Origin of the sequence: Nguyenibacter vanlangensis (assembly GCF_038719015.1) — a bacterium.
GTDB classification, from domain to species: Bacteria; Pseudomonadota; Alphaproteobacteria; order Acetobacterales; family Acetobacteraceae; genus Gluconacetobacter; species Gluconacetobacter vanlangensis.
In genome coordinates, this window is sequence record NZ_CP152276.1 from 1,975,951 (window position 1) to 2,022,500 (window position 46,550).

The 46,550-nt window shown below is 62.5% G+C and carries 43 protein-coding genes, 1 tRNA gene and 2 rRNA genes (2 of these 46 only partly in view); 11 read left to right on the plus strand and 35 right to left on the minus strand.

Annotated elements, in window-relative coordinates:
• The 4 genes in view from AAC691_RS09125 to AAC691_RS09140 are tightly spaced (at most 7 nt apart) and all read left to right on the plus strand, a layout consistent with a single transcriptional unit that may run on beyond the window.
• On the plus strand, positions 1–41 hold the 3' portion of the coding sequence (locus tag AAC691_RS09125) for an XRE family transcriptional regulator (RefSeq protein WP_342629811.1). The gene continues 1,072 nt to the left of window position 1, outside the view; the window shows 41 of its 1,113 coding nt (coding positions 1,073–1,113); its start codon lies off the left edge, out of view; the stop codon is at positions 39–41.
• 7 nt (positions 42–48) lie between these two features.
• On the plus strand, positions 49–564 hold the full coding sequence (locus AAC691_RS09130; RefSeq protein ID WP_342629812.1) for a hypothetical protein: 516 nt from the start codon (positions 49–51) through the stop codon (positions 562–564).
• On the plus strand, positions 561–4,106 hold the full coding sequence (gene drmA / locus AAC691_RS09135; protein ID WP_342629813.1) for a DISARM system helicase DrmA: 3,546 nt from the start codon (positions 561–563) through the stop codon (positions 4,104–4,106). Before AAC691_RS09130 ends, drmA begins: the two co-directional genes overlap by 4 nt.
• Entirely contained in the window at positions 4,103–5,968 is a 1,866-nt protein-coding gene (locus AAC691_RS09140) for a DUF1998 domain-containing protein (protein ID WP_342629814.1), read from the plus strand. The genes drmA and AAC691_RS09140 overlap by 4 nt, the downstream gene beginning before the upstream one ends.
• Before the next feature lie 84 nt (positions 5,969–6,052).
• Here AAC691_RS09140 and AAC691_RS09145 read toward each other — a convergent pair whose 3' ends face one another.
• The 4 genes from AAC691_RS09145 to AAC691_RS09160 all read right to left on the minus strand — a co-directional run bounded on the left by AAC691_RS09145 (position 6,053) and on the right by AAC691_RS09160 (position 9,154).
• Positions 6,053–6,478, minus strand: a complete 426-nt coding sequence (locus tag AAC691_RS09145; protein ID WP_342630172.1) for a CopG family transcriptional regulator — start codon at positions 6,476–6,478, stop codon at positions 6,053–6,055.
• Between the two features lie 5 nt (positions 6,479–6,483).
• Positions 6,484–8,466, minus strand: a complete 1,983-nt coding sequence (locus AAC691_RS09150; RefSeq protein ID WP_342629815.1) for a conjugal transfer protein TraG — start codon at positions 8,464–8,466, stop codon at positions 6,484–6,486.
• Positions 8,467–8,622: 156 nt separating this feature from the next.
• Positions 8,623–8,913: a type II toxin-antitoxin system RelE/ParE family toxin gene (locus AAC691_RS09155; protein ID WP_342629816.1), complete on the minus strand. Its 291-nt coding sequence runs from the start codon at positions 8,911–8,913 to the stop codon at positions 8,623–8,625.
• The gene (locus tag AAC691_RS09160; protein WP_342629817.1) at positions 8,906–9,154 is read right to left on the minus strand and encodes a type II toxin-antitoxin system ParD family antitoxin; all 249 of its coding nucleotides are present in this window, start codon (positions 9,152–9,154) and stop codon (positions 8,906–8,908) included. Before AAC691_RS09160 ends, AAC691_RS09155 begins: the two co-directional genes overlap by 8 nt.
• Before the next feature lie 173 nt (positions 9,155–9,327).
• On the opposite strand from AAC691_RS09160, the gene AAC691_RS22310 reads away from it, so the two are divergent.
• Together AAC691_RS22310 and AAC691_RS09165 are read left to right on the plus strand one after the other, a co-directional pair.
• On the plus strand, positions 9,328–9,831 hold the full coding sequence (locus tag AAC691_RS22310; RefSeq protein WP_408906075.1) for a DUF488 family protein: 504 nt from the start codon (positions 9,328–9,330) through the stop codon (positions 9,829–9,831).
• Positions 9,788–10,591, plus strand: a complete 804-nt coding sequence (locus AAC691_RS09165) for a hypothetical protein (protein ID WP_342629818.1) — start codon at positions 9,788–9,790, stop codon at positions 10,589–10,591. Before AAC691_RS22310 ends, AAC691_RS09165 begins: the two co-directional genes overlap by 44 nt.
• A gap of 23 nt (positions 10,592–10,614) precedes the next feature.
• Here AAC691_RS09165 and AAC691_RS09170 read toward each other — a convergent pair whose 3' ends face one another.
• The 13 genes from AAC691_RS09170 to AAC691_RS09230 all read right to left on the minus strand — a co-directional run bounded on the left by AAC691_RS09170 (position 10,615) and on the right by AAC691_RS09230 (position 23,172).
• Entirely contained in the window at positions 10,615–12,369 is a 1,755-nt protein-coding gene (locus AAC691_RS09170) for a DUF3363 domain-containing protein (RefSeq protein ID WP_342629819.1), read from the minus strand.
• Positions 12,370–12,615: 246 nt separating this feature from the next.
• Positions 12,616–13,317: a lytic transglycosylase domain-containing protein gene (locus AAC691_RS09175; protein ID WP_342629820.1), complete on the minus strand. Its 702-nt coding sequence runs from the start codon at positions 13,315–13,317 to the stop codon at positions 12,616–12,618.
• On the minus strand, positions 13,304–13,642 hold the full coding sequence (locus AAC691_RS09180) for a DUF736 domain-containing protein (RefSeq protein WP_342629821.1): 339 nt from the start codon (positions 13,640–13,642) through the stop codon (positions 13,304–13,306). The genes AAC691_RS09175 and AAC691_RS09180 overlap by 14 nt, the downstream gene beginning before the upstream one ends.
• A 1-nt stretch (position 13,643) precedes the next feature.
• Positions 13,644–14,186, minus strand: a complete 543-nt coding sequence (locus AAC691_RS09185) for a S26 family signal peptidase (protein ID WP_342629822.1) — start codon at positions 14,184–14,186, stop codon at positions 13,644–13,646.
• Complete coding sequence (locus AAC691_RS09190) at positions 14,183–14,647, minus strand: DUF2840 domain-containing protein (protein WP_342629823.1); 465 nt, start codon at positions 14,645–14,647, stop codon at positions 14,183–14,185. The genes AAC691_RS09185 and AAC691_RS09190 overlap by 4 nt, the downstream gene beginning before the upstream one ends.
• Positions 14,644–14,886, minus strand: a complete 243-nt coding sequence (locus AAC691_RS09195; RefSeq protein WP_342629824.1) for a hypothetical protein — start codon at positions 14,884–14,886, stop codon at positions 14,644–14,646. Before AAC691_RS09195 ends, AAC691_RS09190 begins: the two co-directional genes overlap by 4 nt.
• On the minus strand, positions 14,883–15,626 hold the full coding sequence (locus AAC691_RS09200; protein WP_342629825.1) for a site-specific DNA-methyltransferase: 744 nt from the start codon (positions 15,624–15,626) through the stop codon (positions 14,883–14,885). The genes AAC691_RS09195 and AAC691_RS09200 overlap by 4 nt, the downstream gene beginning before the upstream one ends.
• Complete coding sequence (gene parA, locus AAC691_RS09205) at positions 15,623–16,261, minus strand: ParA family partition ATPase (RefSeq protein WP_342630173.1); 639 nt, start codon at positions 16,259–16,261, stop codon at positions 15,623–15,625. The genes AAC691_RS09200 and parA overlap by 4 nt, the downstream gene beginning before the upstream one ends.
• Positions 16,258–17,322, minus strand: a complete 1,065-nt coding sequence (locus tag AAC691_RS09210) for a replication initiator protein A (protein ID WP_342629826.1) — start codon at positions 17,320–17,322, stop codon at positions 16,258–16,260. Before AAC691_RS09210 ends, parA begins: the two co-directional genes overlap by 4 nt.
• The gene (locus AAC691_RS09215) at positions 17,322–17,615 is read right to left on the minus strand and encodes a helix-turn-helix domain-containing protein (RefSeq protein WP_342629827.1); all 294 of its coding nucleotides are present in this window, start codon (positions 17,613–17,615) and stop codon (positions 17,322–17,324) included. The genes AAC691_RS09210 and AAC691_RS09215 overlap by 1 nt, the downstream gene beginning before the upstream one ends.
• Before the next feature lie 169 nt (positions 17,616–17,784).
• Positions 17,785–20,943, minus strand: coding sequence for an error-prone DNA polymerase (locus AAC691_RS09220; protein WP_342629828.1), 3,159 nt, complete (start codon positions 20,941–20,943; stop codon positions 17,785–17,787).
• On the minus strand, positions 20,940–22,478 hold the full coding sequence (locus tag AAC691_RS09225) for a DNA polymerase Y family protein (protein ID WP_342629829.1): 1,539 nt from the start codon (positions 22,476–22,478) through the stop codon (positions 20,940–20,942). The genes AAC691_RS09220 and AAC691_RS09225 overlap by 4 nt, the downstream gene beginning before the upstream one ends.
• Positions 22,378–23,172 carry an ImuA family protein gene (locus AAC691_RS09230; RefSeq protein ID WP_342629830.1) on the minus strand — a complete coding sequence of 265 codons (795 nt, stop codon included), beginning with the start codon at positions 23,170–23,172 and terminating at the stop codon, positions 22,378–22,380. Before AAC691_RS09230 ends, AAC691_RS09225 begins: the two co-directional genes overlap by 101 nt.
• Before the next feature lie 155 nt (positions 23,173–23,327).
• Between AAC691_RS09230 and AAC691_RS09235 the strand changes: the two genes are divergently transcribed.
• Positions 23,328–25,418 (plus strand): ATP-dependent helicase, encoded by a 2,091-nt coding sequence (locus AAC691_RS09235; protein ID WP_342629831.1) that lies wholly within the window; start codon positions 23,328–23,330, stop codon positions 25,416–25,418.
• 11 nt (positions 25,419–25,429) lie between these two features.
• Positions 25,430–26,092 (plus strand): SOS response-associated peptidase, encoded by a 663-nt coding sequence (locus AAC691_RS09240; RefSeq protein WP_342629832.1) that lies wholly within the window; start codon positions 25,430–25,432, stop codon positions 26,090–26,092.
• 9 nt (positions 26,093–26,101) lie between these two features.
• Here the strand turns inward: AAC691_RS09240 and AAC691_RS09245 are convergent, their stop codons facing one another.
• From AAC691_RS09245 to AAC691_RS09275, 7 genes are all read right to left on the minus strand, one after another.
• Entirely contained in the window at positions 26,102–26,518 is a 417-nt protein-coding gene (locus AAC691_RS09245) for a DUF2285 domain-containing protein (protein WP_342629833.1), read from the minus strand.
• A 49-nt stretch (positions 26,519–26,567) separates the two neighbouring features.
• Positions 26,568–26,936, minus strand: a complete 369-nt coding sequence (locus AAC691_RS09250) for a transcriptional regulator domain-containing protein (RefSeq protein ID WP_342630174.1) — start codon at positions 26,934–26,936, stop codon at positions 26,568–26,570.
• A gap of 63 nt (positions 26,937–26,999) precedes the next feature.
• A complete protein-coding gene (locus tag AAC691_RS09255) occupies positions 27,000–27,278 on the minus strand; it encodes a DNA -binding domain-containing protein (protein WP_342629834.1) in 279 nt (92 codons plus the stop codon).
• Positions 27,279–27,289: 11 nt separating this feature from the next.
• The gene (locus tag AAC691_RS09260; RefSeq protein WP_342629835.1) at positions 27,290–27,574 is read right to left on the minus strand and encodes an XRE family transcriptional regulator; all 285 of its coding nucleotides are present in this window, start codon (positions 27,572–27,574) and stop codon (positions 27,290–27,292) included.
• A 157-nt stretch (positions 27,575–27,731) separates the two neighbouring features.
• Positions 27,732–27,884 (minus strand): hypothetical protein, encoded by a 153-nt coding sequence (locus AAC691_RS09265; RefSeq protein WP_342629836.1) that lies wholly within the window; start codon positions 27,882–27,884, stop codon positions 27,732–27,734.
• 345 nt (positions 27,885–28,229) lie between these two features.
• The gene (locus AAC691_RS09270) at positions 28,230–28,556 is read right to left on the minus strand and encodes a DUF736 domain-containing protein (RefSeq protein WP_034931914.1); all 327 of its coding nucleotides are present in this window, start codon (positions 28,554–28,556) and stop codon (positions 28,230–28,232) included.
• Positions 28,557–29,147: 591 nt separating this feature from the next.
• A complete protein-coding gene (locus AAC691_RS09275; protein ID WP_342629837.1) occupies positions 29,148–29,588 on the minus strand; it encodes a hypothetical protein in 441 nt (146 codons plus the stop codon).
• 164 nt (positions 29,589–29,752) lie between these two features.
• On the opposite strand from AAC691_RS09275, the gene AAC691_RS09280 reads away from it, so the two are divergent.
• Positions 29,753–29,962 carry a hypothetical protein gene (locus tag AAC691_RS09280; protein WP_342629838.1) on the plus strand — a complete coding sequence of 70 codons (210 nt, stop codon included), beginning with the start codon at positions 29,753–29,755 and terminating at the stop codon, positions 29,960–29,962.
• A gap of 107 nt (positions 29,963–30,069) precedes the next feature.
• Here AAC691_RS09280 and AAC691_RS09285 read toward each other — a convergent pair whose 3' ends face one another.
• From AAC691_RS09285 to AAC691_RS09320, 8 genes are all read right to left on the minus strand, one after another.
• A complete protein-coding gene (locus tag AAC691_RS09285) occupies positions 30,070–31,461 on the minus strand; it encodes an IS1182 family transposase (protein WP_342629839.1) in 1,392 nt (463 codons plus the stop codon).
• Between the two features lie 109 nt (positions 31,462–31,570).
• Positions 31,571–32,194, minus strand: a complete 624-nt coding sequence (locus AAC691_RS09290) for a plasmid pRiA4b ORF-3 family protein (protein ID WP_342629840.1) — start codon at positions 32,192–32,194, stop codon at positions 31,571–31,573.
• A gap of 100 nt (positions 32,195–32,294) precedes the next feature.
• Positions 32,295–33,221: a DUF2493 domain-containing protein gene (locus AAC691_RS09295; RefSeq protein WP_342629841.1), complete on the minus strand. Its 927-nt coding sequence runs from the start codon at positions 33,219–33,221 to the stop codon at positions 32,295–32,297.
• A gap of 322 nt (positions 33,222–33,543) precedes the next feature.
• A complete protein-coding gene (locus AAC691_RS09300; RefSeq protein WP_342629842.1) occupies positions 33,544–34,590 on the minus strand; it encodes a toprim domain-containing protein in 1,047 nt (348 codons plus the stop codon).
• On the minus strand, positions 34,577–35,017 hold the full coding sequence (locus tag AAC691_RS09305; RefSeq protein ID WP_342629843.1) for a hypothetical protein: 441 nt from the start codon (positions 35,015–35,017) through the stop codon (positions 34,577–34,579). The genes AAC691_RS09300 and AAC691_RS09305 overlap by 14 nt, the downstream gene beginning before the upstream one ends.
• 83 nt (positions 35,018–35,100) lie before the next feature.
• Positions 35,101–36,285 (minus strand): DUF932 domain-containing protein, encoded by a 1,185-nt coding sequence (locus tag AAC691_RS09310; protein ID WP_342629844.1) that lies wholly within the window; start codon positions 36,283–36,285, stop codon positions 35,101–35,103.
• A 333-nt stretch (positions 36,286–36,618) separates the two neighbouring features.
• On the minus strand, positions 36,619–39,174 hold the full coding sequence (locus AAC691_RS09315) for a hypothetical protein (RefSeq protein ID WP_342629845.1): 2,556 nt from the start codon (positions 39,172–39,174) through the stop codon (positions 36,619–36,621).
• A gap of 393 nt (positions 39,175–39,567) precedes the next feature.
• On the minus strand, positions 39,568–41,625 hold the full coding sequence (locus AAC691_RS09320; protein WP_342629846.1) for a ParB/RepB/Spo0J family partition protein: 2,058 nt from the start codon (positions 41,623–41,625) through the stop codon (positions 39,568–39,570).
• 392 nt (positions 41,626–42,017) lie between these two features.
• On the opposite strand from AAC691_RS09320, the gene AAC691_RS09325 reads away from it, so the two are divergent.
• On the plus strand, positions 42,018–42,212 hold the full coding sequence (locus AAC691_RS09325) for a hypothetical protein (protein ID WP_062454484.1): 195 nt from the start codon (positions 42,018–42,020) through the stop codon (positions 42,210–42,212).
• Between the two features lie 12 nt (positions 42,213–42,224).
• Complete coding sequence (locus AAC691_RS09330; protein WP_342630175.1) at positions 42,225–43,958, plus strand: recombinase family protein; 1,734 nt, start codon at positions 42,225–42,227, stop codon at positions 43,956–43,958.
• Here the strand turns inward: AAC691_RS09330 and AAC691_RS09335 are convergent.
• The 3 genes from AAC691_RS09335 to AAC691_RS09345 form a co-directional block, all read right to left on the minus strand.
• Positions 43,915–43,991, minus strand: a tRNA-Met gene (locus AAC691_RS09335). The genes AAC691_RS09330 and AAC691_RS09335 overlap by 44 nt on opposite strands.
• A 21-nt stretch (positions 43,992–44,012) precedes the next feature.
• Positions 44,013–44,128 (minus strand): 5S ribosomal RNA (gene rrf / locus AAC691_RS09340).
• A gap of 119 nt (positions 44,129–44,247) precedes the next feature.
• A 23S ribosomal RNA gene (locus AAC691_RS09345) occupies positions 44,248–46,550 on the minus strand (it continues 438 nt past the right edge of the window).

A 46,550-nucleotide genomic window follows, 5' to 3' on the forward strand; every position in this document is an offset into this window, starting at 1 on the left:
TCTTCGTTGCGCACGGGGTCGAGCCCCCGGCCGAGCTATGAGGCGACCATGGCGCGGCACCGCGGGCCAGTTCTGGTCGACACGAACGTCATTCTCGAATCCCACCGGATCGGCGCATGGGCGGCGCTAGCCGGTGGCTATCCGGTCGAGACGGTCGAGGACTGCGTGACCGAGACCCAGACGGGTTTCCAACGGCGGCGGGCGGAGCAGCAGATTGATGCAGCGGCCCTGCGTGCGTCGCTGGCGGGGGTTCACGCGCCGGGAGATCGCGAGATTGCGGCAGCGGTCGTGAGAGCGCCCGACATTGCGCTGGACATCGGTGAGCGCTCGCTCTGGGCGCACGCGCTGACCCGGACCGATGGCTGGATCCTGTGCGGGCCGGACAAGGCCAGTCTGCGCTTCGGCGTCCGGCTCGGCCATCGTGATCGGCTTGTCGCCTTGGAGCGGCTTCTCGAAGACGCAGGCTATCGGCCGAAGGAACCCCTGAAACTGGCGTACACGAGCAAGTGGCTGGAGAAGACTCTCGGCGAGCTTGTCCTTTCGGAAGGAGTGGGCCGGACATGACAAGCTCAGTCGACATTCGCGCTCATCTCGTCGATCTGTTTCGCCGCGATCTCATCGGCCCCGGCCCGCAGGACGCCGATCTTGCGACCGAGCGGCTGAATGAGAGCCCTTCGCGCTGGTATTTGACCGGCTTCCTCGCGCCGGCTGAAGATCCGCTCGGTCTTGAAGGCGAGGATGACGACGACGATCCATCGGCCCAGGAGGAAATGGAGATCGACGTCGAGGAGTCCGACACCGACGGCGCTGGAGGCGCGGCTGGCGACAATGAGGAGCCGGAGACGCCAAACACCAAGCGTCGATTTCTTCCTTCATCCATCGGATTGACGGTTCTACTCGCGCCGGATGTCACCGAGATCGAAGCGCTTGTCTCTTGGGGCGACTACCGCACTGAGCCACCCCTGCCGGAAAGCGTGCTGTTGCCCGAGCCGCTTCCAGAAGAAGAAGTCGGCGAGGACGGCAAGCCCAAGCGCGGCGCGCGACCGATGGTGGACTGGGTTCGCATACCCAAGGCACAGACGGTGCGCGTTCCGGTCGTGGATGGGCGCGGCGTGCCGGTTGTCGTCCCCGAGAGTGCCGCTGAGCAGCGGCGCGGCGGCGGGCTGGTGTTGGAGACCCACTCTCGGCTGTTCAGCTACCAGACCCCGGAGGGGACGACGGAGACAGTCCGCGCGCTCACGGTCTTTCTCGTGAACCGCCGCCTGACGGTCCATCGGTTTTACTCCGACGTCAGCTTCATATTCCAGGCGCGGCTCGAACTCGTTTGCGAGCGTGGCTTCCGTCCTCGTCGCGACCTCTCCGGCTACAATTCGCAGGACTGGGATTTGCGGGTCGGCGATCTCCACTATCGCGATGTTCTTGAATGGGCAGTGGGTCGCAACATTGCCGCTGATTGGGAGACCAGCGAGGAATGGAATGCGCCAGTTAAGCGCGTCTGGACCAATCCCCTGCCGACTGCCGAGGTGGAGCGGGTCGCGCCCAACGAGGATGCCAGCCTGAAGACCGCCGTCACCTTCGGCATGGAGCCTCTGGCGCAAGTCGCGGACGCCGGAGGCGCGGCTCTGGCGCAGGCGCTCGGCCAGCTCCCAAAGCTCTACGAGCTATGGATCGACGCGGAACGGCTCAAGCTGCCGTCGCTCGCGCCGCGACGCGGCCAGACCGGTGCCCATCTGATTGCCGAGATGGAGGCGGCGAAAGACCGGATCGCCGCCGGTATTCAACTCCTGGCGCAGAACGACAAGGCGCGCTCGGCATTCCGGTTCATGAACCTTGCAGTCGCCATGGCGGCGCGCCGCAGGAATGCTGGCGCTTCGGGGGACCCGCAAGCGATGCCGACGCCAACGTGGCGACCGTTCCAGCTTGCCTTCATCCTGCTCAATCTCTCCGGGCTGGCGGAGCGGACGCATCCGGATCGCGAGATCGCCGATCTCTTGTTCTTCCCAACCGGCGGCGGCAAGACGGAGGCCTATCTCGGTCTCGCTGCCTTTGTCATCGCCCATCGACGCCTCTCGGGGGCGGGCTTGCTTGGGGCAGGTGTGGCCGTGATCATGCGCTACACCCTGCGGTTGCTGACGCTCGATCAGTTGGCCCGTGCCGCCGGCGTAGTTTGCGCGCTCGAATTGATGCGGACCGATCCGGCCAATGCCAGCGAGCAAGGCCGCTGCTTACTCGGTGATTGGCCGATCGAGATCGGCCTGTGGGTCGGTTCGGATGCGTCGCCCAACAGGCTCGGGGGGCGTGGCAAGTCGGACGAAACCACGGCTGTCGGTCGGGTGCGGCGTTTTCGGAACGGTCGAGACAAACGCGCGCCAGCGCCGCTAAAGGCGTGCCCTTGGTGCGGCACGGAATTCACGCCTTCGTCCTTCGCCTGCATGCCTAACGAGCACGCACCGACAAACCTTGAGATACGCTGTGCCAATTCGAATTGCGACTTCAGCCGCAATCGGCCACTGCCTGTCCTCACGGTTGATGAGCCGATCTACCGGCGCTTGCCCGCATTCCTGATCGCGACGGTGGACAAGTTCGCGGCGCTCCCCTGGGTGGGTGAGACCGGCGCCTTCTTCGGTCATGTCGATCGCTTCGCGGCTGGCGCGGGCTTCTACGGTGCGGCCGAGCCAGGCGAAGGGCAGCCTTTAGGCAACGGTTGGTCGCTCGACCCGCCCGACCTCATCATCCAGGACGAGCTGCACCTCATTTCCGGTCCGCTCGGAACGGTCGCGGGCCTCTACGAAGCGGCGATCGACCAGTTGGCGTCCCGTCGATACGGCGAGCGTGTCGTGCGCCCGAAGATCGTCGCTTCGACCGCGACGGTGCGCCGAGCCACGGACCAGATCGCCGCTTTGTTCGATCGCAAGACGACCAGTATCTTCCCGCCCTCCGGGATCGATCGGACTGACAGCTTTTTCGCCCGGACCGTGCCGGCGACCAAAGACCCGGCACGTATGTATATGGGCATCGCCGCCCAGGGCCGGGGGCCGAAGCTGGTGTTCCTACGGTCGCTTACCAGTTTGCTGGCAGCGGCGCAGGCTGAGTTCGATGCCAATACCGTAGCCGGTGGCGGCAGCAATCCGGCCGATCCTTACATGACCGCTGTCTGCTACTTCAACGCGCTGCGCGAGTTGGGCGGAGCGCGGAGGATCGTTGAGGATGAGGTCCGGGATCGCGCGGCGCGCTACGGGGCGCAGCGCCACCGGATCGACCCTCCCGATCGTCCCTTTGCCGATCGACGCATTAAGGAACCGATGGAGCTGACTTCGCGCGTTTCGACGGATGAGGTCGCGAAGGCCAAGCAACGGCTGGAACTGCGCTTTGGGGCGGGGGCCGATCCTGTCGACGTGGCGCTTGCCACGAACATGATCTCGGTCGGTCTCGACATCACCCGCCTCGGTCTCATGCTCGTCCAAGGGCAGCCGAAGACAGCGGCAGAGTATATTCAGGCGACCAGTCGAGTCGGCCGCGATCCCGGACGCCCTGGATTGGTGTTGGCGGTGCTGAATATGCACAAGCCACGCGACCGCATGCACTTTGAGCAATTCGGCCAATTCCACCGGACGTTCTATCGCGCTGTCGAGGCCACCAGCGTAACACCCTGGGCTGCTCGCGCGCTGGATCGCGCGCTTGCGGCTGTCGTCGTCGCAGCGGCACGGCATATCGATTCGACGCTGACGCCCGAGACGGCCGTCGTCGCCTTCAAGAATAACCCGGCAGTACGGACTACTGTCCGCAATGCGATCCTGGCGCGAGCCCCCGCAAGCATGGTCGCGGGCGGCCACGCGACATTGGGTGCCGCGATAGATGCTATCGCCGATGCCTGGATCACAACCGCCGATGATCAATCGGCAGGAGGCAACACATTTGCCTACGCCCAGAAGAAGAGCCCCCACCGCTTGCTGCACATGCCGCTCGATGGGGCGATCCCGAACCTTTCCGATCAACACCGGTTGTTTGTGGCAGGACGATCAATGCGGGACGTGGAGGCCAGCGTCGATTTGAAGGTCCGTGACCCTCGCGGCCAAAAGATAGCCAATGCGGATGACCTCGCATGACCAAGAACGCACAGCGTCTGAGCCAACTGATTTCCACCTTCGGGCCGGGAGCCATGATCGACTTGCCGACAAGGTCGGTTGTGGTCGCCGGGCTCGAATTTTGGGACATGCCGCCCACCTCTTTCGCGACCATCTCGGAGCCGCGGCTGACGGCGAGACTGGAACAGATCCTCAAGGATCAGGGACGTCTAGACCCGAACAGCAGCCTGTCTCTGCGCACCCCGCCGATTGCACCGGACAGCCCGACCGCACTGCCAGCCGGAGTTACCGCGCCGATCTTCCCGACATGGTTCGTCTGTGAGTTGGCCGACGTCTTGACCGTGGGCTCCGGAACGATCCGGCGCCGTCGTCTCGTGCGATGGCAGGACCTGGACACCAGAGGGCGCCGTCGCTTCATTTTTGACGACGGGCGAAAATCGGATGTGACACCAATCCGGTTCGTAGCAGCTTGCGAAAAAGGCCATTTGCAGGACATCGACTGGCGGTGGGTCGTCCATGGGCCGGTCCAGTGCCAGGAGCCGCTTTGGGTCGAGGAAAAAGGGACGAGCGCGGACCCTGCCGACACGAGCATCGTATGCGGCTGCGGTAAGAACCTTTCGCTTCAGGACGCCTTCCAACCTGGGCGTTTGGGGAAATGCCAGGGCGAGCGGCCCTGGTTGCTGGATCGGGATCCTGACGGCTGCGGGGAAAATCTGAAGCTTCTCACCCGGACAGCTACGAACACCTACTTCCCGCAAGTCTACACGGTTATCTCGTTACCGAGCGCGGTGGATGATTTGACCCGATTGGTTGGTGAACTCGCAGGCGAACTGACGAACGTCGCGTCAGCCCAGGACGTCGCTATAGCCAAGAAATTCAACAACAAAGTATCCGCGTCGCTCGGCACTTACAGTGACGATGAGATTTTCGAACGCCTCGAACGCCTTCGTGCGGGAGCACAGGCCGATGCGTCCCGGTCTCCCAAGATGTCCGAGTTCGACGTGTTCGCGAGTGGCCACCAACAAATCGGGCAAAATCACCCGACAGCCAAGCTCTACGCGGAAACTCTTCCGCGGACGGCATGGGTTGACTCAAGTGTCAGTGTTGACACCTCGGCCATAAAGAACCTCGTCGCCGTTCATCGCCTGAGAGAGGTGTCGAGCCTGTACGGCTTCACGCGATTCGAAGCCGCACCCACGAGTTCGGACGGCGACATCGAGGACATCCAACTGGCCGTTCGCGGTGCGCCGATCTCGCGGGGAGCAGACTGGTTGCCTGCCATCGAGCAATTCGGCGAAGGGCTCTTCATCCACATTGACGAGCAGGCGGTGAACCGCTGGCTTCAGACCCCTGACGTCGTCAGCCGCCAGGCAAGTCTGCTTCGCGGTTACGGACATTGGCGTACCAGATTCTCTGGAGGCGCCCCGAACTATCCGGGAACGGCCTATACGCTGCTCCACTCGCTCTCTCATGCCTTGATGGCCGAGATCGCGCTCGACAGCGGATATCCCGCGAGTTCTCTGAAGGAACGCATCTACGCACTCAGTGACGCCGGCAACGGCGGTGTTCCTGTGAGATGCGGAATCTTGATCTACACGGCAACGCCCGGCGCTCAAGGTACATTGGGCGGGCTCGTCGCTGCCGGATCGCGATTCTCCAGCATTCTGCGAAGTGCGCTCGATCGGCTGATGATCTGCTCGAATGACCCGGTTTGTTCGGACCATGAGCCGGATGGCCGCAGCGGGGACAGGGCAACCCACGGTGCTGCCTGTCACGGGTGCCTGCTCATCGCGGAAACGAGTTGCGAGATGCGGAACTTGTTCCTTGACAGAAGTTTACTGATTCAAACAATGGCACATCATCAATCAAATTTTTTCGATTGATGCGACAGTAGAGGTGCAGGGTCCATCCTTCTATGTTGACGCTGGCTTTATAGAAGCATTGCGGGCAGACGATGGACCGCCGATTTAGGAATTTTGCTCTTGGCCGATAGGCTCCAAATCCAGCCTGACCTCGTCATCCAGCGTCATCCCACGTGCGAGCCGTCGCCCGACAGCTTCAACAAAGCCGTCATATCGCTCCCGCCCCTTGCTTTGCGCCGCAGCCAAAGCCGCATCCGGCAGCGGCGGCGTGCTGGTCAGCCAGAACCGCACGAACACGGCGAGCGATTCATTGGCGATGGTGACCCGTTGTTCCATCCGCTCCAGCTGCCGCGTCATCCGGTCCAGCCGCCGGGCCAGTGCGGCTTCAAGTCGCTCCGCCCCGTCCGGCGACAGAAATGACGCCAGCGCCGTTTCCACGATCAGCGCCTGCGGTACCTTCTTGCGGGCCGCGTAATCGGCGAGCCTGACGCTGAGATCGGCGGGTAGCCGGATCGTGTGCTTGATCCGCATGGCAGTCATAGCCCCATCCGGTCGGCAGGATCGAGCGAGACCTGTCGCGCAAGCGCCCGCTCCCCGCGTCTCACGGTCTGTGCCCGTGTGGCGTCATCCTCCAATTCCTCGTCGGGCGGCTCGAACTCATGCACCGGCTTCCTCGGTTTGGGCGCGATTTCCTCCTGTTCCTGCAGTTCCGGCTCACGGCGAATGCCGCCATTGGCGGGGTCGTCGTCTCCGTTACCCGGTGTCGCCGGCTGCACCACGTCGGCCCAATCCCCCGGCGGCTGCGGTCCGATGGGCGGCGTTCCCTCCGGAGACGCCGACGGTTCGAACCGGGGCGGCGGAAGGATACGCGCGGCCAGTTCGGCATCCTCGAAATAGCGTGCCTTGCGCGCCCGGATCGGAGAACAGCCGGAGACCAGCACCAGTTCCTCGTCAGGGGAAAGCTGCATGATCTCGCCGGGTGTCAATAGCGGCCGCGCGGTTTCATGGCGTGTCACCATCAGATGCCCGAGCCACGGCGACAGCCGATGCCCAGCATAGTTCTTCGCGTCACGGATCTCGGTCGCAGTGCCAAGCGCATCGGACACCCGCTTGGCGGTCCGTTCGTCGTTGGTCGCGAAACTGACCCGGACATGACAATTATCGAGGATCGAATTGTTCTGTCCGTAGGCTTTCTCGATCTGGTTCAGGCTCTGGCCAATCAGGAAACTCTTGATGCCGTACCCCGCCATGAAGGCCAGCGCACTCTCGAAGAAATCCAGCCGCCCGAGCGCCGGGAACTCGTCGAGCATCAGCAGCAACCGATGGCGACGCTTTGCCTCCAGTTCCTCGGTCAGTCGGCGGCCGATCTGGTTCAGCACCAGGCGGACCAGTGGCTTGGTGCGGCTGATGTCCGAAGGGGGCACCACCAGATAGAGCGTCGCCGGATGGGTGCCAGCCACGAGGTCGCGGATCCGCCAGTCGCAGCGGCGCGTCACATGGGCCACGACCGGATCGCGATAGAGGCCAAGGAACGACATGGCAGTGGACAGCACGCCCGAGCGTTCATTGTCGCTCTTGTTCAGCAGTTCCCGCGCCGAACTGGCAACCACGGGATGGACGCCCTTTTTGCCAAGATGCGGCGTGGTCATCATGGCACGCAATGTGGTCTCAATCGCCCGTTTGGGGTCGGAGAGGAAATTGGCGACCCCGGCCAGGGTCTTGTCCTCCTCGGCGTAGAGGACATGCAGGATGGTGCCGACCAACAGCGCGTGGCTGGTCTTCTCCCAATGGTTCCGCTTCTCAAGGGCGCCCTCGGGATCGACCAGCACGTCGGCGATGTTCTGCACGTCGCGGACCTCGCGCTCGCCGCGCCGGACTTCCAGCAGCGGGTTGTAGGCGGCGCTGGCGAGATTAGTCGGGTCGAACAGCAGCACCGGCCCGAAGCGGACGCGCCATCCGGCGGTCAAAGTCCAGTTCTCGCCCTTGATGTCATGGACGATGGCGGCACCCGGCCAGGTCAGCAGCGTCGGCACCACCAGCCCGACGCCCTTGCCAGATCGGGTGGGAGCAAAGCACAGCACATGCTCCGGCCCATCATGACGAAGATAGGCATCAGCGGAGCGACCGAGCACCACGCCATCGGGGGCGAGCAGCCCGGCACGGCGGATCTCCCGCGGGTCTGCCCAGTGCGCCGAACCATAGGTGGTGGCGCGTTTCTTTTCGCGGGCACGCCACACCGCCATCGTAATTGCGACGATGACGGCGGCAATGCCGCCCGATGCCGCGATGTAACCGCCGGTGGTGAAGATATCCGGAGCATAGGCGTCATAGGCGAACCACCACCAGAAGAATTCCGGCGGATAATAGACCGACCAGCCGAGCAGCGTGAACCACGAAGCGCCAAGCTGCGGCTGGAAGCCGAGCCGCCACGCAGTCCATTGCGTCGCGGCCCAGGTGAAAGCGAGGATCAGGGTGTTGACGGAAAACACCGATCCCCAGAGGATCTTGGTCTGATTCATGACGATCACCGATCAAGGAGATCGGCGCCGCTGACTTCAATCCCTGAGTTGAGACAATGGGTTTCCCGGATAGTTCCGGATAAAAATCGGATCTACCCCCGGACGCCAGATCACTCGACCGAGGGCCGACCGGCGCAGCGATTCCCACTCCACGCGTCAGAGATAGTGTTTCGGTTCCTGGCGCTGATGCAGGACACGAACAATGAAAATCCCCTCATCCGTCTTCCGATAGAACACGGCGTGACTGTCATGGACGAAGCGGAAATAGCCGGGCCGCAGATCACCGATATCGGCTCCCATGTCGGGATAGGTCGCCAGCGTCTCGAAGGCCGCATGCAGGTCGAGGATATAGCGCTCGGCCCGCGTCCAACCCCAGTTCCGGATCGAAAGCGCGATAATGGCCTGAACGTCGGAATCCGCTTCGCCGGAAAGCGTGTAGCTAGGCATCCGTCGCGTCGTGGACCGTCTTCATCGCCGCGAGGATGTCGGGGATCGTCCGCTTGCTCACACCGCTCCATTCGCCCTGAACCAGAGCCTCGACCAGAGCCTGCCTTTCCTCGGCCTGTGTCTGGTCACGCCGGATCAGGTCGCGCACGTAATCGCTGACGCTGGCATATTGCCCGCTGTCGATACGGCGCTGCACCCAATCACGCATCGGATCCGGCATGGATACATTCATGGAAGCCATCGTCATTCTCCCTTTGGGTCACGATGGCAGATAATGGCACAATTTGCCATCACAATGCCAACCAGCTGCGCTCGTCACTGCTTTCCCAAATGGTCTACCTTCTGACAAACTGGGGAGCATGACCGCAGCCGAAACACCTTGACATCACCGTCAAACCAGATTCCAACCTACTCATGGGCAAAAAAAGCACCACTCTAGCGACGATCGGTTACGAGTCGGCAGACTTGGACGATTTTCTCGCAACGCTGGCGCGCTGCGGAGTAACACGGGTCATCGATATCCGAGAGATAGCGATCTCCCGGCGTCGTGGATTTGCGAAAAGCGCTTTGTCCTCCGCTCTCTTGAATTCTGGTATCGACTATGTCCACCTCCGCGGCTTAGGGGATCCCAAAGAAGGAAGACTCGCGGCGCGTTCCGGCGACTATTTTCGCTTTGAACGAGTTTTTCATCAACATATGAAAACAGACGCAGCACAAAGAGACCTGCGTACTGCAGCCATCCTCGCCGCAGAGGGTGGCGCGTGTCTTCTATGTTTCGAACGGGACTATCGGACATGTCATCGTACGATTGTCGCCCAAGCTCTGTCCAAAATCGTGCCCCTGACAATACGTAACCTGGGTGTGAGTGCTGGCCTTGCAAAACAGTCCCAATCGGAAAGACTACTCGCGTTTGCCTAAAACAGGCCGCGAGGAAGCACTAATACTGGTTAAGGCGCTTCCTCACGTGGGTCAACGACATGGGGAAACAGTCTGTTGTGCAGGCGTGACCAGAAACGGCGAGTGGCGAAGGCAGTATCCCATTCACTTTCGCCGCCTGCGGGACGAAGGCCAATTTAAAAGGTGGCAGTGGATTGAATACGACTGGATCGCCCCCGGAAACGATGATCGGCGACGAGAAAGTCGAAGAGTACAAGAAGACACGATTCAAGTTGGCAAGAGCATATCAAAAACAGAGCGGGCTGCGTTTTTAGCACCTCTTATTACGAGATCAACCGCTGAGGCCATGTCCCAAGGACAAAGTCTTACTCTCGTTCGCCCAATAGAAAGCCGTTTTCACTGGAAGGCGAAAACAGAACGTCAAATTGCAGACGAACGCCAAGCATATGAATCAGCAGCCCGTCAGACATCATTTTTAGATCAGGATTTAGCGGCCCTAGACCCATGTCCTTACGCGTTCCATTTCGATTGGAAGGACGCTAACGGAGCTTCCCATAAATCGACCTGCGATGACTGGGAAACGGCAGCCATGTTTTACCGGCGTGAAAAGGCAGTAGGAGCCAAGGGAGCACTCGCCGAAATGAGCAAGGCCTTCAATGAACAATACCCACAAAATGGAATGGTCTTTGCATTGGGCACCCATTCCCGAAGAGCTGAACAATGGCTGCTTGTTGGTGTCATACGACTAGACGAACAAAAGCAGGCAGGTCTTGCTGTTTGAGTGATGCAGCAAGTGACTTTAGATTAAATCCCGAGCCCGCGCTTCCGCCCAAAATTCCAATCCACCGCCCCGCCCGGCGACATGGCGCCGGAAACCTGTCGCCCGAGCTTCTGCTCCAGCGCCGGGCGCCACGGCACGAGCTGGAAGCCCAGCCCGTCATCGACCATGGCAAACCGACCCGAGGACAGGGCCACCCGCTGGCGATAGACCCCCGAGACGATCTCGCCTTCCTTCGCGGGCCGATGCTCCAGCCCGGTCTGCGCCGCAAGCCGGACCGCCGCCTGATCGAGATCGCGCTGGCGCAGGGTGCCGATCAGGTCGGGCGCAAACACCACGCGCTCGACCTGCCGCCGGGCCAGCCCCATGGAGGCGAGATGGTCGATCCGCTGCGCCATCGCCTCACGGACCTCGGCCCCGAAGCCCGCATTGGCCAGCGCCGGATCCTTCGCGAGCAACTGGCGGTCGAGCCAGGTCGCGCCGGGCGCCGTCACCTGCTCGGCCAGCGTGAAATCCGAGCGCGTCGCCAGTGACAGACGCTGCTTGCCCTTCGTGTCCTCCCAACTCCGGGTCTCAACGATCGCACCGGTCCTGGCATCGCCGGTCAGATCCAGATCGGGGAAGCGGACATGATGCGTCCGCCCGTCGGTGCCGGCGATCACCGCGTAACCCGAGCCCTTCAACTCGTCATCCAACCCGCGCTCCACCAGCCGGCCAATGACGGGATCGGCCAGCCGTTCGCCGTGGATCGCGAAACCCGCAACATCGGGTTCTACCCCGCCACCGGACATGGCGCGGTGCATGGTCTTGATGATGTCGCCCCGGATGGAAAGATCACGCAGCGTGGTTTCCAAGCCCGGCTTGAGGGTCCAGCGTGCCACCCCGACCTGTTCGGCGAGACCAAGCCCTTCCAGCTTGGTCGCCCGGCCGACCAGCAGGCGGCGCAGTTGCGGGTCTTCGGCTCCTGCACCGGGACGGAGATCGACGATGCCGCCCCCTTCATCGCTGATGTCCTGCAACGCGCGATCGAGGCTGGTCCAGCGGTCGGCACCGATCTCCGTCTCCAGGGCGGTGCGGATTTCCTGCTCGCTGCGCGGGCCAAGTTCCAGCGTCACCCGTTCGGCGGCGCGGTCGCGCAGGCCCTGACTGATATAGGCGCGGCTGATGACCAGATCCTTGCCGTCATCAGCGATACCGCGCACCAGGATGTGGACGTGCGGATTGTCGGTATTCCAGTGATCCACCCCGACCCAGTCCAGCTTCGTGCCGAGGTCGCGCTCCATGTCCTGCATCAGTTCCCGCGCGAAGCCCCTCAGATCCTCCATCCGCGCCGCGTCCTCGGGCGAGACGATGAAGCGGAAATGGTGCCGGTCGTCAGCGCAGCGCTCAGCGAAGGCCTTGCTGTCCGCTTCGTCGGACCCGGCATCGAACAGATGGGCCCTGGCACCGTCGCGGGTCACGCCCTCCCGCCTGAGATAGGCAATGTGCCGGGCGAGCGGCGCGGACCGGAACCGCGTGCCCTGCTGACGGACCACCCGCGCCTTGACCACGACGCGACGGGCATTGCTGCGCAGCCGCATGGAAAGTGCTGCTCGTCGCCCGCGCCCGAAGCGGGAGCCGCCACCGCCTCCCCTGCCCTTCGCGCCGAACCGGGTGCCGATATGACCGGCCCTCTTCGCGGCACGCATGACCTCGCCGACGAAGGATTTCGGACGTGCGCCCTGATTGCCATGCTGGATGCGTCCAGGCCGGACAGTCAGGCCGTCATCGCGCGTCGCCATGGTCCGCTCTCCGCTCTGTTTCGCCCCTGACGGCGCTCGGATCGTTGAAAACATTATGAAAAATGCCCGGACAGCCGCAGGCGGTGCGTGGTGAGAAGACAAATTCCCCAATCAAACTAACCACATGCACCCCCGAAGGAGCGGTGCTTTTACCTTGCCGTCCTTCCCTCCGTTGCCTGTCTCCCCCCGGCACCCCATCCCCAAGGCACCCATAGCCCGCCAGCGCCCGATGGACCGGAACGAGGGTCATCGACGTGCTTCCCCATGCCCTGAGGCGATGAACAGCCCGGTCGATTGCGGTGCGAGCGCCGTCCAGTCGGTCAGCCGGGAACCAGATGCATGTGCCGGATCGTGCGCGCTTTCGACGGACCGGGACGCATCGCCCATGCGCAGGAATGAGGCCGGAAAGAGGGAAGAGTCCTGCCATGATGGTGCAGCCAGAGCACCGACCGCGATGTCATCGGCGAGCGGAAGAGCCAGCCGCGCACTGACGGATGCGACGTAGTTCCGCGTCTCGGCAGGCAACGGTCGGCCGGTTGCGAGATGTTCGTCGTAACGTGCGGGACCGGCATTGTAGGCGGCCAGAAACCCGGCCTCGCCGTAGCGGTCCCGCATCCAGCGCAGATAGGTCGCACCCGCCAGAATGTTGTCGTGCGGGTCGAACGGATCGTCGCCGAGACCGAGCGACGTGCGCAGGCTGGCCCATGTGCCGGGCATCACCTGCATGAGCCCCATAGCACCCGCCGATGACACGGCCCGCGCGTCGCCCATGCTCTCCACATGCAGGACGGCAGCAATCCATGAGGCCGGAATCTGCGCGCGCGTGGCCGCCTCCGTGATCATATCGGCGTATGGATCAGCCTGCGCCATGCGAACGGGTGACACGGAAACCAGCACGGCAACCAGCGCGTTCGCGACAAGATCGCGAACCTTCCTACCGCCGGTCATCGCGCTTCACCGGACGGTTCCAGACCAGATGAAAGGCACGCCCCTGACGGTCGGACTGGAACAGATTGGCGCGGATCGGCTGCGCCAGCATGGGGTCATCGAGAACGAGCGAGAGGTAAGTGCCCGCCTTCTCGCCGGTGCGTTTCCAGGCCGCACCGATCTCCGGTCCGGCGTCAGCGTCACCGAGATGGACACGATAATCGGGCGCGTGCTCGGCGTCCGACGATGTTGCCGGCACGATCGTCAGTTCGACGTCGAGGGCGAGCGTGCGCAGGCGACCGGCGAAGCCGTCAGCCGTGCGCGTGAAAGTACCGATCTGGGCCATGTCAGCCTCGTTTCTGCTTGGGATTGGGAGAAATCGGTGACGCCATGAGCCACAGCGGCTGCGCGCGGCCGAGCACCGCAGCGACCGGCAGGATGCCGAAATAGCGGCCGTCGAGACTGGTCGGGACTGCCGGGTTCATGACGAAGATCTGGCCAGGCAGGACGTGCCGGCAGCCTTGCCAGACCGGCAGCGGACGGCCGCGATGGTCGCGGGCGAGTGCCTCACCGAACGCCTTCCCATCGACCGTTACGGCAGCACCAATGCGACAGACCAGTTGCCCCGGCAGTGCCGCGACCGGCTTGAGCAAGGGCACGCCGAGCGGCAGATAGCCACCGCGCTCCAGCGTCGCGGCAATGTCGGCCGGGGGCCTGATCGCGATCAGGTCGCCGACATGCAGGATGCGCGCCGATTGCAGGCGATACAGGCCGACCGGTGTGCTGGCGGTGACGTTCCAGATCAGCCGGGGTGCCGGACGGATCACCACTGACGTGCCAGCACCTAGGATTGCGAAATACGTGGCAAAGAACCAGCCGAAGCGCGTCATGACACCGCCCTCCGACGCAGCCAGGCGTGGTGGCGGTCGCGTGTGTAGGGACGTGACGCCTGCCCCGCGAGCATCCGATTGTGCAGATGCCGCCAATGCTCGGGCGCGACATCGACCGGCTCGATGCCGATGGCTTCGATACGATCGACAGCTTCCAGCACCAGCCGGACCTTCGGCCAGCCGCTCTGGCGCAGCAGACTTTCGCCACCGGGCCGCACGAACGGCACCGTCTGATAGGGCTCGCCGGGAGCGGTGACGCGCACGATGTCGATGCAGGATACCACCGTACCGTAATCGTTCGCTGCCCAGCGCAGGAACGCGAACACGCTGTCCGGCGGAAAGCTCAGTATCCGCCGACGACGATCGAGAATCTGCTCGTGCGTGGCATGACCAAAACGGATCCAGTGCTCGATGCGCTTCTCGATCCAGGTCAGTTCGACATGAGCGAGGATGTCGGTCATGGCACATCTCCAGAAGTATCGGGGAACTCGCGGGCCAGCAGGGCGCGCAGCATGTCGGCGACCGTGATGCCACGCTGGAACGCCGCGACCTTGAGCCGGGCGCGCAGCGCCGGCGTGACGTCGATGGTCAGCCGAGCGGTGAAACTGTTGGGGGCGGCAGGCTTGTCCGGCGCCCTGACCCAGCGTTCCGGGTCGGCGGGGCGGGACGCGAAACCGGGCAGCGTACGACGCTCTGTCATGGCGATATTCCCTCGCCGAGCGGCAGCACGGACGCGATACGGTCGCGCGCCTTCTGCGCCATGACAGGATCGATCTCGCAGCCGACATAACGCCGGCCGGTCAGCCGGCAGGCGACGCCTACGGCACCAGAGCCGGCGAACCAGTCGCCCACCAGACCACCCGGCGGGCAGCTCGTGCGGATCAGGATCTCCAGCAACGCCACCGGCTTCTCGGTCGGGTGGATGGCGCGGCCATGGGTATTGCGGACCGGAATCACGGAGCGCATCAGGCGCGGGCCACCGTCCTCGCTGACGTAATGGCCGGCGTCGATCTGGCCCATGTGGGGCGGCCGGTGTTTCCGTCGTACCGTGCGTGCCCGCGCGTCGGGCGTGGTCGGAACCACGTTGTAGACGGCGCGCCAGGGCGTATCGTCGCGATAGAACTGGACGATCAACTCGTGTACGCGCCGGAACCGATCGGCATGGAAGCTGGAGCCGTTCTGCTTCTCCCACACCAGTTCCTGGGCATATTTCCAGCCCGCATTCCGAAATACCGCGTTGGAGGCAAGGAAACTCCGCAGGGAGCCGAAGACCCAGAGCGAACCGCTGGGTTTCAGGGCAGCGAGCGCCTTGCCGGGCCAGTCCACCACGCGCCGGTCCCAGGCGAGCGACGTATCGCCATAGGGCGGGTCGGCCAGAATCATGTCGTAGGGGCCATGCCAGGGCATCAGGAGCGCGCTGTCGCCGGTCAGCAGGGTCATGATACCAACCCCCCGATCTCGGCCGTCAGGGCGGCGATTTCGCGGGCGGCAATCCCTTGGGGGTGCAGGTCGCACACCAGACGGCCGGTGCGCGCGGCGTCGGCGAACGCGACCCGCTGACCGATCCGCGCCACCAGAGCGGCAGGCTCATGCCCGGCGAGTGCGAGCCGGGTTTCACGGGCGATGACCGTGCGTGCGGCGCAACGGTTGAGCACGAACCGGGCGACCAGACCGGGACGGAAGAGCCGCGCCTCCTCCAACAGCCGCAGCATCTCGGCCGAGGCCCAGCCGTCAAAGGGCGAGGGCTGCGCCGGGATCAGCACCAGGTCGGCGGCCAGCAGGGCCGAGCGCAGCAATGCCGCCACGCGCGGCGGCCCGTCGATGACGACGTGATCCGCCCCCTGAGCCAGTGCTGGAGCTTCGTGATGCAGCGTGTCGCGCGCCAGCCCCATGACACCGAACAGCCGGGGCAGTCCTTCCCGCGCGCGCTGCGCCGACCAGTCCAGCGCCGAGCCCTGCGGGTCGGCATCGATGACCGTCACGCGCTGACCTTCCCGAGCCCATTGGCCCGCGAGATGCAGCGCCAGCGTCGTCTTGCCGACGCCGCCCTTCTGGTTGAGGAAGGCCACGATCACCGCCCCTCTCCGGGGGTTATCCACAGATCGGGCGGGGTGCCAACATCCTTAAAGTTAGACTCTTTTAAGTTAGATTCTAAGTTAAGGGGGTCATAACCCACTGATTCAATGTCGCGATTCGGCGATTTCTGTTCACGTAAGCACGGTTTCGCTGTTCCCGAAGTCACGGCTTTCGCCGGTTCGGGCGTTCCCGATAGCACGGAGGGACTCACAGTTTGTCCACATGGGGATGTGGATAACTTGTCGCGAGAAAAGGTCAGGATTTCGCGGCCATCCATGGTCCGCTCGACCGCCAGGCGATAGCCGGGCAATGGCTGCCGCTGGACGATGGCGCGGAGTTCGAACGCGAAGCGACGATAGGGCGACAGACTGGCGGATTTGAGATGCAGGACGCGGAAATCGAATTTCCAGCCTGAACGCTGGCGGCCGCCATGCTTGCGGACCAGCCGATAGAGCCAACGCTCCATTCCGCCGGTCAGCCGGAAATAGGCCGGGTCGATGGTCAGCACCAGCGCGTCATCGAGCACGGCCTGGTAAAACCAGTCCGGCAGGATCAACTCGACCACGCGGGCACGGCCCTCTTGCGTGGTATGCCGCTTCCATTCGTTGATCCAGGAAAAGCGGTGCAACTGTCCCGCACCGGCGTGGCGCAGCGAAGTCTTGATCGTGGTGGATTGCAGCCGGTCGAGAGCCGCTTCCAGCCGTTGGTAATCCCGTGCGCTGTCGCCCCGGCCGATGAAGGCCAGGATCTCATGCGGGGTCGCCACCATCAGACGCGAGGTGCAACGACCCGCGTCGCGGGCTTCCACGATCTGGCTCGCCGCCCAGATCAGCACGTCCGCATCCCAGATCGTCGCCATGCCGTATTCGCAGGTCGCTTCAACGCGAATGGTGACGTCCGGCGTCCGGAAATCGATCGGCACGGTCCGCGATGTCTTGGACAGGCTGAAGAACGGGAACGCCATCAGATCCTGCGCGTCGCGTGGAGCGAGTTTGCCGGGGATAGCGCGGAACACCGCAAGTTTCGCGCGCTCGGACTGGTTCCGATCGGGCGTGCGCATCAGCGTCGGCTCCCGCGTGAGGTCGCCGGTGTCGGCGGGATCAGCGGGCTTCGCCGCGCGGCCGCCGGCACGGTGCCGGCGGTGGTGTCCGAGGTATGGGCGCGTGCCCCGCTCTCGACCCAGGCCTGCAGTTCATCGACCCGATAGACCACGCGGCCGCCGAGCTTCGAATAGCGCGGTCCGGTGCCGTAAATCCGGTGTTTTTCCAGGGTGCGAATGGACAGTCCGACGAAGCGCGAGGCGTCGGGCGTGCGCAGATAGCGCGGCGGCAGATCGCTGTAATTGGCGGACATGAGAAGGCTCCGTGATCGCTGTCTGGGGCCGCGGGACAGATGCGGCCAGCGGGGATCAGCCTGGCGGAACGGGGTCTTGCGGAACTAGGACCGATCTCACCGGGGGGCGAGATCGGTCCTGGACAAGCGGATAGAATGGCCGTGACGGCTCCCGCCGCCGGTCACTGAATCAATGAAAGTTTCTTGATTTCACTGAGAGCGTCTCAACAGAATGATCCGCGACGGCGCCACTCGCCCGGTCAAAATCGCGGTTGCCTACATCGGCGAGCAACGCGGAGAGATCGGTGATCTCCAGGGCCACCAGATGCACGACTTCGCCTTCCTTCTGGAGCCGCCCCTTGATGCCGAGCATCTGCCCCGCGAGGACGACACGGCGATATTTTTCGAAAATATCCTTCCAGATGATAACATTAAGGACGCCGCTTTCGTCCTCCAGAGTCAGGAACACGACGCCTTCGGCGGAGCCGGGGCGCTGGCGCACCAGGACCAGGCCTGCGGCATCCAGCCGCCTGCCGTCGCGCGCCTCATGGGCTTCGCGGCAGGAAAGAAATTTCCGCTGGCGCAGATCGTCGCGGAGAAAGGCGACGGGATGATCGCGCAGCGTCAGGCCGATCCGGTTATAATCGCGCGTGACCTCGGCCCCGGCCCGCATCGGCTGGAGCAGCACGTCCGGCTCCTCGGCCTCGCGGGCGACCGCCGCGAACAGCGGCAAAGGCTCGTCCCGCAACGCCTTGATCGCCCATAGCGCTTCTCGCCGGGCGAGGCCGAGCGCCGGCCGGAAGGCATCGGCTTCCGCGAGATGGGTGAGTGCCGCGACCGGCACGCCGGCGCGGCGCCAGAGATCGTCCACCGATGCGAAGGCCCGTGCCCCGCGCGCCGCCACGATGCGGGCGGCGTCGGTGTTGGCCAGACCCTTGACCAGGCTCATGCCGAGCCGGACGGCGAACCGGCCGCCCGCCGTTTCCGGCCCTTCCAGCGCGCTGTCCCAGCGGGAGGCGTTGACGCAGACCGGCCGGATCTCGACGCCATGCTCGCGTGCGTCGCGCACCAGTTGCGCGGGCGCGTAGAAGCCCATCGGCTGGCTGTTCAGGAGTGCTGCGAGGAACACGTCGGGATGATGGCATTTCAGCCAGGAGGAGGAATAAGCGAGAATCGCGAAACTTGCTGCATGGCTCTCCGGGAATCCATAGGATCCGAACCCTTCGAGCTGCTGGAATATTCGCTCGGCGAATTCTTCCGTATACCCGTTCGCCTTCATGCCCTCGACCAGCTTGGTCTGGAACCGGCCGATCGTGCCGGTGTTCTTGAAGGTGGCCATCGCGCGACGTAATTGATCGGCCTCGCTGGCGGTGAAATCAGCACACACCATGGCCACCTGCATCGCCTGTTCCTGAAACAGCGGGATGCCCAAGGTCTTTTTCAGGACCTTTTCCAGTTCCGGGGTGGGATACTCTTCCGGCTCGATTCCCTCACGCCGGCGCAGATAGGGATGGACCATATCCCCCTGAATCGGACCGGGGCGGACGATGGCGACCTCGATCACCAGGTCGTAGAACACGCGCGGTTTCAGCCGTGGCAGCATCGACATCTGCGCCCGGCTTTCGATCTGGAAGACGCCGATGGTGTCCGCCCGGCGGATCATGGCGTAGGTCAGCGGGTCCTCGGCCGGCATGGTGGCGAGCGCGAAGCACTGCCCCTTATGCTCGGCCAGAAGGTCGAGCCCCTTCTTCATGCAGGTGAGCATGCCCAGCGCCAGGATATCGACCTTCATGAATTTGAGGACGTCGATATCGTCCTTGTCCCATTCGATGATCTGACGATCCTCCATCGCGGCGGGCTCGATCGGCACCAGTTCATCCAGCCTGTCGTGGGTCAGAACGAAGCCCCCCGGGTGCTGCGACAAATGGCGGGGCACGCCGATCAGGCAGCACGCCAGATCCAGCGTCAGCCGGATGCGCCGATCGGACAGGTCGATACCGGTATCCCTGAACTGCTCCGGATCGGCATTTTTCGACCAGCCCCAGATCTGACCGGACAAGGTGCCGATCAGATCCTCGGGCAGGCCCATCACTTTGCCCACATCCCTCAACGCGCCCTTGGCACGGTATCGGATCACCACCGCGGTCAGGGCGGCGCGCTCACGGCCATAATGCCCATAGACCCACTGGATCACCTGCTCGCGCCGCGCATGCTCGAAATCGACGTCAATATCCGGCGGCTCGCCCCGCTCCTCCGATACGAACCGCTCGAACAGCAGCGAATTGCGCGCCGGATCGATGGCGGTAATGCCCAACACGTAGCAGACCGCGCTATTGGCCGCCGAGCCACGCCCCTGACAGAGAATGTCCTGACTGCGGGCATAGCGGACAATGCTGTTCACGGTGAGAAAATACGGCGCGTAATTCATACGCCCGATCAGGGCGAGTTCGTGATTCAGGCTGGCCGTTACCTCGTCGGGAATCCCTTCGGGGTAGAATCTCCGCGCCCCTTCCCAGGTCAGCACTTCAAGGGCCTGCTGCGGCGTCTGGCCCGGCACCGAAACTTCATCGGGATATTGATAGGCGAGATCGTCGAGGCTGAAGCGACAGCGCTCCATGATCGCGAGCGTGCGGTCGACCGCCTCGGGATAGCGGCCGAACAGGCGCGCCATTTCCTGGGGTGGCTTGAGATAGCGATCGGCGTGGCGCTCACGCGCGAAACCCGCCTCATCGATGGTGGTGTTGTGCCGGATGCAGGTCACGACATCCTGCAGGATGCGCCGGTCATGGGTGTGGAACAGCACATCGTTGGTCACAACGGTGGGCACGCGTGCCCGATGGGCAAGATTCGCCAATTCGTAGAGCCGCATCTGGTCGTTGGGACGGCGCAGCAGGGTCAGCGCCATATAGGCGCGGTCATGGAACGCATCCTTCAGCTTGCGCAGATGCAGGGCGCAGGCCTCGTCCGCGACATCGGGGACGAGGATGGCGAGCAGGCCGTCGCCCCATCCCACCAGATCTTCCCAGAGCAGATGGCATCTGGCCTTGCCGGCACGGCTCTTGCCCAGGCTGAGCAGCCGACACAGGCGGCCGTAGGCCGCGCGGTCGGTCGGATAGACCAGCACCGGCGGGTAATCGGCGAGGTCGAGGCGACAGCCGACGACCAGCCGGACGCCAGTGGCCCTCGCCGCGACATGGGCCTGCACCATGCCGGCCAGGGAATTGCGGTCGGCGATGCCCAACGCCGCGATACCGAGCGCCTTCGCCTGCTCGAACAGTTCGAGCGGCGATGACGCCCCGCGCAGGAACGAGAAATAGCTCGTCACCTGCAATTCGGCATAGCGACTCATCCGAAGATCCCATGCAGAAACCAGCCTTGCGAGCCGGTCTCGCCATGTTCCCCGTCACCCGAGCGATAGAGCCAGAACCGCTCGCCGGATGTGTCCTCCAGACGGAAATAATCGCGGACCGTGGTCAGTTCGGCGTCGCCCTTCCACCATTCCCCGAACACCCGCTCCGGCCCATCAGCGCATTTCACCTTCCGCCGCACGCCACGCCAGATGAAGAACAGCGGCGGCTGATCCGGCAGTTCCGCCATGGCCTGCACCGGTTCGGGCCGCGCCAACAGGCGTGTCGGACGTGGCCAGTGCTCCGGCCAATCCTTCCGGTCGTCCGGCGCCAGCGCCGGCACGCGACAGAAGGACCGTTCCGGCACATCGCTTTCCACCGGAGCGAAGCGGTACAGGGAATGATGGCCCACGCGATTGGCCAGGGTATCGATCAGATCCGAAACATCCGGTTCCTCCTCCGCGATCAGCGAGGAGATTTTCTGGCGCGGCGCGATCGGCTCGGCCAGTGTAGCGGTCAGGACCATGCGCTCGATGCCGAAACCCGGATCGATGGTTTCGATCTTCTCGCACAGCAGCCTGACCAGGCGCTTGACGTCGCGCACCGGCGTCGCGGTGGCGATGCGGATCGCCTCGATGCGGCTGTCGACGCGGTGCAGCACCAGGTCGAGACGCCGGGCTCCCTGCCCGCGTTCTTCCAGTCCCTGACAGAGCGGCGGAACCAGCTTGCCGATATAGCGGGCAATCGTCTCGGCGGCCCCGATCGGCTCGGCAAAATTCCGGCTGACCATGACCGGGTCAACCGGCCGGACCGGCAGAATGGCCTCACTGATGCGACCATAGGCCTGGTCCAGCCGGCGGGCGACGTCCGGCCCGAAGCGGAGCGCCAGCGGCGCGCGCGGCATCGCGGCGAGCGGAGCGATGGTCGCGACGCCCAGCGCGCGCAGGCCCTCGATCATACTGTCCGGCAGGCGCAGGCCCTCGATCGGCAGGTCCGCGATCGCGGCGGCCGTCTCCCCGCCCGGCACCACCAGGGTACGCACGCGGCCATAGCGCGCCAGCGCATGGGCCGCGCCCAGCGTGTCGGCGACCACAGCCCTGGCGGTGATGCCGGCGTCTCGCAGCCGATGCACCATCTCCGCCAGCATGGCCGGCTCGCCGCCATGCAGATGATCGGCGCCGGTCGTGTCCAGCACCAGACCGTCAGGCACGTCCACCGCCACCAGGGGGGCGATCCGCTGCTGGAACCACAGCGCCAGTTTCTCCAGCCCGGTCCGGTCGCCCTCCAGGTCGGCATCCATGATGATCAGATCAGGGTAAAGCGCCTGCGCCTTGGCGACCGGCGTGCCAGGGCGCACGCCCGCCTTGCGGGCGGCGAGGTCGACCGACAGCACGACGCGGCGTCGTCCCTCGCGCCCGACCAGCGCCAGCGGCGCGTCAGGCGCGGGTGCGTCGGCGCCCAGCCTTTTCCTGATCCGGTCCGTCGGCCACAGCGGCAGGAAGAGAGAGACGACCCGACCCGAGCTTCCCATGGCCATCGCAAGCCTCCACTTCGAAATCGGCGGATTCTCCCGCTCGAGCCCGGATCAGTTCCAGCAGCCAGCGCGCCCGTCCGACGCCGGGCACCGGCAGGGTTTCGGACGGCAGGACCGAAATCCGCCAGCGCGTGACACTGGCGGTCGGCTGACCGAAATCAGCCGCCTCGGTCTGCCGGCGCCAGCGGCGGACGGCGATCCCCAGCGCGCCGGACGTCTCGGCCGCCAGTTGCAGCCGACGCGAGGCGGTCATCGAGAGACGCGCAACCTCGGCCACGACGGCGCCCAGACCGCCATGCCGCAGCCCCTCCTCGAAGCAGGCCAGGACATCCTGGTCCGCCCTGGCCTCGACATAGATCACCCGGCTTCCACCCAGTCCGACCTGTTTCAGGGCTGGGGCGAACAGATCCTGGCGGGTGACGATCCACAGCACCTTGCCTCTTGTGCGCGCGGCGATGCCGGCGGCGAACTGCCCGGCGGCGGCCGCGTTCAGGGCGTCGTTCCCGCCGCCCGCCACCTCGTGCAGCGCGCCTAGAGCCAAGCCGCCGCCGGGGAGCTTCGCATCGACCTCTTTCACGCCGAACGGCAGCACCGCGCGGCGGCGCGCCTTGTGCCCTTCCAGCCGAGCGATCGTCGCCTGAAGCGCCTCGACGGCGGGCCTGCTCTGGGCTGGCTTTCTGTTCTCCGCGGTGGTCATCTCGATCCTCTGCTCGGCCTTCGGTCGCCCTCACCGGATTATATGTTCGTGCTTTGTTCTGGATCGGCGGCGAAAGTCAAGGCATAATTCCGACAGGCATGGCAGGATGCCCGGCGAAGAGGCGAGCGGATCGCGAATGAGGATGGCGTAAGGATTTGACTCCAAAGATTTCCGCCGAAACGGCGACTGACGATCCGCTCGCCCGGCTCAATCCGGCCCAGCGCGAGGCCGTCACGCATGGCGCCGGAGTCGCGGCCGAAGCATCTCCGCTGCTGGTCATCGCAGGTGCCGGGTCGGGCAAGACCAACACGCTGGCGCATCGGGTCGCGCACCTGATCGCCACAGGTGCTGATCCGCGCCGTATCCTGCTGTTGACCTTCTCCCGGCGCGCAAGCACCGAGATGACACGGCGCGTGGAGCGCATCTGCCGCGCCGTTCTCGGCGACAAGGCCGCAACACTGGCCGACGCGCTGGCCTGGTCCGGCACGTTCCATTCCGTCGGCGCCCGGCTGCTGCGGGAATACGCGGAGCAGATCGGCATGGATCCGTCCTTCTCGATCCATGACCGCGAAGATTCCGCCGACCTGATGAACCTGGTCCGACACGATCTCGGCTTCTCGAAGACCGAGAAGCGTTTCCCCGCCAAGGGGACGTGCCTCGCCATCTATTCCCGTGTCGCGAACTCCGGCGCGCTACTCGGCGATGTGCTGCTGAAGCATTATCCGTGGTGCGCCGGATGGGAAGCGCAGCTCAAACAGCTCTTCGGCGGGTATGTCGCGGTCAAGCAGGCGCAGGGCGTGCTGGATTACGACGACCTGCTGCTGGCTTGGGCACAGATGGTGGTCGAGCCGGTGCTGGCCGCCGATATCGGCGGAAAGTGGGACCATATCCTCGTTGACGAGTATCAGGACACGAACCGGCTCCAGGCCGACATCCTCCTCGGCATGAAACCCGACGGGAGCGGTCTGACGGTGGTGGGCGATGACGCGCAGAGCATCTACGCCTTCCGGGCGGCGACGGTGCGGAACATCCTCGACTTCCCGGCCCACTTCGATCCGCCGGCGCGCATCGTGACGCTGGACCGGAACTACCGCTCCACGAAACCGATCCTCGATGCCGCGAACGCGGTGATCGGGGAAGCCGATGAACGATTCACCAAGGATCTCTGGACCGAACGCGCGTCCGACGAACGTCCGCGTCTGGTGACGATCGCCGACGACACCGCGCAGGCGGACTATATCGCGGGCCGGGTGCTGGAGGAGCGCGAGGGCGGCACGGCGCTGAAAGAACAAGCGGTGCTGTTCCGCGCCTCGCATCACAGCGCCACGCTGGAAGTCGAGTTGACCCGGCGGAACATCCCGTTCGTGAAGTTCGGCGGCCTGAAGTTTCTGGACAGCGCGCATGTGAAGGACGTGCTGGCTCTGCTGCGTTTTGCCCAGAACCCGCGTGACCGGATTGCGGGCTTCCGGGTGCTTCAGCTTCTACCCGGCGTGGGGCCGACCTCCGCGCGACGGGTGCTCGATACGCTGGGTGAAACCGATCGCCCGTTCGAGGCGCTGGCGGAGACGAAGGCGCCCGCGCGGAGCGGCGATGCCTGGCCGAGTTTCGTGGAAACGGTCGCGGCCCTCGGCGGCGGCAAGACGGGCTGGCCGGGCGAGATCGCCGCCGCGCGCGTCTGGTACGAGCCGCATCTGGAACGGCTGCACGAGGATGCGACCATGCGGCAGGCGGATCTGGTGCAGCTGGAACAGATCGCGGGAGGCTATCCTTCACGGGAAAAATTTCTTACCGAGCTGACGCTTGACCCGCCGGATGCGACCTCCGATCAGGCCGGCGTACCGCTACTGGACGAGGATTATCTGATCCTTTCGACCATTCATTCAGCCAAGGGGCAGGAATGGAAGAACGTGTTCGTGCTGAACGTGGTGGATGGCTGCATCCCGTCGGACCTCGCCACCGGCGAGCGCGACGACATCGAGGAAGAACGCCGCCTGCTCTATGTCGCCATGACGCGGGCGAAGGATTCCCTCGACCTGATGGTCCCGCAGCGTTTCTATGTCCACGGGCAGGGCCTAGGCGACCGGCATGTCTATGCCGCGCGGACGCGATTCATAATCCGCGAGATGCTGCCGCTGTTCCACGCGACCTCATGGTCGGCTGTGGCGCCCGAGGAGCAGGCCCGGCAGGAGGCGGTGAAATCCGTTCGGATCGACATGGGTGCTCGGCTGCGCGGCATGTGGTCCTGAGGAGCCTTCGCGTGTGCAATTTGTTTTCGATGACGACCAATCAGCAGGCGATCCGCGACCTCGCGAAAGTGATGGTCGACCGTGCCGGTAATCTGCCGCCGTTGCCCGGTGTCTATCCAAATATGATGGCGCCGATCGTGCGGAACGGCGAGAACGGGCGCGAGCTGATGATGGCGCGCTGGGGGATGCCGACGCCGCCCCGCTATCTCGCCGGCAAGACGGTCGATCGGGGCGTGACCAACATCCGCAATCCGCAGTCGCCGCATTGGCGGCCGTGGCTCGATGTCGTGCATCGCTGCGTCGTACCCTTTACCAGCTTCGCCGAGCCCGAACCGCAGCCGGACGGTTCCCGGCCGCCGGTCTGGTTCGCGTTCGGCGAGACGCGTCCACTCGCTTTCTTTGCCGGTATCTGGTGCCGGTGGACGTCCGTGCGCAAGGCGAAGGATGGAGAGACGACGGACGACCTGTTCGGCTTTCTTACGACAAAGCCGAACCACGAAGTCGGAGCCATTCATCCCGAGGCCATGCCGGTGATCCTGACCACCGGGGAGGAGATCGACCGCTGGATGGCAGCACCGATCGACGATGCCCTGCGCTTGCAGCGACCGTTGCCCGACGGCACGCTGACCATTGTTGCCAGGGCGACCCCGGAAGACCCACCACCACGGCCATAGCCCGTCTCGCTATCGTCCCCGAAACGGATGACGCAGCAGCCGATGGTATCCCCCATCGGTCAACCCCCGCGCGAAACGCACCAGCCGTTTCATGCGGAAATACAGATCGTGCGAAAGCCAGTCCCGTGCGGAAACCTTCTGGCCGAACAGAACACTGGCGACCCCGCGCTGCGAAACCCCGCTATCCAGACCGTCGAGCGTACGGAGCGCCAGGATCAGCCTGCTGATGCGATCGGATGACAGACTGGCCGGATCGCGACCAGGTGGGCGTCCGTTGAGGACGCGCCAGAGCCGCAAGGCGGCCTGGACACGCACCTCGAACAGCGCGTCGAGCGGCAGGAGCACGCCGAGCTGAGCCCCGTCAGGCGGCAGGACGTACAGCCGCAGGATCATCTCCCCCTGCTCGACCAGCACTTCTCCCGCCATATCAGGCGGCAGTTCTGCCCGAGCGAGGGAGACCGGATGATACGATGCGTCAGCCAGTGCTGTCGGCAGGGGGACAATCGCAATCACGGCCGGCGATACCGCAACAGTCCAGCGGGCGGTACGCGGATCGAGGGCCGTGCGGACACTCTCGAAATCGCAACCCCCAGCGCCGGGCGAAAGCCTCGGCATCCGGCTGCATCAGGGCGCCCCGCCGCGCGACACGCTGAAGGGCTGCCCGCTCGCGGATAAAATCGCGATTACGGCTGACAAACTGCAAGGCAAAGGCAGGGGCGTCGAGCGACCGCAGGCCCTCGTACGCGCCTGCCGACCGCCAGTTGGCACGGCTCATGGCGTCGTCTCCGATGCGTAACGGGTGGGAACAGGGCAAGCACTTGCTCGCGAGAGTATGCCAGACCATCCGGCTGCCCGCTACGCCCCGGTCCTGCAACAGGTCTTGCGGATCACGCAACGATTCAGGGTATCAGTGGGGGGCGCCCCCTCGCAGGAGATGCTGGTAGCCATGCTCGGTCATCCAGTGCGCCCGCGCCAGATGGCTGTGCCAGCAGCGGTGGACGCCCTCGGGATCGGCCGCCGGGTCGCGGTGGAGCACGATCCGGGCAACCTCGCGCCAGTCCGCACCGTCGGCCTCGGCGTCCAGCAGGCGGAGATACGTGATCAGGTGCTGTTCGTCATAGCCGGTGAGACAGGACGCCTCCGGGGCGTTGTCGGCAACGGTCGGGTCGAGTGGGGGCTTCTGCATGACGGGTCCGATCAGGTCGGAGAACGAACGCGACGCACCCTAGCCTGCCGCGTTTCATTACCGGAAGTCTCGTGAAGAAACATGACGCCGCGTCCTTGTCCGGACTCGATGAACAGGATGCCCGCCGCCTCCAGCGCACGGCGGACCTGGTCGGCCGTGCCCTCATGGACGCCGAGACCACGCTCGGATTCGAGACGCTTCAGCGCAGTCAATGCTACAAGGGCTTGTTCGGCGAGCCGTTCCTGCGTCCAGTTCAGGAGTGCCCGCGCTGCCCGTACCTGTCGGCCAGTGATCATCCATGATCACATCCGACACGCGGGGCATGCACACCAGAAATACGACTATAATAGTCGTATTGGAGAGATTCAACAGCGTTCTTTCAGGATGATGGAAAAGAGGAACCGGCGTCTGGATGTCCGAAAGTCTGGGCGACCATACGAAAAGCCCCCCGCGCTATGCGGGGGGTGTCTCATCGGGGCGGTCCGCCGCGAATTGCGCACATGCCTGCTTCAGTTCGCGCTCGATCTGCTGGCGCTCCCGGTGGCTCAGGTGAAAGCTGGTCAGTTCGGCGCGCAGCATCTGGATGTGGTCGTGTAGCGTGGTCATCGTCCTGCTCCTTTCGTTTGTCGAAGACAGGCCGTTGCCTCATGCACGCGTGAACCGGGTCAGGGATCGCCGCAGGCGACCGCGCCAGCGGCGCGCGGGGGAGCCGATTTTGTTCGAGACGGCCGGCAGGCAGGCAGGCTCGGGCAAAATTGGGGGGACCGCGCGTCCTTGAGGCGGTTCACGCCGGGCATGGTACAATGGGAAGACTGAGGGAAGCCCTGTTCCCCTTTCTTGCCCGCACACCAGCGGATCGGGCACGGCGCGATGGGGGCGCCCACGTGCCGGTTCCCGATCGATCATACGAAGGCCCCGCCCGGACCGGCCGGGCGGGGGATCGCAGGCACCTCAGTCGCCGTTGCGGCGACCGTTGGGGCGGGACCAGATCAGACTGTAGCCCTCACCGTCCTCGTCATCGAAGAGATTGGCAAAGATCGGGGCGTTGAAGCTCGGATCGTCGAGCTTGAGGCTCAGATAGTCGCGCCCCTCGTTGGAGCGCCGGGACCAGGCCGCTCCGATCTCCACCCGACCGACGAAGACGCGGTGGCTGGGGGCATTGTCGTTCGCGCGCGTGGTCTCGGGGGCGATACGGACGTTGGGGGTCTGGAGCGACAGGGTGACGATCTCGCCGTTATACCCGTTGCCGACTTTCTTGAAAGTGCCGATGGTGGCCATGATACTGCTCCGTGATCTCTGTTACCGAGCCCGCACCATTGCGGCCTCGATGGCGATCGGACAGACGGAGGCGAGCGGCGGCGCATCCCGCAGGGACCGAAGCGCAGCGGAGGACGGCGGGACGGAATTTTCTTGATGCGCGAGGAATGACGGCGCAGCCGTCAGGGGAAGAAAATTATGGCCCGCTGTTGCGCCATAGCCGATCGAGGCGAAGCCGCCCTCCGGCTAGATCAGCCATTTTCAGAGGCCATATGCGTGCGCGGCCCGACAGAGCACACGTCACGGAGAACTATGGCGACCCGCACGCCACGCAAGTGTCGGCTACGAAGGGGACGGCTTCGTCATGCCTGCTTTCCACCCCTGCACACGGCCCGTTCTGGGAAAGCGCCTCGCCGGACAAGCCCGACTTTCCCCGTTGCGATCGGCCTCCGGGCAATCAGAGCGTCCGTCCGGATTCTCCAACAGGCGAGCCGTATCAGGAACAGCGCGTCGCATCCGCGCTTCGCTGCCCATCGCTCCCCGCCTCTCGATGACGTGGAAAGACAGGCAGATGCCTGATCCATGCCTGCCCGCCGACTACCGCATAGGCGGTCAGACCCACGCGATGCTCCCGCCAGCCGGTTCGGGCGGGGCCATGCCGGTAAAGCGGACGAACGCGGTGATGCCGACCGCGATGGCGCCGATCACCGAAAAGAAGAGCTGCCAAATTGCGGACGGCATCATCATCTGGGCGAGGCCGTGCGTGGCGCTAAAGCCGGCAATGATGGCGGGCACCGTATAGAGCAGGACGATCAGCCCTCGCAGCCAGAGCCACGGTGCGCAGGCAAGTGCAATCTGGCCGACCGTGAAAGTCGCAATGCCCGCCATGACGCCGACGATCAGGGCGCCGATTACTCCGGCGCCGGTATGGAACGCCCAGAGCCCGGCATACAGCCCGCCGGCAAACGGAAAGGCGAAGACCGCGAGCGTGAACATGAGCCAGCAGAAAAATCCGATGCCGGCGACGATCAGGAAAGGTGCGAAGATCACCATGGTGGCGGCTCCCGTAGAGATGACATGATCTGACGGTCGCGCCTGCCACCACCACCACGGCGCAACCCGCATCATAACGAAAACGATGTGTCGACGGAACGAGAATCGTACTGGCGTCCGGCACGCGGACGTGCATCGTTATCGTCTCTCAGGGAGAGGACATCATGGCGGAAATTACGGGACGCGAGCTGCATCTGGTCAAAAAGGCGCTCGCCATTGCAGTGCTGGCGATCGAGCGGCAGCCGGGGCCATTTCAGTCCCATTCGGACATGCAGGACATGAAGGGCCTGCTCGATCTTCTGGTGCCCGGCGATACCGAACTGGTCTTCTATGCCCGTGCCGCGCGGATCGCGGTCACGGGCAACCCGGACTGACGACGGCGCTCACCAGGCTGTGTGGAAACTGTGCGGAGAAATCGGCACGGTAGCAGCGCGCTGCCGTGTTGCTTGACCTGATTGGCCAGAGCAAAGGTTCGTTCGCCTCAACTCGAGGCGGTTTGCAGGTTGACGCTGCGGATCATGTTGAACGCCAGCACCGATAACGCCATCTCGGTGCGGGTTCCTGCCATGCCCCTAGTCAGGAAACGGCCGCTCATCATCCTCTTTATGGTGCCGAACGGATGTTCCACCGAACACCGCCGCTGGCGCATCAAGTCGGGTGATGCCGCGACACGGGCAACCATGCGTTCCAATGCATCCTCGTGGACGTGGCGGGTCACGGATCGATTCCGTGCCGTCGTACACCGGGATTTTAGATCGCACCCGAGGCAGTTTCGGGCCGCGTAGAAGATACTATGACGCGTCACCCGACTTTTTCGCGAAAGAACACGCCCGGCAGGGCACGTAAACTGATCCATCTCCTCGTCGTACACGAAGTCCGAACGAGAGAACCAGCCTCCATCTCCCCGGTTGTTCACGGAGCGCTTAACCGGCACGCAAGCCACGATGTTGTCATTCTCGCAAGCTGCCGCAGCATTGCCGTTGGAGTAGCCGGTGTCGGCCACAACCGTCAGTTCCTGTCGCTCAAGCACCTCCTTCACCGCCATCGACATAGGGTGAAGCATGCGCAGATCATTCACCTCGTCGGTAACGGCGTGATGGATGACGATCCCGGTGTCGGCGTCCACGGCGATCTGCACATTGTAGGATGGCGGCTTTCCGCCTGCTCCGAAGCCCATCGGTCGCGCCTCCGGTTCGCCATCGACCACCAGCTTGCGATCGTCCCGATCAAGACATGAAGCCAAACGCTCGAGTTCCGCTTTACGGTTCTTCAATGCTTCCAAAGCATCGACGGCCGAACCGTCATCGGTCGCGACTTCGGTGTCGTCCTCCTGGTCGAGCGTGGTGAGATATGAAGCGATCCCCGCCTCGACCTTCGCGGTCTCCTCCTCAATCCTCTGCCGGTCGAGGACCCGGTTCTGACTGGCGGCTGCACGGAACTTCGCTCCGTCGATCGAGACCAGCTTGGCTGCGAACAAGCCTTGGTCGCGGCAGAACAGAACGAAGGCCCGGCACGCTCCGACAATCGCAGCGCCGTTGTCCCTTCGAAAGTCGGCAATCGTTTTGTGGTCCGGAACCAGGCGCCGTACCAGCCACATGAGTTCCACGTTGCGCCGGCATTCGCGTTCCAGGCGCCGGGATGAACGGACTTCGTTCAAATATCCGTAGACATACAGCTTCAGGAGATCGCGCGGATCGTATCCGGGACGGCCCGTGGCAGCCGGTGCAAAGCGCTCGAAGCCCAGCGCCCGGAAGTCCAGCGTATCGACGAAAGCGTCGACAATACGAACGGGGGCATCCCGCGCGACATACTCGTCGATGATCGGGGGAAGAAAGCTCGGCTGCTGTCTTTCAGTGCCCACAAGATAAGACATGACGCGTCCAATACTGCTATCCGATCATGGATCGTAGCACATCCGGCAGCCGATCCCGATCGATAACATTGACCTCTACGTCAAAACACGCCCGGCTTATTGGTGATATCTACGACTTGGGCTTTTTCGGCTTCGGCTGATGAAGCCTTCTCTTCACATTCGGCTTCAATGCGCTTCGGACATCTTTGTCGACGATCGCGAGGTCGAACCACTCGGGATCGAAATGACTGCCGCACCAGAGCTTGGTTTCCCGATGCTCGGGATCCTTGGGGTCGCCGAGTACCTCCAGAAACCGCTCATAGCCTGAAATGCCGCCGACGTCCTCGGGCGGACGAGCACGCGCGCCGTCAACGCAGGTCGCGTGCCGGGGAGCGCTTTCGAGGAAGAGCAGCTCTTCGATCTCCACGGTATGATGCCAGTCATCGCCAAAATCATAGAGGTATGTGAACGCCGCACCCGCGCTGCGGAAATCGCGCAGCCGGACCTCGCGTTCGTCAAAGACCTGTGGATCGCCGATGACCGATCCTTCCGCGGCTTCAATGGCATCTCCGTAACGCAGTCCCCCGATCTCGAACTCGTGGAGATGATAATTCCACCAGTTAAAGGCCGCCTGGATCGCGAGGTGAAGCTGCTCAAGGTTCCATTCACTCGGCACGACGAGACGTCGCCAGACGGCTGGTTCAATTTCGTCGATCGAGATTCTGATTTGCACAGCATTGGGAGGTCCAAACATGGTCCCAAGCAAACCGGCAACCCCTCACCAAGTCAAGGACGTTGCGTATGCGGGTCGCGAGACCCGTGCCGATTTCTCGGCACGGTTTCCACACAGCCTGTCACGCGCCGCCTCCGAACCGCAGCACCGGGATACCGAGGCGCTTTGCCTTGTCGGCCAGATTCTCCTGAATGCCGGTTCCAGGAAAGACAATGACGCCGATCGGCATGGTGTCGAGCAGCGCATCGTTACGGCGGAAGGGCGCTGCCTTGGCATGCCTGGTCCAGTCCGGCTTGAAGGCGATCTGCACGACCTCGCGATGATCGGCCCAGCGTGAGGCAATGAATTCGGCCCCTCTGGGCGAGCCACCGTGGAGCAGCACCATGTCGGGATGCCTGGCCCGCACCTTGTCGAGCCGGTCCCAGATCAGGATATGGTCCTCGAAGTCGAGGCCACCGGTCACGACCACCTTGGGACCGGGCGGGACCAGCAATTCGCCCTCGGCGCGGCGTCGGGCGTTGAGAAAGTCGCGGCTGTCGATCATGGAGGCCGTCATGGTGCGGCGTGACACCAGCGAACCGGTCTTCGGGCGCCATACTGACATGGTGAGGCGTTCGAACTGCTCCTGCGCCTCGTCGCGGAAAATCTCGTAGGCGTTGCGGCGCTCGATCAGGGTCAGCCCCTCGGCGATGAGGCGCTCCAGTTCCACCGAGCGGATCTCGCTGCCATCCTGCTCCTGCTGACTGCGTTTTTGCGCCACTTCGTTGCGGTCCAGCTCCCGTTCGACCTGGCCGACCATGCGATGGAAGATGTTGACAGTGGACCAGAGCAGGGTTTCGAGGTCGGGTTCCAGCCGCGTGTCGGTCAGGGTCGCCGCGATGGCGTCGAAGATGTCGGCGACCGCACCCCCGATACGCGGCGCTTCGGGCAGCGGCCTCGGATCCGGCTCGTCCTCGAAGGGACGGTAGCCATACATCTGGAGTTCAGCCAGCACATGGGCGGTGGATGAAGCGGCGTGCGGCGGTTCGATATCGTCGGTGCGGGTCATGATGCGGTCCTCCCAGGTCTCCGGCCGCGCCCTTCGCGGCCTTTCCGGGGGCGGATAGCGGCAGACCAGGGACGGGCCGGAACCGCGCGCTCGCGCGCGGCCGCAGCACAGCGAAGGATGGCAGGGGGACGGCTATTTTGCCTCGCGATGTAAAGCGCCCCCCGGGGGCGCGACGGAAAATGGCCGGCTCCCGCCATTGCAGGCCCGGCCCGGCTGACGCCCGCTCCCCACCAGAAAGGCCGGGGCGCGGACCTGCCGGACGGGAGGCACGACAGAACCGCTGACAGAAGACGGAAACCGCCCGCCCTTCTTTCCGGCCCGCTCAAGTGCCGGCGGCCTCCAGAAACCGTGCCACGTCCGATGGCGCGAGTTGCGGATGCAGGATCGCTCGCAGCGCGCCACGTCCAAGGGCACGGAGATCATCGTTGAAATCGCCCAGCCGCGGCGACAGACCGATCAGCTCGATCCCGGCGTCATCCGCGCGGGCGTGCAGCGTCGCCAGCGCCTGGTCCCCGGCCGGGTCGTCATCGCGCAACACGTAGAGACGGCGCAGCAGCGGCGGAAAGATCAGGGCGGCGAGATGCGCGGAGGACAGGCAGGCGGCCAATGGCAGATCGGGCAGAACCTGCCGCAGCGAAAGCACCGTCTCGATCCCCTCGCCAGCGGTCAGCACATCGGATGCCACCCCGAAACGCACGGCATGGCCGAGCAGCCCGCCCAAGGCGCGGCGCGGATGATCGACCGGCGCCTTGCCACGACCGTCCGCCGCCAGCCAGGTGCGATGCACGCCGGTCAGAGTGCCGTCGAGGTCAGTGACGGCGGCGATCATGGCAGGCCAGGTCTCGGTCGGACTGTCCTCGTCCGGGCGGTAAAAGCAGCGCGGATGGAAGCGCAGGGCTCCGGCTCCGTGCAAAAGCGTAATGTCGCGTCTGCGGAGATACGCTTCTACGGACGTGCCCGCGATCGGCCCGGACATGGCCCAGAGCCGGCGTGCGGCTTCGGACGAACTGGCGGAGCCACGCTCACGGACAGGCCGATCCTGTGACGCCGGTACCGGATCAGGATGCGGCAGGCTGAGGAAGGCGCGCGCCTCTTCCGCCACGTCACGAAAATCCACCAGGCCGAGACTTTCGCGGATCACGTCGAGCAGATCGCCATGCTCGCCGGACTGTGCGTCAGTCCATTTGCCCGCCCTGCCGTTGGCGGTGTCGTGGAGCCGGACGAACAGCGACCGGCCGGGCGCATTCCGCACGTCACCGACCAGCCAGTAATTGCCGTGACGGCGACCGGCGGAAAGATACCGCCGGCATACCGCCTCCGCATTCTCCGCCAGACGACGCGCGAGATCGCCTGCATCATGCGAGGTCATCGCCCTGCCCTCCTGTGTCGGGATCGCCTCCGTCGAGGGCGTTCGACAACCAGTGATCGGTGGTCATCCATGAAATCGTTTTGCGCCGGCCAAGGTCAAGCAGATGCGCGCCACCGCTGAAGGCGCCGATCCTGGGACGGGAGGCCGTATTGGCCCACTGGAACCCCCACCGGCCCCGCAACCGAAATGTTCGCGCACAGCGCAGCACGAATTCCACCACCTGCTGCGGATCGCCGGTTGTCTCGTCGTGCATCCAGAGTTTCGTGCCGCCATATTCGGGCACGATCGACAGAATGAAGCCGTCAGAGGGCGGGTCTTCCGCCGCAAGTTCGTCGATGAATTCATTGTAGAGGTCGAGCGCCTTGGCAGCGTTTTCCACCGTGCCCACATCGAGCACGCAGGAAAAATGCGTGAAGAAATCAGCCATCAGAAGAACTCCCGAAACGAAAAAGCCCGGCGCAGGGGCCGGGCTCGTAAAAACGTCTTTACGGAAAGACAGAAAAGCGGCTTTCAGGAAGCACGCTCCATCAGCCTGCGGGCCTTCTCTTCCAGATCGAGCCGCGTATCCTGATTGGCTTTCGTCCGCGCCAGTGCGGTAATGCCCTGCACGAAATCGAACACGCTCTCGGGCTTGCGTCCCTCCTCGTTCAGCACTGTTTCGATGATCCTGGTTGTTTCCGGTTTGGAGAACCCACGACGACGCAGGAAACTTTCGCGGTCTTCGTCAGTTTTCGCGACCAGCGCCCGACGTGATGCCTGAATGCCGGAGACGAACGAGGCCGGGCTGGCCGTGGCGAAATTCCGTAGTGCTGGTGTCGCCTGATGCACGAAACGGGATGCTGCAAACTTGCTATGCCGGATCGTGATCTGTTCGAAATTTTCGACGCCCCACAAAAGGCGGTTTTGACACACCCCGCGCAGGTAGAAGGAGGCAATGCCGAGGCTCTTGCTACCGACCTCGCTGTTCCAGGCGTAGAAGCCCCGGAAATAGAGATCGGGATCGCCGTTGGGCAGGCGGCCCGCCTCGATCGGATGCGTATCATCGACCAGAAACAGGAAGACATCGCGATCCGATGCGTAAAGCGTCGTGGTTTCCTTGGTGATGTCGACATAGGGATTGTGAGTCATGGTCGCCCAGTCGATCACACCCGGTACCTTCCAGTTGGTATCGCCTGTGCCGTCACCGGCGATCTTGCGCACCGCGCCGACCAGCTCATGGTCCCAGATGCGGCCGTAATCGGGGCCGGTCACGGCGCGCAGTTCGACGCGGCCGTCTTCGGTCTCCAGTGTTTTCACCAGCTCGGCCCGGTGCGACAGCAGCCCGTGCTGCAGGTTGATCGCTGCCAGTGGGGCCGGAAGATTGCGCAGGTACGATGATGGCGCACCGACAAGACTGCACATCTGGCCAAAGGACCAGTGTGTGGGAGAAATCGGGTCATTCTGTCCTGGCACCGTCAGGGTCAGGCGCTCGGCATTGTCGCGGGATGCTGCCACACGGATGGCGCGGCTTTCCACCGTGCGGGCCGTGGCCCGATCCGCACGCGCCAGCGTGGCGGCATGCAGGTCGGACAGCGACAGGTAACGCTCGTCATCGGGGCGCGAGAACCACTCGGACGATACGCGGGCGCTGCGTTCGCCACGGGAGGGATCAATCCGGAAGCCCGTGCGGGCGGAAGACAGAATGGAAGCGGACATGGGAACTCTCCTCTCTTGCCGGTTATTCGGCACCAGAGGCGAAGCGACCCTCTCCCTCTAATCACCACTTCCCACGCGGGATCCCATCCAACCGCAGAAACACCCAGCCCCTCATCCCGGAACACGGCGTCCCCGTCACCTACCGGAAATCACGACTGCAATGGGGGGTAACAAGAAGGTCCGGTTTGGAGTGCTCAGGCGATATTTCTGCCGTTCGTTTTGTTGCGTGTGGAGACCGCTGGGCGCCCATGGCGGGTGTTCCAAGGACTGGGGCTGGCTTCCAATAGCCGGCATTAATCCTGAAGAGTTGTGACTGCTGTTGGCCAACGGACTTCATCGGGCGGGCAACGACAACCGCTTCACGCGGGCTATGATGTGTCCGATTTCGTCGCTCGAAAGTTGGGGGGAAAATGTGTTTAACGCACCATATGACTGTTTCGTTATTTTCAACGCAATAGCATAGATTTCCGCAAGAGCTGGCAAAAACGGCAGCCAGTTGTCTCTATATTTAGAGTCATTTCGTGCTGCCTCAAGCTCGTCAATTGCCCGATTCGCGAGCTCCAAGACACCAGATTTTGCCATCAACCGCCAGCGCTCGCTGCGCAATTCGAAACGGGGATCTGTTTCAATGGCTTTTTCCATGTAATCCACGGCACCATCAAAATCACCCGAAAACTCGGCTTCTTCGGCCTTCAATTCGAAATGAGCGCTCCCAACGCCGGGGTCGCGTTCGAGGTCGGCCAGCGCATTGCTATAGAGCCGATTGATGTCCGCCGGAGCGCTGGACGGGTCACGATACTTCCAGTGCAAATAGACGCGCGGAAGCGCCTTCAGACTAAAAATAGTCTGACGTAATTTAAGCCATTTGATGGCGTAGTTTTTCGTCTCAACGAAATCTGGGTGTGACAAGGCCAAGAGACACCGTATGAGCGGTCGGTAAGTCCGCTCAAGCCGGTGGTCCTTGCCTTCATTAATCTGAATAGAGCGCTTGTACTCTTTAACCGCTTGCGGAAAATTTCCCTTATATTCGAACATATCGGCCCGCAAAAAAGAAGCCATGCCCCTAGTCTGGTGCACATTGTCTAGTAAAATTATGCATTTCTCCGCATCCTCGTACTTTCTGTTCCGGGTTGCGCTAAGGCAAAAATAGCGGATCAATTCTACTCGAGACGCAGTAACGAACTCGGCGCGTTTCAAATACGCCTTTTTCAGCAACCTATATGCAGATTCCCGATGCCGTGCATGATACAAGCGTATTCCCGCTTGAAACCAATGGGCTGCGGAAACAAAGTTAGCAACGCCATTCGGCAGTTCATCGGTTTGCGCTAGGAGTGACGCCTGAATCCGCGACTCGATTCGCAGGTAACTGTTCTCATTATCATAGATTTCGATCGGCTCCTTAAGAAACCCGACGAGTGCCTCGCGTTGCCAGACGAGCAAACTGGGTCGGATCAGGTCTCTATTTAGCCGATTAGCTAGCAATGGCGTTAAGCGGTAAAGACTTTCGCTTTCCCGCTCTATCAGCCCAAGTTCCAGTAGTTTTCCCAGAACCCGAAACATTGATCTTTTTGGAGAAATCGCTTTTTCAAGGTCGATGATGTCACAAGGGGACACATCGTTCAAAAACAGAAGTGTCCGCTGCTCATCCTCAAAGTCACGTAATTGCGAGAAGGCCCAGCGTACGTAAGTCGTGATCGAAGCAGCCATATTGTGGCTGTCGGCTGCTACTAATTTGTCTATTTGATCGAAGTCCTCCATCCCAGAGGCCGCACGAACGAGAGAAACGAGAAATCCAACAGATCCTCCCGATGCGTGGACGATACTCTGTATTTCCTCGTCGTCCCATCGCCCTGGGTTCTTGTCGAAATATCCGATCAGTTGATAGCAAAACTCAGTCAATTGATGTTCTTCAATAGCTGGAACCCGTTGAGCTGAGATCGATACTCGACAACGGGCCCGGCGCTCTGCGAGCAGCGGTATTTGCGAAATAATGAAGAGTTTAGGACGGGTTGCTGGCGACAACGCATTCACGACATCGTCCAGCCACCCAGGCAAATCAACTCGATCCTCAACGATACGACTGTGCCGCAAGATGACATAGTCTCCGGCAGCGAAAACTCGCTCGATCGTGTCCGCCACCGCCTTTATTTCATCAATGACAACCGAATCGTTCAACTGTTTCAGACGCTCATGGTCAGCTCCAAAGGCTTGGCTTTCGATGCGTAGCCATGTCTGTTTTGGCAAGGATGCTTCGTTGACTTCAATGACAAATCCACGCCCGTTTGGCGTGAAGCTGCGACTGAAGTCTCTGATCAGGGTTTCTCGTCCGACGCCATTGAATCCTGAAACCCATGTGGCAGGGTAATAGGTAAATCGATCTTTCTTAACAACTCTGCTCAAGGTCTGCTGTAAATCATGTCGCGGCATTCGCGGATGATCTGACCGAAGAATAGGCTCAGCCACACGCTCAACGAGGTCGATCGCCTGTTGGACCGTGACCTTCGGCGAAGACGTCCTGTATTGGAGCATGGTTCCGAGAGCTTCGAAAACGGGCTTTCCATCTTCTTCGTGGTCATCTTGCCACGTGATCGGGGTATCATCCAATCGTAGGACAAGTGGTTTAAGCGAGGCCTTTTGAACTAAATCTTTCGCCTGTAAAATTTCGCGCACACAGCCTGTTGCTGCTATGTAACTCTTAGACCAGAAAATTATAAAAATTTGCGATTGCGGCAATTCTTTGTGGGAAATCTCATCCCACATGTGCGCGCCCTCTTCCCCTGTTTTTGAATACAGATAAATCCAGTCATCTGGTAATTTCTTAGAAACTTCTTCTGCAAAGGCAATATCTGTCGACGAGACGGAAAAGAAAATAGGAAACATATTACTCACTGCTCATTTTCTGCGTTCGTTTCTGTCAAGAACTTTATCACAGGCATTTTCTCCTATTCCAGAGCGGATTATAACATAAAATGGGATGGGAAGAGTGTGGATATCGCGTTTCGGCCTAAAACAACTCTCGAGAGATTGTGTAATCCGCTGAGGGCGCTGCCCCTGCAAGGCCCAAATGACGCTTGTGGGTCACCCATCGCCGAACATGAGACATTCCTATGTCGGCTTGAGTGACAAAAGCAGTTTGCTCTGGTCATGTCCGCTTTTCGGCTCAATTCGTTGGATTTTTTATGACCAAGTTGAGGCGAAAGCGGAAGGGCTGCCGAGTAGCATGACAGCATTAAAAAAGCGGCTCCCGGAGACCGGAAGCCGCCATTTTCATTCAGGGAAATGCTATTCCGCAGCAACCGCGGCAGGCCCGTCTGCTGAGTAATCGGGGGCTTCGTCAGTTTTCATCTGCGCGGACAGTCCTTTCGTGCGTAATGCTTCGGGCAGCCAGCCGGAGCCCTCAAGCAGCCTTTCGGCCGCCTGTGCCATGTCGGCCTTCTTCAGATGTGCGATGCGGTCGGCGGCCTCGTCGCCCCACGCCTCACGCACGGCTTCGAGGATACGGGCCTTGGTGACGCGACCGAAATAGTTCTCCACCGTCGCCTGCCAGCCTGCGTCGACCAGGTCGAGCCGGAGCGCAGTGGCGAGACGGTCGGCGCGGGCCAGCCGCTCCCTGATGCTACGCGCCAGAGACGGACCATGGGACGATTCATGCAGCGCATTGACCCCGAAGGACAGGCAATGCGCCAGCAGGGCTAGGCGACTGGTATCGTCCAACCCATCGAGCCACTGCCAGAGTGCATCCTCGTCCTCCGGCAGATCGTGCTTCCAGCCCTCGTTGCGCTGGCGCAGCGCATGGGCCGGCAGGCTGCCCGGCATGTCTGGGGAATGGACCTGCAGCGGGATTTCCCGGACATAGGCTTCCAGGCAATCCGCGCCCGAAACCTGCCAGTAGAGATCGCGCACCAGCGTGTGGAGCAGTTCGGTCAGCGCGACATGCGGATTGGCCGCGAAAGCGTCACGCAAGGCCAGCGTGCGCCAGGCCGTCAGTTCCGTCAGCAGGCGATCGGAAAGCGGCTTCAGTCCATCTTCTTCCTCGGGCTCGGCGTCGGGTACTCCTTTCCTCCCGTCCCCTTCGGCATCGTCGCCATCGCCGCGATGATCAATGGCGTCGTCATATCCGTCGGATTCGTCGTGATCGACTTCAGGTTCGACCAGCATATCTTCCGGCCGGACGAAACTCCGCTCGACCAGCAGCGTGCCGTCAGTATCCAGGCTGACGAAGACACCAGCCCGCGCCATATCCACCGGATCGAAAGACGCAGGGCGCTCTTCCAGCGCCTCGATGGCCTGCTCGATTTCGCCCAGCCGGATATCGATTTCTTCCGGGAACTCATCAGCCTGGGCATATTCCGCCTCGATGGTTTCCTGCTCGCTGTGCAGCGCGGTCAGACGCGCGGCTTCCTCTTCCGAGAGCACAACCGGCGCGCCCTCGATCTCCACGAAGTCCCGTGTGTGCCCCCAGGGAAAGGACAGAGCCGTCTCAACCCACTTCCAGCCTTCGGCGCGGATCTCCTCGGCCGCTGCCGCCAGCTTTTCCATGACCAGTCGATCAAGCAGGGTCGGATCCTGCAGCCAGCCGCCATCGTCGGCTTCGAACAGGTCACGCATGATGGGGCCGCCAGCCGCAACATAGACATCCAGCCCGACGAAGCGCACGCGGCGATCCGATGCACGCACGGTTTTTTCCGTCAGCATGCGGCGGATGACATAGGGTTCACGGTTATGGCTCTGGGCAATAATCTCCCAGACCTGTTCCTGACGGGCATGGTCATCGCTGATCGAGAAGGCCATCAACTGGTCCAACTTCATGCCAGCCTGCTCGTAAATATCGAGCAGCTTGTCCGAAACGGTCATGAGGCGCAGCCGCTGTTTCACCGCAGCCGGCATGACGAAGAACGCGGCGGCGATCTCGTCCTCGGACATGCCCTTCTCCAGCATGTCGCGAAAGGCACGAAACTGGTCCAGCGGATGCAGCGCCACGCGCTGCACGTTCTCGGCCAGGGAATCATCCTCGGCGAGAATGGCCGATCCGGCCTCGCGCACGACGCAGGGCACCGGGGCCGTCTTCACCAGTTTCTTCTGCTTCACCAGCAGTTCGAGGGCGCGGAAGCGTCGGCCGCCGGCCGGCACTTCGTAAGACCCGGTTTCCGTCCCCTCCCCGTTCAGGACGGGCCGGACGTTCAGGCTCTGGAGCAACCCGCGACGTTCGATATCGCGGGCCAGTTCCTCGATCGACAGGCCGGCCTTCACACGCCGCACGTTGGCCTGCGACAGCACCAGCTTGTTGAAAGGGATATCACGAGATGCATTGAGAGCGATTTTCTGGATGGCGCTCGCCATGGCGGGACACTCCGTGACGGACGGGCGGAAGCCTCTCTCCCACCCCTGAGTCCGTCACGAAAACCCCACTTCCCTCTTCCTCTCTCCCAACCCCACCGGAGACCAGATCGCATCCGCGGAATGGCACGAACACGACTTTACGGAAGCTCTTTCTGCGCCAATCGATCTGCGAGTCGACACGCACCACGACAAATTGCGACTATTATAGTCGCAACATCACCAATTTGTGATAGTGCCGACAGCGATAGCCGCGCGTGTTCGCGACTATCCCAAAGCCCTCTTCTTACGATCCATCCATTTGTTTCCACGCATTTTTCTGTTCACGCATATCCCGTCCGACATCCACAGTGCCGTAAGAACTAACCAGAGGTCCATGCAGAAAGGACGGGAAGATGGCACGCCAACGCGATACGATAGCGGGCAGGCTGCGGCTTGTTCTCGACGCCCCGGACGCCAACGTGACACCGTTACGTACTGGCGCCGATCCGCGGCTGGTCAGTCTGGTCCGGCTTCTGGCCCGTCAGGCCGCACGGGATTTCGTCAACGCTGAAGTGGAGGCCGCGAGGCAGCGCGATCTCCAGGATTAGGGAGATGGGATTGTGAAAGTCGCGCTGTATGCCCGCTATTCATCCGAGAACCAGCGTGACGCCTCAATCGAGGATCAGTTGCGCCTGTGCCGCCTCCACGCCGAGAAGCAGGGCTGGACGATCGTCGACAGCTATACCGACCGTGCGATCTCGGGTGCCTCCCTGCTCCGCCCCGGCATACAGGAACTGATCCAGGACGCCACGCGCGGCCGCTTCACCATCGTACTGGCCGAAGCCATGGACCGACTGTCGCGCGACCAGGAAGATATCGCCGGCCTGTTCAAGCGGATGACCTTCTCCGGCGTGCGGATCATCACCCTCTCCGAGGGCGACGTCACACACCTGCATATCGGCCTCAAGGGCACGATGAACGCCCTGTTCCTCAAGGATCTCGCTGAGAAGGTCCGGCGAGGGCTGCGCGGGCGCGTCGAGGACGGCAAGTCCGGCGGTGGCAATTCCTACGGCTACGATGTCGTGCGCCAGTTCGATGCGAAGGGTGAGCGCATTCGCGGCGACCGGACCATCAATGAGGATGAGGCTCATACGGTCAGGCGGATCTTCACCGATTACACGCGCGGCAAGTCCTCGCGCACGATCGCCATGGAACTGAACCGGGACGGCGTTCCAGGCCCGCAGGGACGCGAATGGGGACCGTCCACCATTCATGGCAATCGGGAACGCGGCACCGGCATCCTCAACAACGAAATGTATGTCGGGCGTCTGGTCTGGAACCGGCTGCGCTATCTGAAGGATCCTGATACCGGCAAGCGCGTCTCACGCCTGAATCCTGAATCCGAATGGGTGACTCAGGACGTGCCAGAGCTGCGGATCGTCGAGCAGGATCTGTGGGACGCCGTGAAGACGCGCCAGGCCGAGACGACCTTCAGCCAGCCGGAACGGGGAAACGAAGCCCTCAGCGAGCGGCGCCGTCCGCGCCATCTCTTTGCCGGACTGATCCGCTGCGGCTGCTGTGGCGGTGGCTACAGCATGATCTCGAAGGATCTTCTTGGCTGCTCGACGGCACGCAACAAGGGCACCTGCGATAACCGGCTCAACATCCGTCGCGACGCACTGGAAGCATCTGTCCTGAGCGGTCTGCGTACGCATCTGATGGAACCGGAACTGTTCAAGGAATTCTGCAACGAGTTCACCCGCGAGGTGAACCGCATGCGCATGGAACTGGGTGCCGACCTTGCAGCGATGCGGAATGAAATTCCTCGCATCGACAGAGAGCTGGATAAACTGCTGAATCTTATCCTTGCCTCAGATGACATTGAGGCCTCCAAGCGGGTCATGAAGAAAATGACGGTGCTCGAAGCCCGCAAGGAGGAACTGGAACAGAAGGTTGCCAATACCGAGGAGCCTCCTCCCCTTCTCCATCCGAACATGGCGGAAATTTACCAGCAACGGATCGCGTCTCTCTACGAGAGCCTTCAGGCCGAAGAGACGAAGACCGAGGCGGCCGAGCGCCTGCGCACGCTCGTCTCGCAGATCACGCTCCAGCCGGCCGACGGCGAACTGGCGATCATCCTGCGCGGCGACCTGGCCGCAATCCTGCAGTTCGCGGCGCACAAGAAAAACGCCACGGTCCATCCGGACAGTGGCGTTCTTGATGCGTTCGTATCGCAAGTATCGTTGGTTGCGGGGAACCGCACACTACGATCCCGGCGAAATGTGGCGAATGGTCATTCGCAAGTATCGTTGGTTGCGGGGGCAGGATTTGAACCTGCGGCCTTCAGGTTATGAGCCTGACGAGCTACCGGGCTGCTCCACCCCGCGGTGGTGTAGGTGGATTGGAAGACCTGGCGGCGACCGACTTTCCCGCGTCTTGAGACGCAGTATCATAGGCGCTGGGGCATTTCACGGCCGAGTTCGGGATGGGATCGGGTGGAGCTATCCCCGCCATGGCCACCAGGTCGTCCAGTCCACCCTGATGGGGTGTAGTGGGCGTGAGAGGTTGGTGCTGAGGAGTGTGTATTGAGTGTTGAGTGGATGATTGCTGTGCATGTGTGTTGCCTGCGTTTAAGCGGGCTGTGTGAGTGAGCCTTTTGGGCGATTAGGACCAGTTAGCTGCACGCATTACTGCGCTTTCACATCTGGCCTATCGACGTGATGGTCTATCACGGCCCTCGGGGAGACCTGGTTTTGAGGTGGGTTTCTCGCTTAGATGCTTTCAGCGATTATCCCGTCCAGACTTAGCTACCCGGCTGTGCCGCTGGCGCGACAACCGGTGCACCAGAGGTCTGTTCATCCCGGTCCTCTCGTACTAGGGACAAATCCTCTCAAGTCTCCAACACCCACGGCAGATAGGGACCGAACTGTCTCACGACGTTCTAAACCCAGCTCACGTACCACTTTAATCGGCGAACAGCCGAACCCTTGGGACCTGCTCCAGCCCCAGGATGTGATGAGCCGACATCGAGGTGCCAAACCTCCCCGTCGATGTGGACTCTTGGGGGAGATCAGCCTGTTATCCCTAGAGTACCTTTTATCCGTTGAGCGATGGCCCTTCCACGCGGGACCACCGGATCACTATGGCCGACTTTCGTCTCTGATCGAGCTGTCACTCTCACAGTCAGGCGGGCTTATGCCATTGCACTCAACAGTCGATGTCCGACCGACCTGAGCCCACCATCGCGCGCCTCCGTTACACTTTGGGAGGCGACCGCCCCAGTCAAACTGCCCACCATGCAGGGTCCCGGACCAGGCTTACTGGTCTCGGTTAGACATCAGAAACAGTCAGGGTGGTATTTCAAGGATGGCTCCACCGGAACTGGCGCCCCGGGTTCTAAGCCTCCCACCTATCCTACACAGAATGTCTCTGATGCCACTGCAAAGCTGCAGTAAAGGTTCATAGGGTCTTTCCGTCTGACCGCGGGTACCCCGCATCTTCACGGGGAATTCAATTTCGCTGAGCCGATGCTGGAGACAGCGGGGAAGTCGTTACGCCATTCGTGCAGGTCGGAACTTACCCGACAAGGAATTTCGCTACCTTAGGACCGTTATAGTTACGGCCGCCGTTTACCGGGGCTTCAATTCAGTGCTTGCACACCTCCTCTTAACCTTCCGGCACCGGGCAGGCGTCAGGCCGTATACGTCGTCTCTCGACTTCGCACAGCCCTGTGTTTTTACTAAACAGTCGCTACCCCCTGGTCTGTGCCACCCACAAATGGTTGCCCAATCATGGGTCTCGCTTATCCCGAAGTTACGCGAGCAATTTGCCTAGTTCCTTCAGCATCGTTCTCTCAAGCGCCTTGGTATGCTCTACCAGTCCACCTGTGTCGGTTTCGGGTACGGTCTATTCGCTAGAGCTATTTCCTGGAATGCTCCAAAAGCCAGCCCAATCCGTTAAGGACTGACAACATATCGCATTCGTCACTTCTAGCAGGCCCAGGAATATTCACCTGGTTTCCATCGACTACGGCTTTCGCCCTCGCCTTAGGGGCCGGCTCACCCTGCGCGGATTAACCTTGCGCAGGAACCCTTGGACTTTCGGCGACAGTGTTTCTCGCACTGTTTGTCGCTACTCATGTCAGCATTCGCACTTCCGATATCTCCAGAGAGGGTCACCCCGTCTCCTTCTCAGACCTACGGAACGCTCCGCTACCGCGCATACAAAGTATGCACCCACAGCTTCGGCACGTGGCTTGAGCCCCGTTACATTTTCGGCGCAGGGTTTCTATTAGACCAGTGAGCTATTACGCTTTCTTTAAAGGATGGCTGCTTCTAAGCCAACCTCCTGGTTGTTTTGGAATCCCCACATCCTTTCCCACTTAGCCACGATTTGGGGGCCTTAGCTGGTGGTCTGGGCTGTTTCCCTCTCGACGATGGACCTTAGCACCCACCGTCTGTCTGCCAGGCTAAACTTCCGGGTATTCGGAGTTTGGTTAGGTTTGGTAAGGCTTTGGGCCCCCCTAGCCCATCCAGTGCTCTACCCCCCGGGGTCAACACCTGACGATCTACCTCAATAGATTTCGCGGAGAACCAGCTATCTCCGAGTTTGATTGGCCTTTCACCCCTAGCCACAGCTCATCCCCGACTTTTTCAACAGGCGTGGGTTCGGCCCTCCAGTGCGTGTTACCGCACCTTCAGCCTGGCCATGGCTAGATCACTCGGTTTCGGGTCTTCTGCCAGCAACTCAGCGCCCTATTCAGACTCGCTTTCGCTACGCCTACACCTATCGGCTTAAGCTCGCTGCAAACAGAAACTCGCTGACCCATTATACAAAAGGTACGCCGTCACCCCATAAGAGGCTCCGACTGCTTGTAGGCATCCGGTTTCAGGTCTCTTTCACTCCCCTCGTCGGGGTGCTTTTCACCTTTCCCTCACGGTACTTGT

What these genes read in the sequence shown, in the direction of transcription:
- AAC691_RS22310 (WP_408906075.1), top strand. Translation starts at nt 9,328, where the DNA reads ATGGGCAAAAAAAGCACCACTCTAGCGACGATCGGTTACGAGTCGGCA.
- AAC691_RS09305 (WP_342629843.1), bottom strand. Translation starts at nt 35,017, where the DNA reads ATGGCTGATTTCTTCACGCATTTTTCCTGCGTGCTCGATGTGGGCACG.
- AAC691_RS09250 (WP_342630174.1), bottom strand. Translation starts at nt 26,936, where the DNA reads ATGGTCTGGCATACTCTCGCGAGCAAGTGCTTGCCCTGTTCCCACCCG.
- AAC691_RS09195 (WP_342629824.1), bottom strand. Translation starts at nt 14,886, where the DNA reads ATGACAGAGCGTCGTACGCTGCCCGGTTTCGCGTCCCGCCCCGCCGAC.
- AAC691_RS09175 (WP_342629820.1), bottom strand. Translation starts at nt 13,317, where the DNA reads ATGACCGGCGGTAGGAAGGTTCGCGATCTTGTCGCGAACGCGCTGGTT.
- AAC691_RS09260 (WP_342629835.1), bottom strand. Translation starts at nt 27,574, where the DNA reads ATGATCACTGGCCGACAGGTACGGGCAGCGCGGGCACTCCTGAACTGG.
- AAC691_RS09230 (WP_342629830.1), bottom strand. Translation starts at nt 23,172, where the DNA reads ATGACCACCGCGGAGAACAGAAAGCCAGCCCAGAGCAGGCCCGCCGTC.
- AAC691_RS09275 (WP_342629837.1), bottom strand. Translation starts at nt 29,588, where the DNA reads ATGGTGATCTTCGCACCTTTCCTGATCGTCGCCGGCATCGGATTTTTC.
- AAC691_RS09265 (WP_342629836.1), bottom strand. Translation starts at nt 27,884, where the DNA reads ATGACCACGCTACACGACCACATCCAGATGCTGCGCGCCGAACTGACC.
- AAC691_RS09255 (WP_342629834.1), bottom strand. Translation starts at nt 27,278, where the DNA reads ATGCAGAAGCCCCCACTCGACCCGACCGTTGCCGACAACGCCCCGGAG.
- AAC691_RS09185 (WP_342629822.1), bottom strand. Translation starts at nt 14,186, where the DNA reads ATGACGCGCTTCGGCTGGTTCTTTGCCACGTATTTCGCAATCCTAGGT.
- AAC691_RS09180 (WP_342629821.1), bottom strand. Translation starts at nt 13,642, where the DNA reads ATGGCCCAGATCGGTACTTTCACGCGCACGGCTGACGGCTTCGCCGGT.
- AAC691_RS09325 (WP_062454484.1), top strand. Translation starts at nt 42,018, where the DNA reads ATGGCACGCCAACGCGATACGATAGCGGGCAGGCTGCGGCTTGTTCTC.
- AAC691_RS09320 (WP_342629846.1), bottom strand. Translation starts at nt 41,625, where the DNA reads ATGGCGAGCGCCATCCAGAAAATCGCTCTCAATGCATCTCGTGATATC.
- AAC691_RS09140 (WP_342629814.1), top strand. Translation starts at nt 4,103, where the DNA reads ATGACCAAGAACGCACAGCGTCTGAGCCAACTGATTTCCACCTTCGGG.
- AAC691_RS09170 (WP_342629819.1), bottom strand. Translation starts at nt 12,369, where the DNA reads ATGGCGACGCGCGATGACGGCCTGACTGTCCGGCCTGGACGCATCCAG.
- AAC691_RS09270 (WP_034931914.1), bottom strand. Translation starts at nt 28,556, where the DNA reads ATGGCCACCATCGGCACTTTCAAGAAAGTCGGCAACGGGTATAACGGC.
- AAC691_RS09155 (WP_342629816.1), bottom strand. Translation starts at nt 8,913, where the DNA reads ATGCCTAGCTACACGCTTTCCGGCGAAGCGGATTCCGACGTTCAGGCC.
- AAC691_RS09130 (WP_342629812.1), top strand. Translation starts at nt 49, where the DNA reads ATGGCGCGGCACCGCGGGCCAGTTCTGGTCGACACGAACGTCATTCTC.
- AAC691_RS09225 (WP_342629829.1), bottom strand. Translation starts at nt 22,478, where the DNA reads ATGGCCATGGGAAGCTCGGGTCGGGTCGTCTCTCTCTTCCTGCCGCTG.
- AAC691_RS09150 (WP_342629815.1), bottom strand. Translation starts at nt 8,466, where the DNA reads ATGAATCAGACCAAGATCCTCTGGGGATCGGTGTTTTCCGTCAACACC.
- AAC691_RS09200 (WP_342629825.1), bottom strand. Translation starts at nt 15,626, where the DNA reads ATGACCCTGCTGACCGGCGACAGCGCGCTCCTGATGCCCTGGCATGGC.
- AAC691_RS09220 (WP_342629828.1), bottom strand. Translation starts at nt 20,943, where the DNA reads ATGAGTCGCTATGCCGAATTGCAGGTGACGAGCTATTTCTCGTTCCTG.
- AAC691_RS09310 (WP_342629844.1), bottom strand. Translation starts at nt 36,285, where the DNA reads ATGTCCGCTTCCATTCTGTCTTCCGCCCGCACGGGCTTCCGGATTGAT.
- AAC691_RS09190 (WP_342629823.1), bottom strand. Translation starts at nt 14,647, where the DNA reads ATGACCGACATCCTCGCTCATGTCGAACTGACCTGGATCGAGAAGCGC.
- AAC691_RS09245 (WP_342629833.1), bottom strand. Translation starts at nt 26,518, where the DNA reads ATGGCGGGAGAAGTGCTGGTCGAGCAGGGGGAGATGATCCTGCGGCTG.
- AAC691_RS09290 (WP_342629840.1), bottom strand. Translation starts at nt 32,194, where the DNA reads ATGTTTGGACCTCCCAATGCTGTGCAAATCAGAATCTCGATCGACGAA.
- AAC691_RS09160 (WP_342629817.1), bottom strand. Translation starts at nt 9,154, where the DNA reads ATGGCTTCCATGAATGTATCCATGCCGGATCCGATGCGTGATTGGGTG.
- AAC691_RS09145 (WP_342630172.1), bottom strand. Translation starts at nt 6,478, where the DNA reads ATGCGGATCAAGCACACGATCCGGCTACCCGCCGATCTCAGCGTCAGG.
- AAC691_RS09215 (WP_342629827.1), bottom strand. Translation starts at nt 17,615, where the DNA reads ATGTCCGCCAATTACAGCGATCTGCCGCCGCGCTATCTGCGCACGCCC.
- AAC691_RS09280 (WP_342629838.1), top strand. Translation starts at nt 29,753, where the DNA reads ATGGCGGAAATTACGGGACGCGAGCTGCATCTGGTCAAAAAGGCGCTC.
- AAC691_RS09210 (WP_342629826.1), bottom strand. Translation starts at nt 17,322, where the DNA reads ATGCGCACGCCCGATCGGAACCAGTCCGAGCGCGCGAAACTTGCGGTG.
- AAC691_RS09300 (WP_342629842.1), bottom strand. Translation starts at nt 34,590, where the DNA reads ATGACCTCGCATGATGCAGGCGATCTCGCGCGTCGTCTGGCGGAGAAT.
- AAC691_RS09285 (WP_342629839.1), bottom strand. Translation starts at nt 31,461, where the DNA reads ATGTCTTATCTTGTGGGCACTGAAAGACAGCAGCCGAGCTTTCTTCCC.
- AAC691_RS09295 (WP_342629841.1), bottom strand. Translation starts at nt 33,221, where the DNA reads ATGACCCGCACCGACGATATCGAACCGCCGCACGCCGCTTCATCCACC.
- drmA (WP_342629813.1), top strand. Translation starts at nt 561, where the DNA reads ATGACAAGCTCAGTCGACATTCGCGCTCATCTCGTCGATCTGTTTCGC.